Origin of the sequence: Pseudothauera nasutitermitis, assembly GCF_004801295.1 — a bacterium.
Classification (GTDB): domain Bacteria; phylum Pseudomonadota; class Gammaproteobacteria; order Burkholderiales; family Rhodocyclaceae; genus Pseudothauera; species Pseudothauera nasutitermitis.
Genome location: NZ_SSOC01000009.1, coordinates 109,123 through 160,527 on the forward strand (window position 1 = coordinate 109,123; position 51,405 = coordinate 160,527).

A 51,405-nucleotide genomic window follows, 5' to 3' on the forward strand; every position below is an offset into this window, starting at 1 on the left:
GCGTCGTCATCGACCACTGGCGGCGCATCGACATCGAGCGCGCCTGGGCCGAAGCCCTGATCAGCGCACCGCCGGACGTCGCTCCCTCGGCCGAGCACTGCGCCATCGTGCTCGAAACCCTGTACGACATCTGCGCCATGATCGACGCCCTGCCGGACAAGCCGCGCACCGCCTTCATCCTCGCCCGCATCGAAGGACTGGGCTACGCCGAAATCGCCAAACGCCTCGAAATCAGCGAACGCATGGTCACCAAATACATGGCCCAGGCCATGCTCCACTGCATCGCCCTGGAAGAACCTGCCGGCGCGCGGGGCGCATGAACACACTCGATCCAGCCAGCGCCCGGCCCGACTACGCCAGCCTGCAACAGGCCGCCGAATGGTTCGCCGTGCTTTCCTCCGGCACCGCCACCGAGCAACAGCGCCAGCACTGGCAAAGCTGGCTCGACGCCCGGGCCGAGCACCGCAATGCCTGGGCCAGGGTGGAAAGCATCAACCAGCGCGTTGACACCCTGGGCACGGCGATGGACCAGCACACCGCCGCCAGCGCGCTCCAGACCGCCACCAAGACGGTCAGGATGCGGCGTCGCACCCTTGGCACACTGGGGGCAATCCTCGCCCTGCTGCTCGGCGGCAAGCTGATCCACGGCCTGCCCCCGGTGCGCCACACGCTGGCCGCATGGCGCGCCGACTACCGCACCGGCATCGGCGAGCAATTCAGCGAAACGCTCGCCGACGGCAGCCACCTGTGGCTGGACACCGACAGCGCCGCAGACGTGCGCTACGACGGGCAACTGCGCCGCATCATCCTGCACGGCGGCGCCCTGCTCGTGCGCACCGCGCCGGACACCGCCCGCCGCCCGCTGGTGGTGGACACCCCCCACGGCCGCCTGCTCGCCCTGGGCACCTGGTTCTCCGTGCGGCACAACGACGGGCACATCCACCTGTCGGTCTTCGAAGGCACGGTGGAAATCCAGCCCGCCGCGACCGGCGCTGCCACCCAGCGCGTTGCCGCCGGGCAGCAGGCCAGCTTCACCCGCGACGCCTCCGGCCCGCTCCAGCCCCTCGTCCAGCCCCAGCCGCAATGGCAGGATGGCCTGCTCATCGCCGACGAAATGCCGCTCGCCGAATTCCTCGCCGAACTCGGCCGCTACCGCCGCGGCCACCTCGGCTGCGCCCCCGCAGTCGCCCACCTCAAGGTCGTCGGCGCCTACCCGCTGCACGACACCGATCGCGCGCTGGAACTGCTCGCCACCGCGCTGCCCCTGCGCATCCGCAGAACCCTGCCCTGGTGGGTCACGCTGGAAGCGCGCTGAGCCGCACCAAAAATTTTTTTGTTCCTCGGTTCCGGATTTTCGATCTCGCCCGGCAGATGGAAAAGATTCTCTTTCCACCCACCGTGCAAAAGGAACCGGCATGCCCAATCCGCCCCTTTCCCGCCCCATCCTCATGGCCGCCACGAGACGGCCCGCTCCCCCACTGACCCGGCTTGCCCTCCATCTGGCCTGCGCCGCCCTCCTGCCCACGCTGTCGGCTGGCGCAGCCTTCGCCCAGCCGGCCCAGGCCAGCCAGGAAGCGCAGACGCACAGCATCGACATTCCGCCCGGCCGCCTCAGCGCCGTGCTCGGCGCCTACGCCGCACAGGCCGGCGTCCACCTCTCCGCAGACGGCGCGCTCACCCAGGGGCTGCAAAGTGAAGGGCTGAAAGGCCGCTATGGCGTTGCCGAAGGCTTCGCCCGGCTGCTTTCCCGGCATGGCTTGCAGGCGATGCCGAAGACAATGGCGGCTATACGCTGGCGACGCTGCCAAAGGCGGCGGGGGAGGCAACGCTGGCACCGGTAACGGTGACGGCCAGCACAGCAGCGACAAACCGCAGCAGCTTGGCCGGATACCTTCCCAAAACCAGCAGCACGTTGAAATCCAGCACCCCGCTGATCGAAACACCGCGTTCGATCTCCATTGTCACCCGGGAACAGATCAAGACACAGGCACCGAAGAACATCGAGCAGGCGCTGTCCTATACCGCTGGCGTCGTGACCGAAACCTCGGGCGCCCAGGATTCGCGCATGTCCGGCGGCGCCACCATTCGCGGCTTCAGCAACGGCAGCGCCTATTACAAGGACGGCCTGCTGCAGCCCGCCGTGGGTACCTACGCCTCCTGGGACGATGCAATCGACACCATCGAAAGCATTGAAATCCTGAAAGGCCCCGCCTCCGTCCTGTACGGCCATTCACGCCCGGGCGGCATCGTCAACGTCAACACCAAACGCCCCACCGCCGATCATGTGAACAGTGTCGGCCTGCAACTGGGCAGCTACAACCGACGCCAGCTCAGTGCCGACGTGGGCAGCGCGCTGGATGAAGACCAACGCGTGCTGTTCCGGCTCGCCGCGACGGGACGGGATGGCGAAACACGCCTGGACCATTCGCGCGATGATCTGCTCTCGGTAGCGCCCTCGCTGCTGTGGAACATTTCCGCTGCCACCAAACTGACGTTGCTGGGCAACTATTCGCGTGAACGAGGTACACCGAAAGCTTGGTGGCCCAATGCGTATACCTTTCCCCAAAGCGCCGGTTTGCCGACCAGCCGGAATGCCGGAGAACCTTCCTTCGAACGTTTCGACCGGGATATCCGGTCCTTTGGCTATTCCTTCGAACACGCCACCGACAGTGGCTGGAATTTCACCCAGAACCTGCGCTATGCCGAGATCGACATCGATTACCGGCACGTGTACGCGTACAACCTGCTGGCCGACGGGCGAACGGCAAACCGAGGCAGCCTTGCCCAACAGACGGAAGCCAACAATCTGGCCGTGGATAGCCGCCTGGCACGGGACTTTTCCTGGGGCGGTGTCTCCCACGCCTTTTCCCTCGGCCTGGATTACCTGAAATACCGCCAGCGCGGCGCCGTCGGGTTCGGTACCGCTCCCGACCTGGACATCTACGCACCGGTGTACGGCTACGAAATTCCGTTGCCGGCACTGAACCCAACCCGCTCGACACTCGCCCAGACAGGCATCTACACGACCAACCAGTTCAAATGGAATCGCTGGGTGGCCAATGCCAGCCTGCGATATGACGTGGCACGCAGCACCCGCGAAAGCACCACGCAACCTAAAACGCGCGACAGCGCCACGACCGGCAGCCTGGGCCTGCTCTACCTGTTCGACAACGGCATCGCACCCTATGCCAGCTACGCCACCTCCTTCAATCCGATCACCGGACTGAAGTTCGATGGCAGCGCCTTCGAGCCGACCGAAGGGACCCAGTACGAAGCCGGCGTGAAGTACCAGCCGCCCGGCCAGGAAGGTTTCGTCACAGTATCACTGTTCGATCTGACCCAGACCAACACCACCACCACGGATCTGGCCCACCCCGGCTTCAGCGTGCAGACCGGAGAAGAACGCTCTACTGGCATCGAATTGGAGGGCTACATCGTGCTGATGCGCGACCTCGGCATCAAGGGGGCCTACACCTACCAGAACCCGCGCGTCACACGCAGCAACGTGGCAAACCGGGTAGGCTGCCAGTCCAATCAGGTACCCAAGGAAACCGCCAGCATCTGGCTCGACTATCGCCCCGCAGCCCTCGCGGGCTGGCAGTTCGCTGGAGGCGCCCGTTACAAGGGCAAGACCCCCGCTGGTTTTGGCTGCTCGGCCCCCTACGACAAGGCGTTCACACTGGCTGACCTAGCTATTGCCTATGAAACAACGGAGTACCGTATCGCGCTCAATGTCACGAACGTGTTCGACAAAAAGTACTTCACCAACGCATTCCGCGGCAGCGAACGCGAAACTTCAGTCCAGTTCAACTATTACTGGTAATCGCTTGGCGCTCCGGGGATGCACGACTGCCCCCCTCCCCGGACCACTGCAACAACGGCACTCTCCAGAAGGCAAAAGGGGACAGACCACGGTTTTCTGCCCCGGAGCGCGGAATAGCTGAAAACAGGAGGTCGTCAGCAAACAGAAACGGCACCCACAACCGGGTGCCGTTTCTGTTCACCTTTGCCTTTCAGGGTTCACTGCGAACCGAACACTTCCTCCAGCGTGCGCGCATCAAGGATGTTGTCGGCCCAGTGCTCCAGGTCGGCTGGCGCGGCTTGTTGCAGGCGCTCGGCGGTTGCCGCGTCGAGCGGGCCGAAACGGCGGGTGAGCTGACGGGTGAGTACGGCTTGCAAGGCCTGCAAACCCTCCTGGCGACCAAGCCGAACGCCTTCTTCCAGCCCCTCCTGCTTGCCCAGTTGCATGCCTTTCTGCATACCCTTCTGCATGCCTTCGCTGCGCATGCGTTCGCTCCAGGTCATCATGGCTTGGTCCTCCTGCGGATATCGTTCCGCGAAAAGCTGCCGTTCATTATCGTCAAGGTCGCTGTAGATGTCGATGAAGTCCATGTATTTGAGGCACTTTTCCTGGTCCGGTTCCAGTTCCAGCAAGCCCCGCATCGCCCAGGCGAAGACGTCGACGATGCGCTCGCGCGGGTAGGCCATGTTGGGCAGGTTGAGCCGCGCGACGATGTTGTCGCTGTCCCGGTAGTCCTCGGCCGGCAGGTCGTCGAGGACGCGGAACAGGTAGCTGAACGTGAGGAAGGAAAAACGCTCGCTGCCCAGTTCCAGCCGCTCGCAGATACGCCGGCTGCCGCGCAGGAAGATCACCACCGGCACGACGCGGTCGGTCTTGCACAGTTCGGCCAGGTCGAGGCAGTAGTGGCCGAGGCGGTGGATGGAGAAACGCCCGGGGTCGCTTTCTTCCTCGACGATGAACAGCAGGGCCTCGCGGCGGCCATCGGGCCATTCCACCAGCAGCGGCACGTCCAGTTCGTGGAAGCGGTCGCCCAAACGATCCTTCAACTGTTCCTGGCGGATCGGGGTGATGCGTACCGTGTCGTCGATCTCCCGCGCCTCGCCCGGCGCGAAGAAGGCCAGCGCCTGGCGCGGGTAGTCGAGGATCAGGTTCTTGAAGTTCTGGTCGTGGCTGGACGGCATTACACAATCCCGATGCATAACGGGATTATATGCCATTGAGTTTTATATTGCGCACGGCACCAGCCGTGGCCCAGGGCCATCGCACGAATGGGCCAGGATGTTTCCCAACGGCCGACGGGCCGCGCTTGCGGTAGAATCCCGCATCGAACCCCTGCGGCCCGCGCGGCCGCGCTCCTGGCGGACCCACTGCACCGATGACCCTGATCCCGATCGAAAAGCGCCGCCGCGGCATCTACATCCTGCCCAACCTGTTCACCACCGCCGCGCTGTTCTCCGGCTTCTACGCCATCGTGCAGGCCATGAACGGGCGCTACGAATACGCTGCCGTGGCCATCTTCGTGGCCATGGTATTCGACGGGCTGGACGGCCGCGTGGCCCGCCTCACCCACACCCAGAGCGCCTTCGGCGCCGAGTACGACTCGCTGTCCGACATGGTGTCCTTCGGCGCCGCCCCTGCGCTGGTGATGTACGAATGGGCGCTGCAGGACCTCGGCAAGCTGGGCTGGATCGCCGCCTTCATCTACTGCGCCGGCGCCGCGCTGCGCCTGGCGCGCTTCAACACCAACATCGACGTGGTCGACAAGCGCTACTTCCAGGGCCTGCCCAGCCCGGCCGCGGCCGCGCTGGTGGCCGGGCTGGTGTGGGTGGTCATCGACAACGACATGACCGGCGGCGACGTCAGCTGGTTCGCCTGCCTGCTGACCATCTTCGCCGGCATCTCCATGGTCAGCAACGTGCTGTTCTGGAGCGGCAAGGACATCAACCTGCGCAAGAGCGTGCCCTTCATCGTGCTGATCGCGCTGGTGCTGGCCTTCGCGCTGGTGTCGAGCTATCCGCCGGGTGTGCTGTTCGCCCTGTTCCTTGCCTATGCGGTCTCCGGTTACGTGATCTACGTCTGGCGCTGGGTGAACCGCCGCAAGCGGCGCGCCGAAGCCGCGCCGCCCCCTCCCCCCCCCGTCCCCTGAGCGCCCCCTGAGCGCCCCCTGAGCCGCCGCCGGCGCTTGCATGGGCGCGGAGCGCCGGTTTATAGTCGTCCCATGATGAATGCCCGGCGCGACCTCCCCCTTTCGTCGCTTCGCCGTCTCCCGGCGGGCCTGCCGCTGCCCGGCCCGCTGCTGCGCCCCGCGCGCTGACCACACATCCCCCCTTCCCCCGATGATCGCCTCCGCCCGCCAGAGCGCGCGGGCGTCCCGGCGTATCCGCACCGCGTAGAACCCTTTTGCTGGAGCCGAACATGAACGACAAGCTGATCATTTTCGATACCACCTTGCGCGACGGCGAACAGAGCCCCGGCGCTTCGATGACCCGCGACGAGAAGCTGCGCATCGCCCGCCAGCTCGAACGCATGCGGGTGGATGTCATCGAGGCCGGTTTCGCCGCTGCTTCCAACGGCGATTTCGAATCGGTGCGCGCGATTGCCGAGGCGATCAAGGAGTCCACCGTCTGTTCGCTGGCGCGCGCCAACGAGAACGACATCCGCCGCGCCGGTGAAGCCATCCGACCGGCCGCGCGCGGCCGCATCCACACCTTCATCGCCACCAGCCCGATCCACATGGAGAAGAAGCTGCGCATGACGCCCGACCAGGTGGTCGAACAGGCGGTCAAGGCGATCGGCTGGGCCAAGGAATACACCGACGACGTCGAGTTCTCCGCCGAAGACGCCGGGCGCTCCGAACTGGATTTCCTCTGTCGCATCTTCGAGGCCGTCATCGGCGCCGGGGCGACCACCATCAACGTGCCGGACACCGTGGGCTACAACGTGCCCGAGCAGTTCGCCGACACCATCGCCGCGCTGATCGAACGCGTGCCCAACGCCGACAAGGTGGTGTGGTCGGTGCATTGCCACAACGACCTCGGCCTCGCCGTGGCCAACTCGCTGGCCGCCGTGCGCGCCGGCGCGCGCCAGGTGGAATGCACCGTCAACGGCCTGGGCGAACGCGCCGGCAACGCTTCGCTGGAGGAAGTGGTGATGGCCGTGCGCACGCGGCGCGACGTGTTCGGTTGCGACACCGGCATCGACACCACGCAGATCGTGCCGGCCTCCAAGCTGGTCTCCGGCATCACCGGCTTCCCGGTGCAGCCCAACAAGGCCATCGTCGGCGCCAACGCCTTCGCGCACGAATCCGGCATCCACCAGGACGGGGTGCTCAAGCACCGCGAAACCTACGAGATCATGCGCGCCGAGGACGTCGGCTGGGTGGCCAACAAGCTGGTGCTGGGCAAGCATTCCGGGCGCAACGCCTTCCGCTCGCGCCTGCAGGAACTGGGCGTCGTGGTGGAGTCCGAGGAGCACCTCAACCACGCCTTCGCGCGCTTCAAGGAACTCGCCGACAAGAAGCACGAGATCTTCGACGAGGATCTGCAGGCGCTGATGAGCGACGAGGCCATCACCCCGGCGCTGGAACACTTCCGCCTGGTGGCCACGCGCTTCCATTCGGAAACCGGCGAGACCCCGCAGGCCGAACTGACCCTGTCCGTCGGCGGGCAGGAAACCCAGGCACGCGCCGAGGGTTCGGGGCCGGTGGATGCCGCCTTCAAGGCCATTGAAACGGTGGCGCGCAGCGGCGGCGAACTGCTGCTGTACTCGGTGAATGCGATCACCACGGGCACCGACGCGCAGGGCGAGGTCACCGTGCGCCTGTCCAGGGACGGCCGCGTGGTCAATGGCCAGGGTGCCGACACCGACATCATCGTCGCCTCGGCCAAGGCTTACCTCAACGCGCTGAACAAGCTGCACGGCAACGCCGAGCGGCTCAATCCGCAGGTCTGATGCCGCCAGACCGCCGGCCGCGGCCGGCGGTCGCCCTCACTCGCCGTCGGGCCGGCTGCGCGAAGGCGCGGTGAAGCGCGCGTAGAACATGGTGGCAAAGAACAGCACCATGGACAGGGCCAGCTCCAGCGCGGCGAAGACGCCCATCAGCCCCGGATCGCCGATGCGCAGCACGCCCTCGGCGACGTACAGCAGGGACAGCATCGAGGTCCATTGGTAGGTATAGCGCTTGCCGCGCAGGATGCCGAACAGCGGGGCGAGCAGCGGCAGCGCCTTCAGGGTGAGCCACGAGCCCCCCGGACGGATCGGCGCCAGCCAGCCTTCCCACAATACGCACAGCACGATCAGCGCCAGCAGACTGGCGCTGGCTGCACGCTGGAAATGCAGCGGATTCATCGCCCCACCGCCAGCTTCAATGCACATTCCGCCAATCGGCGGCCCTGCGCGCGCGCCAGCGCGGCCTCTTCCTCACTTAGCACCGGCTGGCCATCGGTGCCGGCCACGTGGGTGGCGCCGTAGGGCGTGCCGCCGCTGCGCGTGGAGGACAGCGCAGATTCCGTATAGGGCAGGCCGACGATCAGCATGCCGTGGTGCAGCAGCGGCAGCATCATCGACAGCAGCGTGCTCTCCTGTCCGCCATGCAGGCTGGCCGTGGAGGTGAACACGCAGGCGGGCTTGCCGGCCAGCACGCCGTTCGCCCAGGCGCCGGCCAGACCATCGAGAAAGTACTTCATCGGCGCCGCCATGTTGCCGAAGCGGGTCGGGCTGCCCAGCGCCAGCCCCACGCATTCGCGCAGGTCGCGCTCCTCGGCGTAGGGCGGACCGTCGGCGGGGATTTCGCCCTCCACCGCCTCGCACATCGTGGAGACGCGCGGCACGGTACGCACCCGCGCGGCCATGCCGGGCACCTGGTGGATGCCGGCGGCGATCTGCTCGGCGAGCGCGCGCACCGAACCGCGATGGCTGTAATACAGAACCAGGATCTCTTTCATCGCAAACCGTCAGAAACCGTCGCGGACACCCGCGCGGATTCGCGAGGCACGGTGCGACTGGCTAGAATGGGCGCATTATACCCACCGCTCCGGCACCACCCGCCCCCAACTCCCGCCGATGAATCTGCCGCTCTCCGCGCGCGCACTCTCCGCGCGCGACTTCCTGCTCCTGCTCTTCAGCCGCTTCAACGCCACGCGCTGCCCGCAGGTCGCCGGCAGCCTGGCGTTCACCACGATGCTGGCGCTGGTGCCGCTGATCACCGTGGCCATCGCGCTGTTCAGCAACTTCCCCGGGTTCACCGACCTGGGCGTCTCGCTGAAGACCTTTCTGCTGGAAAACCTGCTGCCCGAACGCGCCGGGCAGATCATCACCAAATACGCCCTGCAGTTCTCGGAAAAGGCCGCCGGGCTGACGCTGATCGGCACCGCCATCCTGGTGGTCACCGCGCTGCTGTTGCTGTCCACCATCGAACGCGTGTTCAACCAGATCTGGGGCGTACGCCAGCCCCGCCCGCTGCTGTTCCGCATCGCCGTGTACTGGTTCGCGCTGACCGTCGGGCCGCTGGTGCTGGGCGGCAGCATCTTCGCCTCCGGCTATCTGGTCAGCGCATCGATGGAACTGGTCGACCATTCTCCCTGGCTGGGCGAACTGGCTGCCCGCCTGCTGCCGCCGATCACCCTGGGCGGCCTGTTCAGCTATCTGTACTTCGCCGTGCCCAACCACCCGGTACGCCCCCTGCACGCACTGGCCGGCGGCATCGCGGCGGCCGTGGCCTTTCTGGTGATGCAGCGCGCCTTCGGCATGTTCATCGCGCGCTTCCCCAGCTATACGCTGGTGTACGGCGCCTTCGCGGCGCTGCCGATCTTCCTGGTGTGGCTGTACCTGTCGTGGGTCATCGTGCTGCTCGGCGCGCTGGTCACCGCCTCGCTGCCCGCCTTCCTGCAACGCAAGCGCACACTCCCGGTGTTTCCCGGCGATCTCGCGCGCGGCGCGCTGGGCATGCTGGTGGAACTGGCGCGCGCTCAGCGCGGCGGCGGCCCGCCGCCCTTCGAGCGTCTGCGCCACGCCGCCGGCCTGAGCGACGACCGCGCGGAATCGGTGCTCGGCGCGATGAGCGAAAGCGGCTGGGTGGCACGCACGGAAACCGCCGAGTGGGTGCTGGCCATCGACCCCGCCCACCTGCGCCTGTCGGACGTGGTGGCGCGCTTCGCGCTGTCGCCCGGCGACTGGCTGGCCGGCCCCCAGCAGGGCGAAGGCGCACAGCGCGCGGCGCAACGCATCGCCGAGGCCATACGCGCGGCCGATCTGTCGCTGAAAGAGCTGCTGGATGAGATGCCGCCGGTTCAGATCGGGTAGGGATCGATCTCGTACTGGAACAGTTCGACGTTGGCCGTCTGCATGTCGAGGCTGACCACCCGCCCCTGGCCGACGTACAGCTTGTCGGCGTCATCGACCAGCACGAAGCGGCGCGAGGCGTAGGAACCCGTCTTGACCACGATGGCCGGGTGGTGGCGCACGCCTTCCAGCGGCGGCAGCAGCAGCGCCGGCACCATGGACTTCACCTCGGCGCCGCGAAAGCCCACCGAGGCCGCCGAAGCCCCATGCGCGATGATCTGCAGGCCGAGCTCGACCTGTTCGCCATCATCGCTGCGGATCCAGCGCACGATGCACAGCGACCACGGCGTGCCGGCATCCGAACGCAGCGCGAGCACCATGCCGGCGCTCAGCACCCCGGAAACCCCCGACACGCTCATGACCGCGTAGCCTCCCGGGCTTTCGTTGCACACCATCCACTCGACGATGCGCGCATGCTGCTCGCCGCGGCGGAACAACTCCCAGATGGCGCGCAGACCGGCACACACCTGCACGGTGTACTCCTGCTGGCGGCGCACCGTCTCACGATGCGGCGGCACCGACCAGCGCTCGTGCATGCGACGCAGCAGCGAGGCGGCCTCCACCGGCGTGAGGCCGGCGGGCAGGCCGGAGCTGTCCGGCTCCAGCAGTTCGACGTCGCGCTCCAGGCCGACCACGTCCGCCTGGGTGATGCGCTGCTCCAGCCATTCGAGACGCTCGGCCGCGCGCGCCGCAAGGCTGAAGGCATTGAAGAAGAAAACCCCTGCCGCATCGTCCGGCGAACGCCGGGACAGGGCCACCGGCGCGGCATCCTTGCCGGTCTGCGCCCAATACAACGCACTCTCCGGCTCCAGCCGTTCGCGCGCCACCTCGCCGAACTCTCCGCCGCCTTCCAGGTAGTCGCTCACCCAGACCAGTTCGCGCCCGGTCAGGCTTTCCGGCTGCAGCGCCGCGAGCGCGAACAGCCGGCCGCATTCATCCAGCGCCGAACGCGCGCCCGCGCCACCCTCACCGGCGCTCTGTTCGGTGCGTTCGGCGCCGCCGAGCAGCGCATACACGCGCAGCCAGAAACCGGCCGGTGGCGCGGCACCGATCATGCTCGCCAGCAGATGGGCCTCCCCCAGCAGGCGCAGCGCACGCGCACCCAGCCCGGCGATACTTCCGCGCTGCAGACGCAGCCAGCGCCCGCGCACATCATCCAGCACGCGCTCGAAACCGGAAGACAGATCGAGCAAGGCATCGATCAGCCCTTCGGTTTCCTGGCGGGGGCCGGCCGGCAGCGGCAGCGGAATGTTCAGCAGGCGCGCGCGGAAGCGTCCGCAGATGTCCAGCGCGCGGCCGTCGAGTTGGTCCAGACAGGCTTCGAATTCCGCGACCGGCACGCCCGGATCGCGCACCTGGGCATAGTGCGCGCGCAAGGCGGCGAGATCGACCACCGGATCGTCCGCCGGCTCTTCGGCAAGCCAGGCCAGCGCGGATGCAACCGGGGCGGAGTGGGTGTCGGAGACCTGCATGGCGAACGTGAAAATTTGAAAACTGCGATGCGGGCATTCTATTCAAGAATGCACACGGCTGGAGGCGCGGGCCGCACGCGCGCACAAAAAAAGCCGGAGGACCGGTTCATGCCCCTTGCGCGGATTTTCATGAAGATCGTCAACAGACTGACTAGGGCGTGTTCCCACTATCCCCGGCGGTCGCGCCACCGCCCAACCGGGCGCAGATCAAGGCGCGGCGACGCGGCGAGGCTGGAGCCTTGCAAGGAGCTGCAACGCCGAGATGCGCCCGATTGGGCGGTGGCCCTTCGGGTGGATCTGTGTGGCCGTCTGGCGGCGTTGCGCTCGTTGTCAAGGGAACCACCCTTGACCGCCTCGCGCGCCTTGCCAGCCAGCCACACAGATCCACGCGATCCGCCGCGGATAGTGGGAACACGCCCTAGGTGCTCTGGCGGATCCGGCTCGGCAGGCAACCGAAGCGCTTCTGGAACGCCGAACTGAAATGGCTGATGTTCGTATACCCCAGGAGGACGGCCGTCTCGGTCACATTGTGCGAACGCAGCAATTCCCGCGCGCGGCTCATCCGTGCATCCTGGAACAACGCATAGATGCTGCGTCCATACACCTGCTTGAAGCCGGTTTTCAGCTTGCACTGATTCATGCCGACCGCGCGGGCCAGTTCCGCGATGGTGGGCGGTGCGCTGGGGTCGCTCAGCAGCAATACCCTGGCGTCTTCCAGTTGGCGGCATTCGCGCGGCGAGAGCGCCTTCCGCTCATCCCGGCGGCGAAACGCCGCCAGATGCCAGTACAGGAAATCGAGCGCAGCGGCGTGCAGCAACAGACGATGCCGGGACGCATCGGCCAGCAAGCCGGCCAGTTGCGCAGCCGAGCGGATGGTCTTGCGGCAGGCGCTGGCACAATGCACGAAGAAATGCGGATCGAGCCCCGCGCCGAGCGCTTCATGCAGATGATCCCCCGCAAGCTCCCCCAGCAGTTCGGGCCTGACCATCACGGATACATTGCGGAAACTGCGGCAGTGGCGAATCCTGAAATTCTCACCCGCGGAATAGCCGACGGTGAGACTGCCCTGCTGGCACAGCAGATCGCGTTTGCCCACGCGGCCCTCGAACACGCCGGCGAGTTGGCAGTTCAGGTGAACGAACTCGCTGTCTCCCGGAAAGGTTCTGGGCCGCTCGATGGCACCGAGCGCCTCGGCGGAGGTGTGGCACACCAGTAGTCCGGATTGCAGGATCACGGCCGCATGCCCGGATTGACCCACCACGGGAATCGCCGGTTTCCCGGAGCACGACTCATCGACAACTGGCCCCATGCCTTGCCCCAACAGAGGTAATGAGAATCACTAACATTGTAGTCGATTACCCGGCTCCACTGGATCGCCCCGGCAAGTCCGCCCTTCAGCCGCGCGCCGCTTCCGTGGCATCCTGGGCATGCCACATCCGCGCATACAGACCGCCCTGCTCCAAGAGCTGCGCATGGGTTCCGCTTTCCACCACCTCCCCGTCCCGCAGAACGAGGATCCGGTCCGCGTTGCGCACCGTGCTCAGACGGTGGGCCACCATGATCACGGTACGGCGCGCGGCCAGCCTGCCCAGCGCCGTCTGGATGGCGAACTGCGACGCCGGGTCCACCGCCGCGGTCACCTCGTCCAGCAGCAGCAGGGGCGCGTTCTTCAGCAACGCGCACGCGATCGAGATGCGCTGGCGCTCGCCTCCCGACAGGCTCAGGCCGCCCTCGCCCACCCGCGTCCGATAGCCGTCGGGCAGGCCTTCGATGAACCCGTGGCAGTCCGCTGCCCGGCTGGCGGCGAACACTTCCGCATCGCTGGCCTGCTCACGGCCCGCCCGGATGTTCTCCAGGATGCTGCCGTCGAACAGCTGCACGTCCTGGAAGACCATGCTGAGCAGATCGTGCAGCCGGGCGGAGCCGATCTCGCGCAGGTCCCGGCCGCCGATTCGCACTGCGCCCGCGCCGGGATCGTGGAAACGCGCCAGCAGATGCAGGATGGTGCTCTTGCCGGCCCCCGACGGGCCGACGATGGCGGTCACCCCGCCCTCGGGTAGCGCGAAACTGATTTCCCGCAACACCGGCTGCTCCCCGTAGGCGAAGGACACCCGCTCGAAACACACCGCCACGCCATCGGGCACCGCGCCCCGCGCGGGTTCGGGCAGCAACCCGGTCTGCCAGATTTCCTCCAGCTTGAGTTCGCTCTGGCAGGCGTGGCGCAGCATCACCAGATACTCCGCCGCCTCCAGCAGAGGGCCGATGAACTTGTAGGCGAGCAGGAAGAAGGCGAGCCAGCCGAGCGGCGCCGTCTCCATCGGTGCGGCCAGCCAGCCGCCGGCCAGGAACAGCACCACCAGGCCGGTTTCGAGGGTCAGACGGTAGGCCATCACCGGCCCGCCGCCCCACTTCTCGATGCCCAGGCTCAGGCGCCGCAGGTCGGCGAATGCGCCATCCAGACGCGCCACCCAGTCCGCCGTGCGATGGAACAGCCGCAAGGTGGCCAGGCCGCCGATGAACTCCACCAGCAGGCCGGCGGTTTCCCGGTAGCGCGCGTGCTTGCGCAGCCCGGCGCGCTCGAACCAGCGGCGGCTGGCCGCCAGGACGAGCAGCGCCAGCGGGCCCGTGGCGGCCAGCGCGAGCGCCAGCCGCGTGTCGATGCCGGCCAGCACCAGGATGGCGGCCGCCGACACGCCCAGGGCCGCGACGAAATCCGCCGACACGTGGGTGAAGATCGATTCCACGCGCTGGATGTCATCGGTCAGCAGATCGCTCAGGTGGCCGATGCGGCGTTCGCGCAGCACGCCGAGCGGCAGGCGGCGCACCCGGTCGAGCAGGCGCTCGCGGTAAGCGCCGACGATGCGGTAGCTGCCCAGGAAGCACAGTCGCTGCCCGTACAAGGCGAGTACGCCTTGCAGGACGAACAGCGCCAGCAAGGCCGCGGCCAGCCAGCGTGGTTCGGCGATCCAGGCCAGCCCGGGCGCGGACGGTGCGCCCGCCGCGTGGCACAGCCACAGATAGGCGAGCAGATAGGGCCCGAGTTCGGTGCAGCGCTCCAGCACACGCAGGGTCAGGCCCCACAGGAAGGCGCCGGGCACCGCACCGCTGCGCGCGACGATGCGCCGCATGCCTTGCCACACGGACACGCTCTCAGCCATGCGCGGCCTCCCCGCCGGAGGCCAGCGCCCATTGCTCGTTGAGCGCCTCCAGGCGCCACATGGAACGGTAGTACGCGCTTTCGCGCATCAAGCGCGCATGGTCGCCACTGGCCGTCACCACGCCCTGTTCGAGCACGAAGATGCGGTCCGCGCGCTCCAGGCCGTGCAGCCGGTGCGCCACCGCCAGCACGGTGCGCTCGGGGTATTCGGCGCGCAGGGCGCGGAAAAAGGCACGCTGGGTCAGGCTGTCGGCGAACGCCGTGGCTTCGTCGAGCACCAGCACCGGGGTACCGGCCAGCAACGCGCGCGCGACCGCGATGCGCTGGCGCTCCCCGCCGGACAGGCGCGTCCCCAGTTCGCGCACCGGGGTGTCCCAGCCGCGCGGCAGCCCCTCGACCAGCGCTTCCGCCTGCGCCACCCGCAGCGCTCTGCGCAACGCGCCAGCGCTGGCGTCCGGGCGGGCCAGGCAGAGGTTGTCGCGTATCGAGCCGCTGAACAGGAACACCTCCTGGGTGGCCAGCGCGATCAGCCCGGCGCGCTCGCCTTCGTCCAGCGCCGCGACCGGCTCGCCATTGAGCGAAACCTCTCCGGCCTGCGGAACCAGCACGCCGGCCACCAGCCGCGCCACGGTCGATTTGCCCGCCCCGGAAGGGCCGAGCAGCACGTTGAAGCTGCCGGGCGGCAGGCACAGGCTGACGCCCCGCAGCACCGGGCGCGACGGGTAGGTGAAGCGGACCTCCGCGAGACGCACTTCGACCGGCGCCGCCACCCGCCCTGCCGGCAGGCGCGGCGGCGGGGAGATGGCCAGGATCGGCGCCATGCGGCGCAGGCCGGCGAAGATCTCCGGCACGTCCATGAAAAAGCGGCTCACCTTCAACAGGGGGCGGAACACGCCGGCCCCCAGCAGCACCGCGAACGCGACCTGCGCCGCGCCCACCTCTCCGCGCACATGCAGCCAGGCACCGACCGGCAGCACCAGCAGCAGATGCGCGCCGAGCAGGCTGGTGAACAGCGCCCAGCCCGGCACCGTGCGCCGGGTGATCCGCCCCGCCAGCCGGTAGTAGTCGTGCAGGCGCCCGCGCAGCAGCGGAAAGCCCGTGCCGGCCGGACAGAACACCTTCATCACCGGCATGTTGCGCAGAAACTCGACGGTGGCGTTGTTCAGCGCCGCCGTGGCGCGGTTGAACAGGTCGTGATCGCGGCGCGAACCGGGCAGGAAGGCCAGCGCGCCCAGCAGCGCCAGCGGGCCGACCGCCAGCACGGCCAGTGCCAGGCGGGCATCCACCCAGAACAGCAGGGCGGCCGCGCACAGCGGCGCCAGCACGGCGGCGCTCGCCTCCACGGTGTGATGGGCCAGAAAGGCTTCCAGGCGCTCCACATCCTGGACCACCGACTGCTTCAGCGCGCCGGAACCCTGCCCGTGCAGCCAGGGCAAGGGCGCCCGCGCCAGACGGCTCACCAGTTGCCGCCGCGTGCCCGCCTGGATGGCATAGGCCGCATGATGGCTCAACAGATAGGCCAGGCCATAGGCCAGGTACTTGAGCAGCAGCGCACCGCCCAGCCAGGCGGCCCAGCCCGGCAGGGCCGCCGCCAGCGTCTGCGGTGCCTCGATCAGGCGTTCGAGCGCGCGGTACAGCAGGACGAAGGGCACCAGCTCCGCCAGCACGGCCAGCGCGGTGAGCGCCAGCGCCCCCGCCAGCATCGCGCGCCGCCCCTTCGTCAGCGCGAACAGCAGGCACCGGGCATCCGGCCGATCCGCTTCCACGTTCACATTCATCCACCCTGCGAGACAAGAAGCGTGGAGGGTAGGGATCGACGCGCCCCCGCTGCCACCCCGATCCGGAGATCGGCGCCGGATGAAAAAATACCGATTCGGGTAGAGCCGGGAGGCGTGTGCATCGAATACTCGGCAACGCAGATTCCCCGAAGAGCGAACCCGATGCCGCCGTCCACATCCTTCCTTGCCGCCTGCCTGGCCCTTGCCATCCTGACCGCCGCCCCGGCGCAGGCGCAGAGCTACCCCCTGACCATCGTCGACGACCGCGGCAAAGCGGTACGCATCGACCGCCAGCCGCGCTCGGTTGCCTCGGTGTCGACCTTCGGCGCCGACCTGCTCAGCGCACTGGGACGCAGGGTGGATGGCCTGTCCACGCTCAACAACAAGCAGTCCGCCTTTCTCGGCGAGGCGACCCACGGCACGGTCAACCTGGGCGAGGTGCATGAAACGAACCTGGAGGTGCTGACCACGCTGGCGCCCGACCTGATCATCGGCCTGCGTACCTACACCGAGCCGTTCGAGAAGAAATTCGAGGAAATCGGTGCCTTCCTGGCCTTCGACCTGATCACCCTGGACGATTCGCTGCACGCGGTGGCGCGCGCGGCCACGGCGCTGGGCGAAGGCGCACGCGGCGAGGCGCTCAACGCCGCCTTCCTGGCCCGTCTGGACGATTACGCCAGGCAGGCGCCCGGCGGCGTCAGCGTGGTGTTCCTGTGGCACTGGGCGGACGTGCCCTTCGCCTTCTACGACCATCACCTGACCACCCACCTTCTCGGCCGGCTCGGCGCCGTCAACCTGCAAGGCGCCAGCCCGACCCCGGAACTGCGCTCGCCCGACTCTGCCGCGATCGGCATGGAGGCCCTGCTCGCGCTCGACCCCGACGTCATCATTTCCTTCAAGGGCGACGACGGGCCGTTCGTCGACCACCCGGTCTGGCCGCGCCTGAAGGCGGTGAACAACGGCCGCGCCTGGCGGGTCGGCGACCAGTACGTGATGCCCCACGGTCCGATCGCGCGCGACATGGTGTTGCGCGAGCTGGCGCACCTGCTGTACCCGGCGCACTTTCCCGCGCCCGGCGATATCCCGGCCGGCGCGCGCGCCAGCGCGATGCACTTCGCCCGCTGACCGCCATGTCCACACGCCTTCACGGCCCCGCAGGCGGCGGCACGCGCGCGCTGATCGCCGCCTGCATGCTGCTGCTCGGCCTGGGCGCGGCCGGCGCGCTGCTGCTGGGCGACTTCGCGCTGTCCCCGCGCGCCGTGCTCCAGGCCCTGCTGCCGGGCGCCGACGGCAGCGCGGCCTTCATCGTGCGCGAGCTGCGCCTGCCGCGCCTGCTGGTCGGCGTGCTGGCCGGCGCGGGCCTGGGCATGGCCGGCGCGATCATCCAGTCCATCACCCGCAACCCGCTGGGCGAACCCGGCCTGATGGGGGTCAGCGCCGGCGCTGCGTTCGGCATGGTCGCCAGCATGGTGCTGTTCGACCTGCCCGCCGCCCGCATGCTGCTCTGCGGCGTCGCCGGCGGCCTGTTCGCCGCGCTGCTCACCTTTGGCCTGGCCGCGCGCATGCGCCTGCAGCCGCTGTACCTGACGCTGACCGGCATGAGCGTGAATCTGTTCTTCGCCGCGGCCATCACGCTGCTGCTGGTGTCCTCCAGCGTCGAGGCCAACGGCATCTACTACTGGCTGACCGGCAGCCTGGCCAACCGGACCTGGCAGCACGTGCATCTGTTGTGGCCCTGGGTGCTGCTCGGCCTCGCGCTGGGCGCGGTCTGCGCGCGGCTGCTCGATCTGCTGGCGCTGGACGACAGCGTGCTGCGCGCGCTCGGCATGCGCATCGCCACCTGGCGCCTGCTGTTCGGCGCGCTGGCGGTGCTGCTGACCGCCGCGGCGGTGGCGGCCACCGGCCCGCTCGCCTTCATCGGCCTGGTGGCGCCGCATCTGGTGCGCTTCGGCCTGCGCCCGCATGGCGACGCCCTCGGCCACCGGCAACTGCTGCCCCTGTCGGCACTGGTCGGCGCCAGCCTGGTGTGCGGCGCAGATCTGGTCGCCAATTGGCGCATGGTGCCGGTCGGCATCCTGTGCGTGCTGCTCGGCGGCCCGCTGCTGATTCACCTGATCCGCAAGCAGGAAAACTGACATGGGCGCCCGTTCATTCATCGCGTTCACGGCCCCCACCCAGAGCGCCTCCCCTGCCCGCTGGCGCTTCATCATGGTCGGCGCCCTCTTGCTCGCCGCCCTGGCCGCACTGCTGGGGCTATCCCTGCTGCTCGGCGCGGTACCGCTGGAGGCACGGCAGATCTGGCTGGCGCTGAGCGGAGAGGGCGATGCCACCATTCATGCCCTGCTGTGGAACCTGCGCCTGCCGCGCAGCCTGCTCGCCGTGGTGGTCGGGCTGCATTTCGCGCTGTCGGGCCTGATCCTGCAGGCGGTGATCCGCAATCCGCTCGCCGACCCCGGTGTCATCGGCGTGTCCAGTGGCGCCAGCCTGGCCATCGTCGCCTTCCTGCTGCTCGCCGACTTCATCAACGCCAGTCTGGGGCACGACGGCGGCCGCCTGCTCACGCTCGCCGGCTTGCCCTTCGCCGCCCTGCTCGGCGGGCTGGGCAGCGCGCTGCTGGTACTGGCGCTGTCGTGGCGCGCCGCGATCAGCCCGGTGCGGCTGGCGCTCAACGGCGTGGCCGTGGGCGCCGTGCTCAACGCGCTGGTCATGTGGATCGTGGTGGCCTGGGGCGGCGCGCGTACCGAGATCACCGTGATCTGGCTGGCCGGCAGCCTGTACGGGCGCGATTTCGACCACCTCGCGCTGCTGCTGCCGTGGTCCGCGCTCGGGCTGGCGGGCGCCTGGCTGCTGCTGCGCCCGCTGTCGCTGCTGCGCTTCGACGACGACGTCGCCCGCGGCCTGGGCCTGCATCTGCTGCGCTGGCGGCTGGTGGCGCTGGTGGTCGCGGTGCTGCTGGCCGCCAGCGCCATCGCCGTGGCCGGGCCGATCGGCTTCGTCGGCCTGGTGATCCCGCACTTGGCCCGTCTGCTGGTGGGCAGCGAGCTGCGCCGCCTGCTGCCGGTCAGCGCGCTGTGCGGCGCCGTGCTGACGCTGGGCGCGGACACGGTCGCGCGCACCGCGATCCAGCCGCTCGAACTGCCGGTCGGCGTGCTCACCACGCTGCTCGGCATCCCGGTCTTCCTGATCCTGCTCCAACGCCACGCAGGGAAAACGGCATGAGCCTGCACGCCACCTCACTCGAACTGGGCTACGGCCCGCGCCGCATCGTCGAAATCGCCGAACTGCGCCTCGCCCCCGGCACCCTCACCTGCATCATCGGCCCCAACGGCTGCGGCAAATCGACGCTGCTGCGCGCCCTCGGCGGCCTGTTGAAACCCGCCGCCGGCCGGGTCTGCCTGGACGGCCGCCCGCTGCCGCAGTGGAAACCGAAAATGCTCGCGCGGCGCCTGGCCAGCCTGCCCCAGGCACCGTCGGCGCCGGACGGCATCAGCGTGCGCCAGCTGGTCGGCCACGGCCGCTATCCCCATCAGGGACTGCTGGCGAGCCACGGCGTCGGCGACGACGGAATCATCGACTGGGCGATGCAGGCCACCCGCATCGCCCATCTGCAAACACGCGTCTTCAGCACCCTGTCCGGCGGCGAACGCCAGCGCGCCTGGCTGGCGATGACCCTGGCGCAACGGGCCGACATCCTGCTGCTCGACGAGCCCACCACCTGGCTGGACATGGGCCACCAGGCGGAGCTGCTGGAACTGCTCGCCGCGCTGCAGCGCGAACACGGCCTGACCATCGCCATGGTGCTGCACGACATCAACCAGGCCAGCCAGTACGCCGACCGCCTGCTGGCGATGCGCGACGGACGCATCGTCGCCGACGGTCCGCCCGCACAGGTGGTCGATGGAGCGCTCACCGAAACCCTGTTCGGCCTGCGCACCGAGCAGGTGTACCGCGACCTCGGCGGCCGGCGGGTGCCCTTCTGTCTGCCGCTGCCGGCATCCGCCGCTGCGGACCCGGCGGCCGCGTCCGCAGCGGCCCGGCCGTCACCCACCCATTCCACGCAGTTCGATGAAGTCTGAGAGGTCAATCATGAACATGCCGCACCCCGCCCGCTCCCTTCCCGCCCGTCGCCGCCATGCGCTCGGCCACACGCCGCGTTTCACGCCCCTGACGCTGGCGCTGGCCGGCCTGTTCGCACTGGGCACGGGAGCGGCCGCCCATGCCGACGGTGGCGCCCCCGACGGCGAAACCGCCGTCACGCTGGGCACCGTGACGGTGAGCGCCCGCCGCGCCGAGGAACAGCTCAAGGACATTCCCTTCAGCGTCACCGCGATCAGCGGCGAGGAAGCCGAGGCACGCCGCCTGCATTCGCTGGAGGACGTGCTGCGGCAGACGCCCGGCGTCGATTTCGTCACCAACATGGGCGTGGCCAACACCACCCTGCGCATCCGCGGCGTCGGCGCGCTGCAAAAGGTCAGCGGCGACGACACCTCGGTGATCCTCAACGTCGACGGCATGCCGATGTCGGCCTCCAGCGCGACTCTGAACGTACTCGACGTGGAACGCGTGGAAGTCCTCAAGGGACCGCAGGGCACGCTGTTCGGCCGCAATTCGGAAGCCGGCGCGGTCAACATCGTCACGCGCAAGCCCACGCGCTGGTTCGAAGGCCAGGTGCGCGCGGAAATCGGCCAGGACCACCACCGGCTCGTCGAAGGCGTGGTCAGCGGCCCACTCAGCGACAGCGTGGCCGCGCGCGTGGCGCTGCGCAGCTCCGGCATCGACAACCACATCGAGAACGCCCGCGACGGCAAGCCGCTGAACAAGCCGCGCGAACAGACCGGCCGCGCCAGCCTGCTGTGGCAGATCGGCGCGGATACCACGCTCAACTTCAGCGCCGGGCGCGAGGTGCAGAAGCACCGCGACTGGGTCTATCTGCTCCACCCCTACGGCGATCCGGCGCAAATCGACGGCCCGCCGGGCGGCGAATCGAACCGCCGCGCGGTCAACCGCTACAACGCCGAACTCATGCACAATTTCGAGCGTTCGGTGCTGACCCTGCTCAGCGGCTATTCGCGCACCCACCACGACAGCACCACGCCGATCTACGAAGGACGCACCTACACACAACTGATCGGCTTCGCCCCCGACGCGAGCTGGAGCAGCGTGGTACGCGAAAAGGCCTGGAACCACGAAGTGCGCCTGGCTTCGGCGCCACAGGCACGCGTGTTCTGGGTGGTCGGTCTGAACAGTTACCGCGCTGATCGCTCGCTGGACCGCATCGACTCCTACGACACCTTCTACCCGGACAACCCGACTGCCTCCGACACCTTCCGCGACTTCACCACCGACGCCGACGCGATCTTCGCCGAAGCGACCTATCCGCTCACCGATGCCACCAAACTGACGCTGGGCGGACGCTACACGCGCGAAAAGAAGACCTACAAGGCCCTGTGGATCGCCAGCCCCGACAACAGCAGCCCGATCCGCGAGGCACGCGACAATCAGAAGCTGTCGGACAACTACGCCACCGGGCGCGTCGCCCTGGGCCACGCGCTCAGCCCGCAGCTCAACGTCTATGGCATCTATGCGCGCGGCTACAAGGCCGGCGGCTTCGACGACGAAGGCACCAACTTCACCGCCCTGCAGCCCGACACGCCCTACAAGGCTGCCACCGTGAATAGCTACGAGACCGGCCTGAAGTTCGAAAGCGCCGACAAGCGCCTGGCCTGGAACACCGCGTTGTTCCTGAATCGCGTCAAGAACGACCACATGCTGATGTTCGACCCCATGACCATGGCGACCAACAAGGACAACCGCGACACCGAGAGCCGGGGCCTCGAAGTCGACGCCCAATGGCGCGCCACGCGCGGGCTCACCCTGTCCGGCGGGATCGCCTACACACGGGCCAGGATCAAGGGCACGGGCAGCGCCGGCGCCGCGAGCGACGTGCACAGCGGCAACGGCGTGCCGGAAGTGCCGCGCTGGGGCGCCACCCTGTCGGCCACCTACGAAACCGCCTTGCCGGCGATGCTCGGCATGGCCAACCCGCGCCTCAACGCCAAGCTCACCAACCGCTATGTCGGCAAGCGGCCGGCCGATCCGCAGAACACCTTCGATCTGAAGGCCTACAACAAGCTCGATCTGCGTCTGGGCCTGCAGCAGGGCGGCACCGAAATCTATCTGTGGGCGGACAACCTGTTGGATGAACGGTACGACCTGTACGGCTACTACATCGCACCGTACTTCCCCGGCGGTTCGGACGCCCGCATCGGTGCCCCCGGCCGGGGCCGCAGCCTGGGCGTCGGCATCAGCGTCATGTTCTGAAAGCCGCGACGGTCCCGCGCCGCAATGGCCACGGACCGTCCCCGCCCTGCCCCGCAACTTTCCGTCCCCCTTGGTGAGCGATGCGGCCAGGCTTGTCTACAGCCGGGCGCTCCGCTATAGTTCACCGTTTTCCGAATTCTCCGTTCAGGACACCCAGATGGTCGTCATTCGCCTTGCCCGTGGTGGCTCCAAAAAGCGCCCGTTCTTCAACATCGTCGCCGCCGATTCGCGCAACCGCCGCGACGGCCGCTTCATCGAGCGCGTCGGTTTCTACAACCCGATCGCCGCCGGCGCCGAAAAGGGCCTGGTGGTCAACACCGACCGCCTGAGCTACTGGCAGCAGAACGGCGCCCAGCTGTCGCCGACCGTCGCCCGCCTGGTGAAGCAGGCCGCCGCGGCTGCCTGATCTCCCGGCACGCCGAAGCGCAATGATCGTACTGGGGCGCATCGTCGCCCCTTTTGGCGTTCAGGGCTGGGTCAAGATCCATCCCTTCGGGGATGATCCGCTGTCCTGGCGCGAGATGCCGCAGTGGTGGCTGGCGCCCGCCGCCGAAACCCCGGAAGCGGAGTGGCGCGCGCTGACGCCGCACTCCTGCCGGGTGCACGGCAAGGGGCTGGTCGCCGCCTTCGAGGAAATCGCCGACCGCAATGCGGCGGAAAGCTTCGAGGGCTGGTACATCGGCGCGCCGCGCGAAGCCCTGCCGGATACCGGCAAGGACGAGTATTACTGGCACGACCTGGTCGGGCTGACGGTGGAAAACGAGTCCGGCGAGGCGCTGGGCACGGTGTCCGGCCTGTTGTCGACCGGCGTGCATGACGTGCTGCAGGTCCAGGACGGCGAAGAAGAGCGTCTGATTCCCTTCGTCGCCGCCTACGTGCTGGACGTCGACCTCGCCGCCCGGCGCATCCGGGTGACGTGGGAACGAGACTGGTAACGACGGCAACGGTGGATACCCAGACGGACCGCCAACGTGCGGACGGCAACGAGGCCCGGCGCTTCGACGTGGTGACGCTGTTTCCGGAAATGTTCGCCGCCCTCACCGGCAGCGGCATCACCCGCCGGGCGCGGGAGCGCGGTCTGTACGAGATCGCCTTCCACAACCCGCGCGACTTCGCCCACGACGTGCATCGCACGGTGGACGACCGTCCCTACGGAGGCGGTCCGGGCATGGTGATGCTGGCCGAGCCGCTGGAGCAGGCGATCGAACAGGCCCGGGAGGCCCAGCGCACGGCGCTTGGCAAGCCCGGGCGGGTGATCTACCTGTCGCCCCAGGGGCGCAGGCTGGACCATCGCAAGGTGATGGAACTGGTGGATGCACCGGCGCTGGTGCTGCTGTGCGGGCGCTACGAGGGCATCGACCAGCGCGTGCTGGAACGCTGCGTGGATGAGGAGATTTCGCTGGGCGATTTCGTGCTCTCCGGCGGCGAACTGCCGGCGATGGTGCTGCTCGATGCCATCGTGCGCCAGTTGCCCGGCGCGCTGAACGACGCGGATTCGGCGCGCGAGGATTCCTTCGCCGAAGGGCTGCTGGACTGCCCGCACTACACCCGCCCCGAGGTCTATCGGGGCGCGCCGGTGCCGGCGGTGCTGTTGTCCGGCAACCACGCGGCGATCCGCCGCTGGCGCCTCAAGCAGTCGCTCGGGCGCACCCGGCTGTTGCGTCCCGATCTGCTGGACGGACGCAGGCTGAACAAGGAAGAATTGCGCCTGCTCGAGGAATTCGGGCAGGAACAGGAAGGGACGGCGGACCGCGATGCGGACTGACCGCCCCATTACAAACCGCACGCATCAGGTACGCCTGCTCTGCGCGCAAGGCCAAGTGCCATTGAAACGACAGGAGTCACACTGATGAACCTGATTCAGCAGATCGAACAGGAAGAAATCGCCCGCCTGAGCCAAGGCAAGACCATCCCGGCGTTCGCTCCCGGCGACACCGTGATCGTCCAGGTGAAGGTCAAGGAAGGTACCCGCGAACGTCTCCAGGCCTACGAAGGCGTGGTGATCGCCAAGCGCAACCGCGGCCTCAACTCCAACTTCATCGTGCGCAAGATCTCCTCCGGCGAGGGCGTGGAACGGACCTTCCAGACCTACTCCCCGCTGGTGGCCAGCATCGAAGTGAAGCGCCGCGGCGACGTGCGTCGCGCCAAGCTGTACTACCTGCGTCAGCGTTCGGGCAAGTCCGCGCGGATCAAGGAAAAGCTCGACTACAAGTCGGCCGCCGCGAAGAAGCAGCAGCAAGCCTGATCGCGCCGAACCGGCGAAAGGAAAACGGACCCTTCGGGGTCCGTTTTTCGTTGACCTGCGCCGGCAGCGCGTCGATTCAGCGCCGCTCGACCAGATACAGCAGCGCACCGGCCGCGAGCAGGAAGATCAGCGCCGGCGTCAGCGCCGCCATCACCGGCGGCCAGGCGTTGATCACGCCGAGATTGGAGAACAGGCCGTTGAGCAACTGGAAGCCGATGCCCAGCATGATGCCCAGGAAGACCTTCACGCTCACCGCGCCCATGCGGTCATGCATGAAGGCGAAGGGCAAGGCCAGCGCCATCATCACCAGTGTGGCGAGCGGATAGGTCAGCTTCTTCCACAGGGCGATCTCGTAGCGCTCCGTGCTCTGGCGGTTTTCCTGCAGGTGGCGGATGTAGGCGTACAGCGCGACCACCGACATGCGCTCGGGCGAGATCATCAGCACGCTCAGCACCTCCGGCGTGAGCTCCGAGCGCCAGACCAGCTCCTCCTGGCGCTCCACGGTGGTGGCTTCGTCGGTGAACCGGGTGCTCACCACGTCGCGCAGGCGCCATACGCCTTCCTGGCGGTCGTAGGCGCCGGATGCCGCCTCGCTCGCCGAAGCCATCTGATTCTCGGCATCGAATTCGAAGATGCGCACGCGCTCCATGCTGCGGTCGGCCCGCAGGGTGCGCACATTGACGATGCGCGGACCGTCCTTCACCCACAACCCGGAACGCAGTTGCTGCGACACCGTGGAATTGGTCGCCACCAGGCGCCACTGCTGTGCGGCGCTTTCCGCCGGCGGGGCGATGTATTCGCCGAATACGAAGGTGAGCACCACGAACACCGCGCCGACCTGCGCGAGCATGCGCATCATGGCCAGGTTGGACAGCCCGGAGGCGCGCATCACGGTGATCTCGGAGTGGCGCGCGAGCGTGGTGAGCGCGTACAGCGTGCCGATCAGCACGGCGATCGGCAGCAGTTCGTACACCCGCCCCGGCAAGGTCATCAGCACATAGATGAAGGCGTGGTACAGCTCGTAGCCCTGCTTGCCGATGTCCTCCAGTTCATTGACGAAGTCGAAGAACGCGAACAGGCCGAGGAAGGCCACCAGCACCAGGCCGGTGGACGCGAAGACCTCGCGGGCCAGATAGCGCTTCAGCACCGGACTCATGCGCGCGCCCGCCAGAACGGCGACACCGCCAGCCGGTGATAGAACAGCAGGCCGAGCGCCAGCGCGACCACCAGATGCGGCAGCAACAGGCCGAGCTCCACGGACAGCCGCCCGCGCGACACCCAGGCCTGGCAGATGGAGATGGCGTTGCTGTAGATCAGGAAGGTCAGCACCGCGACGATCAGGTTGTTGGTACGCCCGGCGCGCGGATTGACGAAGGACAGCGGAATCGCCAGCAGGGCCAGCAGCAGCGCGGAGATCGGCGCGCCGATGCGCCCGATCAGTTCGGCAAGGTGATGGCGCTCACCGCTGTCGATCAAGGCTGCCGTGCTCATCGCGCGCGAACGCGTCGCCTGGCTGGCTGCCTCGCGCTGTTCCACCAGCACCGAATAACGCTCGAACTCCATCACCCGGTATTCCGTCGTGCCCGGTTTGCCCTCGTAGCGGCGGCCCTGTTCCAGCACCACGTAGCGGTCGCCATCCTCATCGACCAGCACCGAGCCCTCGGCCGAGACGATCACCCCCTCGCGCCCCGGTTCCTCGCTGCTGATGAACACATTGCGCACCTTGCCGTCCGCGCCCGCGCCCACCTCGACGAAGAACACCCGCGAGGCACCGGCCGATTCGCGGAACACCCCCGGCGCCACGCGCGAGCTGTCGTCCCGGCTTTCCAGCCGGTTGCGGTACTCCACGTTCATCTGTTCGGCCCACGGCGCCAGATACAGCGTGGCGGCCGCAATCACCAGCGCGAACGGCACGGCGAAGCGCAGCACCGGACGGATCCAGGCGGTCAGCGGCACGCCGGAGGCGAACCACACCACCATCTCGGAATCCTTGTAGCTGCGCGACAGCGACATCAGCACGGCGATGAACAGGGTCAGCGACAGGACGATGGGCAGACGCGCCAGGGCGCCGAAACCGATCAGGCCCAGCACCGCGTCGGACGGCACGCGGCCGCCGGCGGCGTCGCCCAGCATGCGGATCAGCACGGTCGTCAGCAGAATGGCGAACAGCGCCACGAACACCGCGGCGGCGGCGTGGGCGAATTCGCGCTGAAGAGCGCGCCGGAAGATGTTTGCGCGAGGAGCGGCCACCGAGAATTCTTGTGTTGCGCGGGCCTTGCGCCCGGGCATGGTTCTTTGACGGCCTTTGCGCGAAGGGGCGATAATCGACCCCATTTCGCGACGGCGTCATTCCAAGGAACAGCGCATGGAATTTACCATAAAGACGGCTTCCCCGGAGAAGCTGCGGACCGGCATCCTGGCACTCGGCATCGCCCACGGCGGCAAACTCTCCGGCGCCGCGGCGGCGGTGGACAAGGCCTCCAAGGGCCGTCTGGCCGCCCTGCTCAAGCGCGGCGACCTGGACGAAAAGCCCGGCTCCCTGCAACTCCTGCACGACCTGCCCGGCGTGAGCGCCGAACGCGTGCTGCTGGTCAGCTTGGGCAAGCACGACCAATTCAGCGAGAAGGCCTGGCGCGACGCCGTGTCCGCCGCCGGCAAGGCGCTCGCCGGCACACCGGCGCGCGAAGCCGCGCTCAGCCTGCTCGACGTCGACCTGCCCGGCCGCGACACCGCCTGGAAGCTCACCCAGGCCGCCCGCCTGCTCGCCGACGCCGCCTACCGCTACGAAGCGCCGCGCGTCGAGGCCGGCAAGCCCCCGCGTGAACGCGGTGCCAAGGTCATCACCGTGCTGATCGGCGAAGCGGTCAGCGCCGAACTGGAAACCGCCCTCAGGCAGGGTCAGGCCATCGCCGAAGGCATGGCCCTGGCGCGCGACCTGGGAAACAAGCCGGGCAACGTGGCTACTCCGGCGCATCTGGCGGAAACCGCCCAGGCGCTCGCCAAGCAGTTCAAGCTCAAGGTCGAGGTGCTCGAACGCGCCGACATGGAAAAGCTCGGCATGGGTGCCCTGCTCTCGGTGGCGCGCGGCTCGCACCAGGCGCCCAAGTTCATCGTGCTGCAGTACAAGGGCGGCAAGTCCAAGGACAAGCCGGTGGTGCTGGTCGGCAAGGGCATCACCTTCGACACCGGCGGCATCTCGCTGAAGCCCGCCGCCGAGATGGACGAGATGAAGTTCGACATGTGCGGCGCCGCCAGCGTGCTGGGCACCTTCAAGGCGCTCGCCCGCATGGCCCTGCCGATCAACGTGGTCGGGCTGATCCCGACCACCGAGAACATGCCCGGCGGCGGCGCCACCAAGCCCGGCGACGTGGTCACCTCGATGTCCGGCCAGACCATCGAGATCCTCAACACCGACGCCGAGGGCCGCCTGATTCTGTGCGACGCGCTGACCTACGCCGAACGCTTCAAGCCGGCCGCGGTGATCGACGTCGCCACCCTCACCGGCGCCTGCGTGGTCGCCCTGGGCAAGATCCCCAGCGGCCTGCTCGCCAACGACGACGAACTGGCCGCCGAACTGCTGGCGCGCGGCAGCGAATCCGGCGATCGCGCGTGGCAACTGCCGCTGTGGGACGAATACCAGGATCTGCTGAAGAGCAACTTCGCCGACATGGGCAACATCGGCGGGCGCTACGCCGGCACCATCACCGCGGCCTGCTTCCTCGCGCGCTTCACCAAGGCCTACAAGTGGGCGCACCTGGACATCGCCGGCACCGCCTGGCTGTCGGGCGACAATAAGGGCGCCACCGGCCGGCCGGTGCCGCTGCTCAGCCAGTTCCTCATCGGCCGCGCGCAGGCGGGGAACTGAGCCGCGTGCCCAAGGTGCAGTTCTACCACAACGCCGCCGACCGCATCGGCCTGGCCTGCGAGCTGGCCGCGCGCGCGCATGCGGGCGGCCGGCGGGTGGCGCTGCGCCTGGACGACCCCGCCGAGGCGCGCCGGCTCGACCACCTGTTGTGGAGCTTCGAGCAACTGGCCTTCATCCCGCACGTCGCCGCCGATTCGCCGCTGGCCGCCGAGACCCCGGTGGTCATCGGCCGCGCGCAGCAGCGCGACTGGCCGCACCAGGACGTGCTGATCAACCTGGCCGCCGATCTGGCGGCGGACTTCGAGCAGTTCCGCATGGTGGTGGAGATCGTCGGCCAGAGCGAAGCCGACAAGGCGCCGGCACGCGAGCGCTTCCGCCACTACAAGCAGCGCGAACTGCCCATCCAGGCCTTCGACGCCGTGCGCCGGGAGGCCTTGTGAGCGACTGGCGCCGCGACCCGCCGCTGCGCGACGACGACATCGAGGCCGCCGACCGCCTGCTCGACCAGGCCGACGCGCTGCTGCGCCGCCACCGCGCCGACGAACCCACCGTGGAGGGCGGCGACGACCTGCCCATCCTCACCGACGTGGTCGATGAATCCGACCCCGCGCTGCCGCGCCTGATCGAACAGCATCCGGCCGCGCAGCCCATGCCTGCCTTCACCCCGCCGCCGCAGGCGGCCCCGGCGCACCCCGATCTCTCCCATACCCTGGCCGAGCACCTGATCCGCCTCGACACCGAAGTCTCCCGCGAGATCGAGGACTGGATCCAGCGCGAACTGCCGCAACTGCTCGCACGCGAGTTCGAGGCCTTCAGCGAGCGCCTGCGCCTGGAGGCGCTGGAAAACCTGCGCGCCACCCTGCTGCCCCGTTTGTCCGACCGCATCGCCAAGCACCTGGACGAATCCGAACCGCCGCGCTGAAGGCCCCGCCGCAGGCGGTTTCACGGACGGATCGCCGACCGGCCGGCCCGGCCGATCCGCTATAATCGCCCCCTTTGCCTCGACGAAGAGCCCCAGCACGCCATGGAACTCGCCAAGAGCTTCGAGCCCGCCGAAATCGAATCGCGCTGGTATCCCCAATGGGAGAACAGCGGCAACTTCAAGGCCGGCCTCGACACGTCCAACCCCAACGCCTTCTGCATCCTCATGCCGCCGCCCAACGTCACCGGCACGCTGCACATGGGGCACGGCTTCAACCAGACCATCATGGACGCGCTCACCCGCTACCACCGCATGCGGGGCGACAACACCCTGTGGCAGCCGGGTACCGACCACGCCGGCATCGCCACGCAGATCGTCGTCGAGCGCCAGCTGGACGCCCAGGGGGTCAGCCGCCACGACCTGGGCCGCGAGAAGTTTCTGGAGAAGGTGTGGGAGTGGAAGGACTACTCCGGCGGCACCATCACCCGCCAGATGCGCCGCCTGGGCGCCAGCCCGGACTGGTCACGCGAACGCTTCACCATGGACGCCGGGCTGTCCAGGACCGTCACCGAAACCTTCGTGCGCCTCTACAACGAGGGCCTGATCTACCGCGGCAAGCGCCTGGTGAACTGGGACCCCAGGCTCGGCACCGCGGTGTCCGACTTGGAAGTGGTGCAGGAAGAAGAAGACGGCAAGCTCTACCACATCCTCTACCCCTTCACCGGCGGCCCCATCGGCGATCTGCGCGGCCTCACCGTCGCCACCACCCGCCCCGAGACCCTGCTGGGCGACGTCGCGGTGATGGTGCACCCCGAGGACGAGCGCTACGCCCACCTGCTCGGCAAGACCGTCGAACTGCCGCTCACCGGCCGGCACATCCCCATCATCGCCGACGACTACGTGGACCGCGAATTCGGCACCGGCTGCGTCAAGGTCACCCCGGCGCACGACTTCAACGACTACGCCGTCGGCCAGCGCCACCAGCTGGACATGATCGTCGTGCTCACGCTGCAGGGCGGCATCCCCGCCGAGGCCGAAGTGTTCGACACTGCCGGCCGGGCCAAGGGCCGCATCGCCATGCCGGCCTCGGTGGCCGGGCTGGACCGCGTGCCGGCGCGCGAGCAGGTGGTCGCCGAACTGGAAGCGGCCGGCGTGCTGGCCGAGGTCAAGGCCCACAAGCTGCAGGTGCCGCGCGGCGATCGCACCAACGTGATCATCGAGCCCATGCTCACCGACCAGTGGTTCGTCGCCATGAGCAAGCCCGGCGCGGACGGCAAGAGCATCACCCAGAAGGCGCTGGAAGTGGTCGCCTCCGGCGAGATCAAGTTCTACCCGGAAAACTGGGTCAACACCTACAACCAGTGGCTCAACAACATCCAGGACTGGTGCATCTCGCGCCAGCTGTGGTGGGGCCACCAGATTCCCGCCTGGTACGGCAACGATGGCCGCTGCTGGGTCGCCCACGACGAGGACGAGGCCCGCGCGCTGGCCGCCGGGGACGGCTACGCCGGCGCGCTCACCCGCGACGAGGACGTGCTGGACACCTGGTACTCCTCCGCCCTGTGGCCCTTCTCCACGCTGGACTGGACGCCGGAGTGGCCGCAGGAGAGCAACCCCGCGCTGGATCTCTACCTGCCCTCCTCGGTGCTGGTCACCGGCTTCGACATCATCTTCTTCTGGGTCGCCCGCATGGTCATGATGACCAAGCAGATCACCGGCAAAATCCCCTTCAAGCACGTTTATGTGCACGGCCTGATCCGCGACGCGGAAGGCCAGAAGATGAGCAAGTCCAAGGGCAACGTGCTCGACCCCATCGACCTGATCGACGGCATCGGCCTCGACGAACTGGTGCAAAAGCGCACCTTCGGCCTGATGAACCCCAGGCAGGCGCAGAGCATCGAGAAGAAGACGCGCAAGGAATTCCCCGAGGGCATCCCCGCCTTCGGCACCGACGCGCTGCGCTTCACCTTCGCTTCGCTCGCCAGCCCCGGCCGCGACATCAAGTTCGACCTCGCGCGCTGCGAGGGCTACCGCAACTTCTGCAACAAGCTGTGGAACGCCACCCGCTTCGTGCTGATGAACACCGAAGGCCAGGACTGCGGCCTGGGCGAGGACGCCGCCGCCCTGTGCGAAGCCGGCGGCTATCTGGAATTCTCCTTCGCCGACCGCTGGATCGTCTCCCGCCTGCAGCGCGCCGAAGCCGAGGCGGCCGAGCACTTCGCCAACTACCGCTTCGACCTGATCTCGCGGACCCTCTACGAGTTCGTCTGGGACGAGTACTGCGACTGGTACCTGGAACTCGCCAAGGTCCAGTTCCAGCACGGCACGCCCGCCGAACAGCGCGCCACCCGCCGCACCCTGCTGCGCGTGCTGGAAACCGTGCTGCGCCTGGCCCACCCGCTGATCCCCTTCATCACCGAGGAACTGTGGCAGACCGTCGCCCCGCTGGCCGGCCGCAAGGATGCCGAAAGCCTGATGCTGGCGCGCTACCCGCAGGCCGACCCGGCGCGCATCGACGAAGCCGCCGAGGCGCGCGTCGCCGAACTGAAGGGGCTGGTGTACGCCTGCCGCAACCTGCGCGGCGAAATGGGCATCTCCCCGGCCCAGCGCCTGCCGCTGGTAGCCGCCGGCGACGCCGAAGTGCTCAAGGTGTACGCGCCCTACCTCGCCGGGCTGGCCAAGCTGGCCGAGGTGGAGGTAGTGGCGGAAATCGGTACCGACGCGCTCGCCCCGGTCGCCGTGGCCGGCGAAACCCGGCTGATGCTCAAGGTGGAGATCGACGTGGCCGCCGAACGCGAGCGCCTGGGCAAGGAAATCGCCCGCCTGCAAGCCGAGGCCGCCAAGGCCGAAGGCAAGCTGGGCAACGCCAGCTTCGTCGACCGCGCGCCGGCCGCCGTGGTGCAGCAGGAACGCGACCGCCTCGCCGGCTTCCAGGCCACGCTGGACAAGCTGCGCCCGCAGCTGGACAAGCTGGCCGGACGCTGATCGGCACAATCCGGACGACCCCGGAGCGCCACGCTACGGGGGAAGATGCAAAGCCCCTCTCCCCTCGCGGGCAAGGTTGGGGAGCGGGGCGGAATCCGTCAGGATGCCCACGCGCCGACGGCCCGCCAGCCATGAACCGTGGAGGGCGATATTCGGGAAAGCCTTTTCAAAGATAGGCGATGGGGATCGCCGTCACAGCCCTGGAAAGCGGAATGTCCCGCTCCACGAAACAGATCACCGCGCCGGGGCCGACGGGCTTGTTCAGCTTGTCCAGCACCGTGAAGTGCCGCTTGGCGTTGTGCGAAGGCGAAGCGGTTTTCTTGATTTCCACCGGATGCAGCGCGGTGGCCGAATCGACCAGCAGATCCACCTCCTGCTGGTCCGCGTCGCGGTAGAAATACAGCGGTGCTTCCAGCCCGTTGTGCCAGTAGCTCTTGAGCACTTCGCTGACCACCCAGGTTTCCAGCATGGCCCCGGACATCGCGCCCGCCTCCAGCGAGGCTGCGTCCGGCCAACGGGTGAGGTAGGCCGCCAGCCCGGTGTCCAGGAAATACAGCTTGGGCGCCTTGACGAGGCGCTTGGTCAGGTTGGAATGCCAGGGTTGCAGCAGATACACCAGCCCGCACGTTTCCAGCACCGCAAGCCAGGCCTTGGTGGTCTTGCTGTCGACATCCACGTCCCGCGCCAGGCTGGAATAGTTCAGCAACTGCCCGGTGCGCGCGGCCACGGCGGTAAGAAAGCGATGGAAGGCGGTCTGGTCGGAAATTTTCAGCACGTCCTGCACATCGCGCTGGATGTAGGTCTGCACGTACGAGCGATAGAACACATCCCGCGCCGCCGCGCCCTGCGTGTTGAGCCGGGGATAGGAACCCAGCCAGATGCGCTCGAACACGCTCGACAGCGGCTGCGGGCTGGCACCTTGCCGCGCCTGGGCGATCCAGTCCGCCGTCGGCACGAAAGGCCTGGATTCATCCCCCCGCCCCAGCAACTCCGCCTGCGACAGGCCAAGCAGATCGACGATGGCAACCCGCCCCGCCAGCGTTTCGGTGATGCCGCGCATCAACTCGAATTTCTGCGAACCGGTCAGCCAGAACAGCCCGTTGGCCTTGTCCCGATCCACCTGCAACTTGATCGCCGGGAACAACTGCGGCGCATACTGGATTTCGTCGATGATGACCGGCGCCGGCCAGGTTTGCAGGAACAGCGCCGGATCGGATTGCGCCAGCGCGCGGGCGTCCAGATCGTCCAACGTCACGTAGCGGCGCGGCGCATCTCGCGCGCACATTTCCAGCAAGGTCGTCTTGCCGACCTGACGCGGGCCGGTCAGCATGAGCACGGGGAAAGCATCGCTGACGCGGTACAGGGTTTGGGCGAGGGTGCGGGAGTACATGGCTCGTGCATATTGGAATCAAATTCCAATATACACGACAACCAGGCATGACTGAACCGCATCGCATCGAATGCAGTTGCGGCGTCCTGCCACCTCCCCTCGTGGGAGCGTAGGCGGAAAAGCCTGCGTAGCCCGGATGAAGCGCAGCGCAATCCGGGAACAGCGTCGCCGGCCCGCGCGGCCGTCCCGGATTCCGGCCTGCGGCCTGCATCCGGGCTACGCTTGCTGCCACGGGAGCGTTTTTTGCATCCGCTCCGCTTATTGGCCGGCGGCCTCGCCCAGCAGCGCGCCCCGCAGTTCGGCCTTCAGTTCCTCCACGCCCAGTTCGCGCCCGCCGAGCTGCACGCGGACCTCGCGCGAGGCCAGCACCATCGAACAGGCGCCGAACAGCGCGAACTGCAGCACCAGCGGCTCCACCGGGCGCAGCACGCCGGCCGCCATCGCCTCGCGCCACAGGGGCGACAGAATCTCCACGCCGGGGCGGATCAGCCGGTCCACCAGAAAGCCGCGGCGCTCCTCCGGTTCGGCCAGCGCACGCAGGGTGAAGTTGACGTAGTCCGGCATCCCGGCCAGGGCGTCCATCATGCTGTCGAGCAGCGCACCCACGCGCCCGGCCACCGGCGCGCGCGGTTCGGCCAGCGTGGCGGCGGCGCGCAGCCAGTCGTCGTGGCTCAGCGCCACGCGCTCGACCACCGCCCGCCACAGTCCGGCCTTGCCGCCGAAGTGGTGCGCCACCATGGAGGCATCGCAGCCGGCCGCCGCGGCGATCGCACGCAGGCCGGCGCCGTCGAAGCCCAGCCGGGTGAACGCCGGCAGCGCGGCGGCCAGCAGGCGTTCGCGGCAGTCGGTAGCGCCGCGCGGGCGGCCGGGGGTGCGTGGCGCGGAGGAAGGCTTGTGCATGCCGCTCAGGCCATCTGGCTGATGGTCTTGCGGAAGCGCGCCAGCGCCACGCTGAAGAACACCGCGCCGATCGCCAGGATCGCCAGGCACTGCGGCCACACCACGTCCAGCCCCGCGCCGCGGTACAGGATGGCCTGCGAGGCCGAGACGAAGTGCGTGGTGGGCGCGGCCAGCATGATGTGCTGGGCCAGTTCCGGCATGCTCTCGCGCGGCGTGGTGCCGCCGGAGAGCATCTGCAGCGGCAGCAGCACCAGCAGCATCAGCAGGCCGAACTGCGGCATCGAGCGCGCCAGCGTGGCCATGAAGATGCCCATCGAGGTGGTGGCGAACAGGTGCAGCATCGCGCAGCCCAGGAACAGCGCAATCGACCCTTCGATGGGCACCTGCAGAACCCCCTCCACCACGGTCTTCAATGAAAACGCGGTGGCGCACAGCACCACCAGCCCCATCGACCACACCTTGGCGAGCATGATTTCCGCCGGGGTCACCGGCATCACCAGCAGGTGCTCGATGGTGCCGTGCTCGCGCTCGCGGATCAGCGCCGCGCCGGTGAGGATGATGGACAGCAGGGTGACCTGGTTGATGATCTCCATCAGCGAGCCGAACCAGGCGCGCGTGAGCCCCGGATTGAAGCGCGCGCGCAGGTTGAGGTCGACCGGCGGCGCGGCGCTGCCGCGATGGCGCTGGACGAATTCATTGACCTCGCCCAGCACGATCTGCTGGATGTAGCCCGCGCCGGTGAACGCCTGGCTCATGCGCGTGGCGTCCACGTTGAGCTGGATGGCCGGCGAGCGCCCGGCCAGCACGTCGCGCTGGAAGTCGGGCGGGATGTTGAGCACGAAGGTGTAGCGCCCCTCGTCCATGCCCGGGTCCACCTCGGGCAGTTCGAGCATCTGCGGCCTGGTGAAGTGCGGCGGGTAGAAGGCCGAGACGACGCGCGCGGACAGCGGCGAGACGTCCTCATCCACCACCGCGATGGAGGCGTTGTGCAGCGTCTCCGGCATGGCCGTGGCGGCGCTGTAGATGGCCAGCGTGAAGGTGTACACGATGAGCGCCAGCATCATCGGGTCGCGCCACAGGCTCCACAATTCCTTCACGCCCAGGCGGTAGATGTTGGCCAGGCTGCGGCTTTTCATCCTAGCGCTCCTGCTTGCGCAACAGCGCGATGGACAGCCCGATGATCACCGGCACCGCCAGCGCCATCGCCCAGAACGCGCCGTGCAGGTCGGGCAGCGCCAGCGCCTTGGTGAACACGCCGCGGCTGATGGTCAGCATGTGGCTGGCCGGGTGGATCTCGCCGATGGCCCGCCCCATGCCCTCCAGCGAGGACACCGGATTGAGCAGCCCGGCGAACTGCACCGCCGGCAGCATGGTGCCGAGGATGGCGACGAACATCGCGGCGATCTGGCTGCGCGTGAAGGTGGAGGCGAACAATCCGAAGCCGGTGGCAAACAGCACGTAGATCAGCGTCGCCAGCGCCAGGCTGAGGAAATCGCCCTTCACCGGCACGCCGAACAGCACCACCGCCAGCACCACCATCAGCAGGAAATTGAGCATGCCCAGCGCCACGTAGGGCAGCTGCTTGCCGATGAGGAATTCCGCCCGCGTCACCGGGGTGACGTAGAGATTGAGGATGGAGCCCAGCTCCTTCTCGCGCACCACCGCCAGCGCGGTGAGCATGGCGGGGATCATCAACAGCAGCAGCGGAATCACCGCCGGCACGATGGCCGGCAGGCTGCGCACGTCCGGGTTGTAGCGGTAGCGCGTCTCGATGCTGGCCGCCCCGGCGCCGGCCTCCGCGCCCAGGCGGATGCGCGCCATGTCCGCCAGCCAGGTCTGGTGCATGCCGGCCACGTAGCCCTGCGCGGTTTCCGCGCGCTGCGGCATGGCGCCGTCGATCCACGCGGCGATCTGCACCGGCTGGCCGCGCAGCAGGTCGCGGCCGAAACCGGGCGGGATTTCCAGCGCCAGCGACAGTTCGCCCGCGCGCATGCGGCGGTCCATGTCCGCGTAGTCGGCGATCGGCGCGCGCTCGGTGAAGTAGCGCGAGCCGGCGAGGTTGAGCACGTAGTTCTGGCTGAGCGTGCTCTGGTCGCGGTCGAGCACGGCGAAGTCGAGGTTCTCCACGTCCAGCGTGATGCCGAAGCCCATGATCAGCAGCAGGATCAGGCTGCCCAGCAGCGCCAGCGTGCCGCGCACCGGGTCGCGCATCAGTTCCATGGCCTCGCGCTGCGAATAGCTCAGCGCGCGCGCCGGGCTGAAGGCCGCCGGACGCCGGGCGGATTCGGGCGCGGGCTCGGCCACCGGCGGCGCGGCCTCGTCGGCAGGCTCGGCGGCCTGCTCGCCCTGCGCGCCGGCCTCCTCCAGATAGGCGATGAAGGCGGCTTCCAGCGATTCCGCGCCGCGCTGGCGCACCAGTTCGGCGGGGGATTCGCTCACCAGCACGCGGCCGGCGTGCATCAGCGAGATGCGGTCGCAGCGCTCGGCCTCGTTCATGAAGTGGGTGGAGATGAAGATGGTCACGTGGTCCTTGCGCGCCAGGTCGATCATCAGCCGCCAGAAGTTGTCGCGCGCCACCGGGTCCACGCCCGAGGTGGGCTCGTCGAGGATCAGCAGTTCCGGCTTGTGCACCATCGCCACGGCCAGCGACAGGCGCTGGCGCACGCCCAGCGGCAACTGGTCCGGCAGGCTGTCGAGCACCGCGTCCAGGCTGAAGCGCGCGCTCATCTCGGCCACGCGCGCGTCGATGTCCGCCACCGCCACGTTGAACAGGCGGGCGTGCAGCACCAGGTTCTGGCGCACCGTGAGTTCCGAATACAGCGAGAAGGCCTGCGACATGTAGCCCACGCGGCGGCGCGTGTCGATGTCGCGCGCATCCACCTTGTGGCCGAACAGCCAGGCCTCGCCCTCGCTCGCCGGCAGCAGGCCGGTGAGCATCTTCATGGTGGTCGATTTGCCGCAGCCGTTGGAACCCAGGAAGCCGAAGATCTCCCCCCGGCGGATGCGGAAGCTGACCTGATCGACCGCGGTGAAATCGCCGAAGCGCATGGTCAGCCCGCGCGCCTCGATGGCGATCTGCGCGTCCGCCTCGTCGGCCAGCGGCGGCACCTCCACCGCGCGGTGGCCGCGCCGCGCCTCTTCCGGCAGCAGGGCGATGAAGGCGGCCTCCAGATTGTCGGTACCGGTACGCGCGTGCAGTTCGCGCGGTGTGCCGGTGGCCAGCACGCGGCCGGCGTTCATCGCCACCAGCCAGTCGAAGCGTTCGGCCTCGTCCATGTAGGCGGTGGCGACGATCACGCTCATGCCCGGCCGGCCGCGCCGGATGCGCGCGATCAGCGCCCAGAACTGGCTGCGCGCGAGCGGATCGACGCCGGTGGTCGGCTCGTCGAGGATCAGCAGTTCCGGGTCGTGGATCAGCGCGCAGCACAGCCCCAGCTTCTGCTTCATGCCGCCGGAGAGCTTGCCCGCCGGACGCGCCAGGAAAGGGTACAGGCCGGTGGCGCGGGTAAGGTCGTCGATGCGCCGCCGGCGCTCGGCGGCGTCGTGCCCGAACAGGCGGCCGAAGAACTGCAGGTTCTCTTCCACCGACAGGGTCGGGTAGAGATTCTTGCCCAGGCCTTGCGGCATGTAGGCGATGTGCGGGCAGGAGGCCTCGCGGTGGCGGCGCTCGGCCATGTCGCCGCCCAGCACCTCCACCCTGCCCTGCTGCACGGCGCGCGCGCCGGCCACCAGCGACATCAGGCTGGACTTGCCCACCCCGTCCGGGCCGATCAGCCCGACCATGCGGCCGGCGGGAATGTCCAGGTCGATGCCCGCCAGCGCCTGCGTGGCACCGTAGCGCAGCCCCACCCCGCTCAGGCGGACGACCGGCGCAGCGCCGCCGCCCCCGCCGTTCATTGCAGAGCCCGCAGCGCCAGTTCAGCCGGCCATTCGGCCTGCGGATCGATGCGCACCCAGGCCACGCCGGGCAGGCCGGTCTTCACCTGCTCCAGATACTTGCGCAGCAGTTCGGGAGCGATCTGCGCGCGCACGCGGAACATCAGCTTCTGCCGCTCGCTGGCAGTTTCCACCGTCTTGGGGGTGAACTGCGCGGTGCTGGCGACGAAGGAGATGGTGGCGGGAATCACCAGATGCGGCGCGGCATCCAGCACGATGCGCGCCTCTGCGCCGAGGGCCACGCGGCCGGCCACCGTCTCGGGCAGGAAGAAGGTCATGTACACGTCGGACAGGTCGACCAGATTGAGCACCTTGCCGCCGCCGCCCAGCACCTCGCCGGGCTGCGCCACGCGGAACTGCACGCGGCCGTCGCGCGGCGCCTTCAACTGGCTGTCGGCGATGTCGGTGTCGATGCGCGCCACGGTGGCCGCCGCCGCTTCCACGGTAGACCGCGCGCCCACCCGTTGCGCCTCGGCGGCCGCCACCGCAGCGCGCGCGGCGGTGACCTGGGCGCGCGCGGCATTCAGCGCGGCCTCCGCGCTGCGCGCGCGGGCGCGGTCGTCGTCGAGTTCCTGGATGGAGGCCGCGCCCTCGGCGGACAAGGTCTGCGAACGCGCCAGCCGGCGCTGCGCGGCATCCACCTCGCTCTCGCGCTGCACCACCAGCGCCTGGGCGGCGGCCAGATCGCTCTGGCGCACCGCCACCTGCGCCTCGGCGCTGCCTACCGCGTTGATGGTCTGCTGATGGTAGGCCACCGCCTCGTCGCGCTGGGCGTTCAGGCCATCCACCTGCATCTGCGCCAGCACCGCGCCGGCCTGCACGAAGTCGCCCTCGCCGGCGTAGATGTCCACCACGCGGCCGGGCAACTTGGTGGCCACGTCGATCTCGGTGGCCTCGATGCGCCCGTTGCCACTGGCGAAGCCTTCATCCGGTCCGGACGCCCGCAGGGCGTTCCAGGCCAACCAGGCGCCGGCCAGCGCCACGGCGACGACGCCCCCGGCGATCCATTTATTCTTCGGCAATGCGTTCATGGTTCCCGCCACTCCTTCAATCGTCCACCGCGGCCCGGCTGCCGCCGCCCAACGCCGCATACAGCCCCACCCGGCTGGACAGCAGCGCGCGGCGCGTCTGCACCACCTGCTGTTCGACGGTCAGCAGATCGCGCTGCGCATCCAGCACTTCCAGATAACGCGCCGCGCCGTTGTCGTAGCGCAGCTTGGCCAGCCGCGCACGCTCGCTCTGCGCGCCCAGCGCCACGCGCTGGATGCGCAACTGCTCTTCCAGCCAGTGACGCGTGGCGAGCGCATCGGCCACCTCGCGGAAGGCCTGCTGCACGGTCTTCTCGTAGCCCGCCACGGCCTGATCGCGGCGCACCTCGGCCAGATCCAGCGCCGCGCGGTTGCGCCCGGCATCGAAGATCGGCAGCGACAGGCTGGGGGCGAAGCGCCAGGCCCCGCTGCCGGCCTCGAACAGCCCGTCCAGCGTGGCGCTCGCGGTGCCGGCCGAGGCAGTCAGCGCGATACGCGGGAAGAAGGCCGCGCGCGCCGCGCCAATGTTGGCGTTGGCGGCCTTCAACTGGTGTTCGGCGGCGATGATGTCCGGCCGCCCGGTGAGCAGCGCGGAAGGCAGCCCGGCATCCAGCTCGTGCAGGATCTGCCCGTCGTCCAGCCCGGCCGCCAGCGGCGCCAGTTCCACCGGCACGCCCACCAGCAGGGTCAGCGCATGCGCCTGCAGCGCGCGCGCCTGCTCCAGTTGCGCGAGCAGGCCCTGGGCCTGGGTCAGCAGGGTTTCCACCTGGGTCAGATCCAACTTGGAGGTGGCGCCCACCTCCACGCGGCGGCGGAAGATGCGGTAGGCCTCCTCACGCGTGTCCACGGTACGGCGGGCCAGCACGATGCGCTCGTCCAGTTCGCGCAGGCCCAGATAGGCATCGGTCACCTGCGCCACCAGCCCCACCGTGGCCGCGCGCCGCGCCGCGTCGGTGGCCAGGAAGGATTCCAGCGCGGCAGCCTCCAGATTGCGCACCCGCCCCCAGAAATCCAGCTCCCAACTGGCCAGCCCCAGCCCGACCTGGTACTGGCCGCTGTGCTGGATCTGCCCGGTGATGTTGAGATCGGCCGGCGTGCGGCTGCGCGCGCCGTCGGCACCGACGGCGATGGTGGGGAAGCGGTCCGCCCGGCTGATGCCGTAGGCTGCGCGCGCCTCCTCGACGCGCAGCACGGCGGCGCGCAGGTCGCGGCTGTTGTCCAGCGCGGTCTGGATGAGTTCGCGCAGACGGGGATCGGCGAAGTAGTCCTGCCAGGCCAGGTCGGCGGCCTGCGCGGTGCCGCCGGCGGCCTGCGCCGCATCGGCCGGATAGTGCGCCGCGACCGGCGCGGCAGGTGGTGTGTAGGGCGGCGCCAGCGAGCAGGCGCCGAGCGCCGCCAGCATCGCCGCCAGCGCTGCGTAGCGGCGACCCGCGTGCGCACAGCGTTGCAGCGGTTTCAACGAAGACGGCTTGGGCATTTCTTCGCTCCTGCGGTACCTGCGCAGCGCGCCGGGCAAAGCGCCACCGTACGCTGCGTTCCGCTTTCGCACCGTGGCGAAAGCACGGCTTCATTATCCAACGGCCGTTGGATAGCGACAAGTCGAACGCCGGTGCGATTGCCCACCCGGGGCATTGGACCGCCTGAGGCTCGGACAATCCGGGCTGACGCATCCCGCAAAAGCGGAAGGGCCACCCGTGGGTGGCCCTTCGAGATCGATGCAAGCGGCCGACGACGGCCCATCCGTCACTTGCGCTTCAGGAAGAACTCCAGCGCCTTGTCGTCGGTCTCGCCCTGGCGCAACAGTTCGTTGCCGGTCTGCCTGGCGAAGGCCAGGAAGTCCTTGGCCGCGCCGGGGTCGGTGGCCAGCACGCGGACCACCTGGCCGGGCAGCATTTCGGCGAGTGCCTTCTTGGTGCGCAGAATGGGGAGCGGGCAGTTCAGGCCGCGCGCATCCACTTCCTTGTCGAATTCCATCGGTATTCCTCGATCAACGAATCGGCCGATTCTAATGCCTGGGCGGCCGTACCGGAAGGCGCGCAGGCGCTCAGCGGCGTTGTTCGCGCTCTTCGCGCATGCGGTTCTGCAGTTCGCGCAGGCGGGCGTCGAGGGCGGAAAGATCGAAGAAATCGCCGTCGCCCGCGCGGCGGCCGATCTCCAGTTGTTCGATGGCTGCCGGCAGCGCGCCGCGCAGCACGTACACCTCGGCCTGCGCGCGGTGTTGCGCGGTGCGCTTGCCGAGCGCGGCGTTGGCACGTGCCACGCTTTCCCACATGCGCGCGTCGTCGGCGCGCCGCTGCACGGCGGGGCGGGCGATTTCCAGCGCTTCGGCGGGCTGGTCGGCGGCCAGCAGCGCATCGACCAGGGCCTGGCGCAGCACCGGGCTGTCCGGGAATTCCTTGCGTGCTTCCTTGAGCGTCTTGACCGCATCGCCGGGGCGGCGCGCGGCCAGATCGATCTCCGCTTCCAGGCTGGCAAGGAAGGTGGACGGAGGGCCTTCCTTCTGCAGCGCCTGGGTGGTGGCACGGGCATCGTCGATGCGCCCGGCGCGCAACTGGGCACGTGCCACGCCGTAGCGCAGCGCACGATCCTCGGGCTGGGCGGCGGCGCGGCTTTCCAGATCGCGCAGCGCGTCCAGCGGCGTGCCGGCGGCGGCGCGCAGCTTGGCGCGCACGAACTGGAAGTCGTCGGAATCGACCACCTGGCGGTAGCGCATCTGCCCGACGCGGTTCTCCATGTCGGCGATCCGCGCGGTGGTCAGCGGGTGGGTGCGCAGATAGGCCGGCGCGTTGTTCTCGTAGAGCCGGCCGGAACGCTGCAGGCGCTCGAAGAAACTCGGCATGCCGCGCACGTCGAAGCCGGCGCTTTCCAGCGTCTGCAGGCCGACGCGGTCGGCCTCGTGCTCGAAGTCGCGCGAATAGCCCAGTTGGGCCTGGATCGCCCCGGCCTGCCCAGCGGCCAGTGCGGCCTCGCTGACCTGCGAGTCACTGCGCGCGGCGAGGATGGCGAGCAGCACCGAGGCCAGCATGACCATGCTGCTCTGGCTTTGCTTGCCGACCAGTTGGGCGATGTGGCGCTGGGTGACGTGGGCGATTTCGTGGCCGAGTACCGAAGCCAGTTCGGATTCGCTCTGCGCGGCGAGGATCAGCCCGGTATGCACGCCGATGTAGCCGCCCGGCAGGGCAAAGGCGTTGAGCGTGTTGTCGCGCACGCCGAAGAATTCGAAGGACTGCTGCGGGTTGGGGCTGTGCACGGCAAGCTTGCGGCCGAGCCAGTTGAGGTATTCCTCGACTTCCGGATCGTCCAGGTAGGCCGCATCGCGCCAGCGGATTTCCTGCATGATCGATTCGCCGATGCGTCGCTCATAAAGCGGGGAGAGGTCGCTGGCGGCCACGTCGCCCAGGTCGGGCAACTCGATGGCGGTGGCGGGGAAAGCCAGCGTGAAGCTCAGCAGCAGGGCGAGAAGTCGGCGCATCATCGGGTGCTATGATACAACTCGTTTCCATCCGGTTCCGCGCTGAGTGTATCGGCGTGTAGCCCACCGCCCGGCCCTCCCCCGCATGAACGATTCCCCCCCTTCCCTCACCCATTTCGATGCCGAAGGCCAGGCCCACATGGTCGACGTCGGCGCCAAGACGGAAACCCGCCGCGTGGCCGTGGCCACCGGGCGCATCCTCATGGAGCCGGCCACCTTCGCCATGGTGCGCGACGGCAGCGCAAAGAAGGGGGACGTGCTGGGCGTGGCGCGCATCGCCGCCATCCAGGGCTCCAAGCGCGCCAGCGAACTGATCCCCCTGTGCCACCCCATCGCGCTGACCCGTGTGGCGGTGGAATTCGCCCTCGACGAGGCGGCCGGCGCGGTGGATTGCACGGTGACCGCCGAGACGGTCGGGCGCACCGGGGTGGAGATGGAAGCACTCACCGCCGCCAGCGTGGCGCTGCTCACCATCTACGACATGTGCAAGGCCGTGGATCGGGGCATGCGCATCGAGGGCGTACGTCTGCTGGAAAAGCAGGGCGGCAAGTCCGGGCACTGGACCGCCGCCTGATTCCGGACGTGCCGTCCGCCCGCGCGGGAGACGGCACGCATCGCACTTCAGTGCTCCCGGACGGCCTCGCGGCGCTCCTCGCCGAAGTGTTCCAGCTGTGCCGCGCGCCAGCGCGTCAGCAAGGCGCCGCAGGCCTCGCGCACCGCGTCGCCGGCGGCCGGATGTTCCGCAAGGCACGCCAGATGGCCGACCAGGTTGCGCATGCGGCCACGGCACACGCCGTCCATCGCGGCCTGGGAGAGCAGATGCAGCGTGCGCGCCAGGGCGCGGCCGACCTCCGCGTCGATGTCGCCGGCGGCGGGCGTACGCGCCGCCGACGGCGGGAACCGATAGATCGCCATGTGCGTCTTCCCCGCGCTCAGGCCGGCAGGCCGAAATCGGCTGCGATCTGCTTGAGCCACGCATCCAGCCGCGCCTCGGTCTGATCGGCCTGGTTGTCGAGATCGAGCGCGAGGCCGACGAACCGGCCATCCTCCACCGCCTGGGAGGTGGCGAAGTCGTAGCCCTCGGTAGGCCAGGCGCCGACCAGCTTCGCGCCGCGCTCGCTGAAGAAGTCGTACAGCACGATCAACGCGTCGACGAACTCGTTGCCGTAGGCCACCTGGTCGCCCAGACCGAACAGCGCGATGGTCTTGCCCTCGAAGGACAGGTCCTCGATCTTCGGCAGGAATTCCTCCCAGCTCTCCGCGTCGGCATCCGCCGACAGACCCGGCAACTGCCCTTCGCCCAGCGTCGGCGTGCCGAGGATCAGGTAGTCGTAGGCGGCGAAATCGCCGGGCTCGATGCGATTGACGTTGACCGGATCGGCCATCGTGTCGTCGTCGAAGCGTTTCTTGATCTGCTTGGCCACCTTGCGGGTGTTGCCGGTGTTGGTGCCGAAGAACAATCCGATGCGTGCCATTGCCGTTCCTTATCGAGTCGGGGATGGGTTGGGCGCACAGCCGGCGCCCGCTCGCCGGCGATTAACCATATCGTCGACATGGGTTTTATTATTCGCAAACGATTTTCATTACGTCAATAGCCCAAGGGTACTTTTTGCGAACGTTTCCCATTCACGTATGATCGAACACACTCCACGGTGCGCCGGTCCACTGCCTGGCGCCTTCCCCTTCTCCGGCATCAAGGAGCGATCGATGAGCAAGAAATGCTGCGAGAAACGCAAGCCCTGCAAGGGCTGCCCGCGCCAGGCCGGCAAAGGCAAGGAAAAGAAGAAGTAGCCCGGCTGGCCGGAAAGAACGGTTCTCCAGGCATGTACGCGCGCCGCGCGGCAAATGAGCCGCCCGGGCGCCCGGCGGAATCAGCCGAACGCGTCCATCAGCAGGTAGATGCCCGGCCTCGTCTGGTAGCGGTCTATCCGTGGAACCAGGGTCTTGAAGTGCTCGGTGTCGCAGTGCGCATCCAGGGCGGCCCGGTCCGGCCATTCCTCAATGAAGATGAAATGCCCCGGGGCCTTCTGGTCGACAAAAAGTTCATAGGACACGCACAGCGGCTCCGCCCTGGTCTTCTCCACCAGTTCGCGGTACAGCGGCATGACCTCTTCGAGATGCGCGGGGTCGATGAAATCCTGAGCGATGACCTTGAGCATGGAATCCGCAGCCTGCTATCGAGTGTGCCGTACCGCACGCGGCCGGCCTGATGAAACGGGGGCGATCGATGACCGCCCCCAGGTACGTTGCCGCCCCGCGCCGCTGGTCAATCCCAGCTCAGCGCCCCGCCGGTCTGGTATTCGGTGACCCGCGTTTCGAAGAAGTTCTTCTCCTTGCGCAGATTGGCCTGTTCGTCCAGCCACGGCAGCACGTTCTGCGCGCTGGGGAAGGGTTCTTCCAGGCCGAGCTGGCGCGCGCGGCGGTTGGCGATGAAGCGGAACTGGTCCAGGTGCAGCGCCGCCGAGTAGCCCAGGATCGGCTCGCGCAGGATGTAGCCGGCGTAGGCGGTCTCGGCGGCCTCGGCTTCGTCCCACAGCGCGCGCAGGCGGGCCGGGTCGAGCTTGAGCTCTTCTTCCTGCAGCAACTGGCGCACCACGCGGATGCCGAAGGCGCAGTGCAGCACCTCGTCGCGCATGATGTACTGCAGCTGCTCGGCCGTGCCCTTCATCAGCCCGCGGCGCTGCAGGGCGAAGATGGGGGTGAAGCCGTTGTAGAACCAGCAGCCTTCGAAGATGCCGGCGAAGAACAGGTAGGAAAGCGCGAATTCGTGCAGGTTGTCGCGGTCGGTGAGATCGAAGTCGGAACGCATCACGCGGTCCAGCAGGCGGTTGGCCAGGGCGATCTTGCCGTGGATTTCCGGCACCACGCGGTAGCGGTTGTAGATCTCCTGCTGGTCCAGGCCCAGGCTTTCGATGCAGTGCTGGTAGGTCCAGGTGTGCAGCGCCTCTTCATACACCTGGCGGGCCTGGTAGATCTGCAATTCCGGCGCGCTCATCTTTTCCATCACCGCCAGGCCGATGTTGCGCATGGCGAGGATGTCGGAGGTGGTCAGGTAGGCCAGCACGTTCTCGAACACGTGGCGCTCGGCCGGCGTGAGCTTGTGGTGGTAGTCGTGCACGTCCTGCGCCATGGAGATTTCCAGCGGCGTCCAGTGGTTCTTGTTGGCATTGAGGAAGAACTCCCACGCCCACGGATACTTGAACGGCGCCAGCTGGTTGATGTCGGCGTGTCCATTGACCACGCGCTTGTCCTGCGCGTTGACCGGGGCCAGCGCGGCAGGCGGCGCGGCAGGCGGGACGGCGGCCCCGGCGGGCTGCTGCGCCGCGCCGGCGGCGGGTGCGGACGTGGGGGCGGCGGCCTGGGCAGGCGCCGGCGCGGCGGGCTTGTCGTCCCAGTCGTCGAAGCGGAGGGCGGAACTCATTGGCAGGCCTCGCAATCCGGGTTGTCGATGGAGCAGAACTTGGCTTCGGCGGCGGCTTCGGCGGCCACGTTGTTCACGCTGGCCTTTTCCATGGCGGTGGCGCCCAGGGTGCGCAGGTAGTAGGTGGTCTTCAGGCCGCGCGTCCAGGCCAGGCGGTACAGTTCGTCGAGCTTGCGGCCGGAGGGCGCGGCCACGTACAGGTTGAGCGACTGCGCCTGGTCGATCCACTTCTGCCGGCGCGCGGCGGCCTCGACCAGCCACGACGGGTCGATCTCGAAGGCGGTGGCGTAGCGCGCCTTGAGTTCGTCCGGGACGCGGTCGATGGGGGCCAGCGAGCCGTCGAAGTACTTCAGGTCGGCGATCATCACGTCGTCCCACAGGTCGAGCGCCTTCAGCTCGTTCACCAGATATTCATTGACGATGGTGAATTCGCCCGACAGGTTGGATTTGACATAGAGATTCTGGTAGTCCGGCTCGATGGAGGCCGACACGCCGATGATGTTGGCGATGGTGGCGGTGGGCGCGATGGCCACGCAGTTGGAGTTGCGCATGCCGTGGCGGGCGATGCGGGCACGCAGCGCATCCCAGTCCAGTTGGCCGCCGCGCTCCACCTCGACAAAGCCGCCGCGCGATTCGGCCAGCAGTTCCAGGGTGTCGGCCGGCAGCACGCCGCGCGACCACAGGCTGCCTTCGTAGCTGGAATAGCGCCCGCGCTCCTCGGCCAGTTCGGTGGAAGCCTGATAGGCGTAGTAGCACAGCGCCTCGGTGGAGCGGTCGGCGAATTCCACCGCGCCGTCGGAGGCGTAGGCCACGCCCATGCGGTGCAAGCAGTCGGCGAAACCCATCAGCCCCAGGCCCACCGGGCGGTGGCGCAGGTTGGAGGTGCGCGCCTTGGGCGTGGCGTAGTAGTTGATGTCGACGACGTTGTCGAGCATGCGCATGGCGGTGCGCACGGTACGCGCCAGCTTGTCGTGGTCCAGCGTCCATTGGCCGTCCGCGCCCTGCACCAGATGCGCCGGCAGGTTCACCGAGCCCAGGTTGCACACCGCCGTCTCGTCGGCCGAGGTGTTCAGGGTGATTTCCGTGCACAGGTTGGAGCTATGCACCACGCCCACGTGCTGCTGCGGGCTGCGCACGTTGCAGGCGTCCTTGAAGGTGATCCACGGATGCCCGGTCTCGAACAGCATGGTGAGCATCTTGCGCCACAGTTGCAGCGCGGGGATCTTCTTGAACAGCTTCAGCTCACCGCGCGCGGCCTTGGCCTCGTAGGCGGTGTAGGCGGCCTCGAAGTCGGTGCCGAAGCGGTCGTGCAGATCGGGCACATCCACCGGCGAGAACAGCGTCCACTCGCCGCCTTCCATGACCCGCTTCATGAACAGGTCGGGAATCCAGTTGGCGGTGTTCATGTCGTGGGTGCGGCGGCGCTCGTCGCCGGTGTTCTTGCGCAGCTCCAGAAACTCCTCGATGTCCAGGTGCCAGGTTTCCAGGTAGGCGCACACCGCGCCCTTGCGCTTGCCGCCCTGGTTCACCGCCACGGCGGTGTCATTGACCACCTTGAGGAAGGGGATCACCCCCTGGCTCTTGCCGTTGGTGCCACGGATCAGGCTGCCCAGCGCGCGCACCGGGGTCCAGTCGTTGCCCAGGCCGCCGGCGAACTTCTGCAGCAAGGCGTTTTCCTTGATGGCCTGGTAGATGCCTTCCAGGTCATCGGCCACCGTGGTGAGGTAGCACGAGGACAGCTGCGAATGCTGCGTGCCGGCATTGAACAGCGTGGGCGTGCTGCTCATGAAGTCGAAGCTGGAGAGCAGGCGGTAGAACTCGATGGCGCGCGTCTCGCGGTCGATCTCGTTGAGCGCCAGACCCATCGCCACGCGCATGAAGAAGGTCTGCGGCAGTTCGATGCGCACATCGTTCACGTGCAGGAAGTAGCGGTCGTACAGGGTCTGCAGGCCGAGGTAGTTGAAGCGCAGGTCGTTGCCGGCATCCAGCGCGGCGGCCAGACGCTCCAGGTCGTATTCGCCCAGGCGCGGGTCGAGCAGGCCGGCCTCCACGCCACGGCGGATCAACGCAGGGAAGCACTCCGCGTAGCCGGCCGCCATCTCGGCATGGCTGGTGGCTCGGCCCAGCACTTCCACGCGCAGGCTGTCGAGCAGCAGGCGGGCGGCCACCTTGGCGTAGTCCGGCTCGCGCTCGATCAGCGTGCGCGCGGCCAGCACCAGCGACTGGCGTACCGCGGCCAGCGGCACGCCGTCGTACAGGTTGGCCAGCGCATGTTCCAGCACCGTGTCGGCAGAAACGCCGCTCAGCCCCTCGCAGGCCTCGGCGCAGCGCGCGCGCAGCGCGGCGCGCTCCAGCGGAATGCGGCGTTCGCCGTCGGTGGCGTGCAGCAGGGTTTCCGCCGCGGCGGATTCCCCCGCCTGGGCCGCGGCGGCGGCGCGCTCGGCGGCGCGGCGCTCGCGGTACAGCACGTAGGCGCGCGCCACGTCCTGGCAGCCTTCGCGCATCAGCGCCAGTTCCACCTGATCCTGGATGTCCTCGATATGCACGGTACCGCCGCCGGGCAGCCGGCGGGTGAGCGCCTGCACCACGGTGGCGGTCAGGCGCGCCACCAGATCGCGCACACGCGCCGAAGCACCGCCCTGCCCGCCTTCCACCGCGACGAAGGCCTTGGTCATCGCCAGGGCGATCTTCTCGGCGTTGAACGGCACGATGGCGCCGTTGCGGCGGATCACTTCGAACGAGCGCGCGGCCTGGGCCAGTTCGGCCAGGGAAGAGGCGCCGCGCACGGCGGCGGAACGATCGGTTTCGGTATGGCTGGCGACGGCCTGCATGCTTGCACTCCCTTTGCATGGCAGCGCGGTGCCGGCACGGCGCGAAACGGCACGGCCCGGCCGTGCGCTCCGCCGCGAAGACACCCCGCTTCCGGTCAGAAAGATGGCCCGCGAGGGGCATTCGACGCGTCGGCAGGTCTCCTGGCTCACGGGTCCTGGCCCGGCACCGGTCTTCCCGGAAAAAATATTCCAGTGACATGAAACGGTGCGGACTCGCCGTCCACAGTTGCGGGGGCAGCTCCGGCATCGGGTGGCGTTCGCTGCCGCCCCGACCGGATTCCCTTTTGATCCCAGATGGGAACCGTCGCGTGAGTCGCAGTGTAGCGCCAGGAGCTTCCTACAGGCAAGCAGGAACAACTATTTGTTGACGGAAATCATGGATTGGCAACTACATATAGTAGTCAACATCCCCGACATCCACGTACGTCGCAACGAACGCAACGCCTGCGCGACTTGAACAAACCCTGGGGGCGGGAAGAGCATCCGGTCTTTTTGCCCGGAGCCCATACCCATGCGTTTTTCCCAAGCATCCGCCCGATTTCTCGGGCACTGCCGCTCGGCCATCAGCCTTTCGAAACACACGCTGCGCGCCTACACCGGCGACCTTTCCGATGCCTGCCGCTTCCTCACCCCGCCACAGAAGCGCGCCAACGAAGTCGGCAAGGAAGATCTACGCCGATATATCAGGCACCTGCGCGAAGAGCGCCAGCTCAAGGAAAGCTCGATCAAGCGACGCCTGGCGACGCTGAAACTGTTGTTCCGCTGGATGAAGGACGAGGAAATCATCCAGCAAAATCCATTCGACAGCCTCAACGAACGCATCCGCCTGCCCAGGCGACTTCCGCGCGCCCTGGACCGGCTGCAGGCTGGATTACTCAGAAAGGCGGTTGCGGCGCCGAATGGCACAACCGGGTTCGACGTCCTCTGCCAGAAAACCGCAATCCAGCTGATGCTGGAAACGGGCATCCGCGTAGGCGAGCTGTCGAACATCAAGATCGACGATGTTTCATTGGCCGATCAGACCATCGCCATTCATGGCAAAGGCAACCGCCAACGGATCGTCTACCTGCTCTCCCCCGCCTTCCAGCATTCACTGCAGCGCTATATCGAACGGCGGGCAAGGATCGAGTCAGCCAGCGACAAATTGTTCATCACCCGATCCGGACTCGATCTGACGCCTCCGCGCATACGCAAATCTCTTCGAGAGATCTCCGCAGCTGCTGGAGTCCAGAAGCACCTGACCCCGCACATGTTGCGTCACACGTGCGCGACCCACTGGCTGGAATCCGGCCTGGACATCCGCTACGTCCAGAGACTGCTCGGGCACCAGAGCATCTCCACTACGGAGATCTACACGCATGTTACGAATCAGGGGTTGAGGGAGGCACTACAGAGGGCAACGGGAAGGAGAAGCGATAACTAGGAATTATGGTCGCCTCCAAAATTCCCGAAATCTCTGGCCCGCCGTCGCCTCGTCGATCTCCTTTCGTCAATCGGCGAGAGGAGTTAACGCGGCTGCTGAGCTATCTACCGCCGTCTAA

44 protein-coding genes and 1 riboswitch (1 of these 45 only partly in view) are annotated in these 51,405 nt (G+C 68.2%); of the genes, 22 read left to right on the top strand and 22 right to left on the bottom strand.

What is annotated here, in order from left to right:
• The 4 genes from E6C76_RS20685 to E6C76_RS20700 form a co-directional block, all read left to right on the top strand.
• A protein-coding gene (locus E6C76_RS20685) for a sigma-70 family RNA polymerase sigma factor (RefSeq protein ID WP_136350159.1) crosses the window boundary here: on the top strand, window positions 1-320 show its 3' portion. The gene continues 214 nt to the left of window position 1, outside the view; only the last 320 of its 534 coding nucleotides appear in the window; the start codon falls outside the window, past its left edge; the stop codon is at window positions 318-320.
• Entirely contained in the window at window positions 317-1,315 is a 999-nt protein-coding gene (locus E6C76_RS20690) for a FecR domain-containing protein (RefSeq protein WP_136350160.1), read from the top strand. Before E6C76_RS20685 ends, E6C76_RS20690 begins: the two co-directional genes overlap by 4 nt.
• Before the next feature lie 100 nt (window positions 1,316-1,415).
• Window positions 1,416-1,841: an STN domain-containing protein gene (locus E6C76_RS20695; RefSeq protein ID WP_136350161.1), complete on the top strand. Its 426-nt coding sequence runs from the start codon at window positions 1,416-1,418 to the stop codon at window positions 1,839-1,841.
• A gap of 71 nt (window positions 1,842-1,912) precedes the next feature.
• Entirely contained in the window at window positions 1,913-3,823 is a 1,911-nt protein-coding gene (locus tag E6C76_RS20700) for a TonB-dependent siderophore receptor (RefSeq protein ID WP_211090302.1), read from the top strand.
• Between the two features lie 197 nt (window positions 3,824-4,020).
• Here E6C76_RS20700 and E6C76_RS20705 read toward each other — a convergent pair whose 3' ends face one another.
• Window positions 4,021-4,983: a DUF4351 domain-containing protein gene (locus E6C76_RS20705; RefSeq protein WP_168734399.1), complete on the bottom strand. Its 963-nt coding sequence runs from the start codon at window positions 4,981-4,983 to the stop codon at window positions 4,021-4,023.
• Between the two features lie 194 nt (window positions 4,984-5,177).
• On the opposite strand from E6C76_RS20705, the gene pssA reads away from it, so the two are divergent.
• Together pssA and E6C76_RS20715 are read left to right on the top strand one after the other, a co-directional pair.
• The gene (gene pssA, locus E6C76_RS20710; RefSeq protein WP_136350164.1) at window positions 5,178-5,948 is read left to right on the top strand and encodes a CDP-diacylglycerol--serine O-phosphatidyltransferase; all 771 of its coding nucleotides are present in this window, start codon (window positions 5,178-5,180) and stop codon (window positions 5,946-5,948) included.
• A 269-nt stretch (window positions 5,949-6,217) separates the two neighbouring features.
• Window positions 6,218-7,753 carry a 2-isopropylmalate synthase gene (locus E6C76_RS20715; RefSeq protein WP_136350165.1) on the top strand — a complete coding sequence of 512 codons (1,536 nt, stop codon included), beginning with the start codon at window positions 6,218-6,220 and terminating at the stop codon, window positions 7,751-7,753.
• Window positions 7,754-7,789: 36 nt separating this feature from the next.
• On the opposite strand, the gene E6C76_RS20720 is transcribed toward E6C76_RS20715, so the two are convergent.
• Together E6C76_RS20720 and wrbA are read right to left on the bottom strand one after the other, a co-directional pair.
• A complete protein-coding gene (locus E6C76_RS20720; RefSeq protein ID WP_136350166.1) occupies window positions 7,790-8,149 on the bottom strand; it encodes a DUF2069 domain-containing protein in 360 nt (119 codons plus the stop codon).
• Window positions 8,146-8,745: an NAD(P)H:quinone oxidoreductase gene (gene wrbA, locus E6C76_RS20725; RefSeq protein WP_136350167.1), complete on the bottom strand. Its 600-nt coding sequence runs from the start codon at window positions 8,743-8,745 to the stop codon at window positions 8,146-8,148. The genes E6C76_RS20720 and wrbA overlap by 4 nt, the downstream gene beginning before the upstream one ends.
• A 118-nt stretch (window positions 8,746-8,863) precedes the next feature.
• Between wrbA and E6C76_RS20730 the strand changes: the two genes are divergently transcribed.
• Window positions 8,864-10,102 carry a YihY family inner membrane protein gene (locus E6C76_RS20730; RefSeq protein ID WP_136350168.1) on the top strand — a complete coding sequence of 413 codons (1,239 nt, stop codon included), beginning with the start codon at window positions 8,864-8,866 and terminating at the stop codon, window positions 10,100-10,102.
• Here the strand turns inward: E6C76_RS20730 and E6C76_RS20735 are convergent.
• The 4 genes from E6C76_RS20735 to E6C76_RS20750 all read right to left on the bottom strand — a co-directional run bounded on the left by E6C76_RS20735 (window position 10,090) and on the right by E6C76_RS20750 (window position 16,548).
• On the bottom strand, window positions 10,090-11,613 hold the full coding sequence (locus E6C76_RS20735) for a hypothetical protein (protein WP_136350169.1): 1,524 nt from the start codon (window positions 11,611-11,613) through the stop codon (window positions 10,090-10,092). The genes E6C76_RS20730 and E6C76_RS20735 overlap by 13 nt on opposite strands.
• A 418-nt stretch (window positions 11,614-12,031) precedes the next feature.
• The gene (locus E6C76_RS20740) at window positions 12,032-12,847 is read right to left on the bottom strand and encodes a helix-turn-helix transcriptional regulator (protein WP_211090303.1); all 816 of its coding nucleotides are present in this window, start codon (window positions 12,845-12,847) and stop codon (window positions 12,032-12,034) included.
• Between the two features lie 160 nt (window positions 12,848-13,007).
• Complete coding sequence (locus E6C76_RS20745; RefSeq protein WP_168734400.1) at window positions 13,008-14,771, bottom strand: ABC transporter ATP-binding protein; 1,764 nt, start codon at window positions 14,769-14,771, stop codon at window positions 13,008-13,010.
• Window positions 14,764-16,548 carry an ABC transporter ATP-binding protein gene (locus E6C76_RS20750; protein ID WP_136350171.1) on the bottom strand — a complete coding sequence of 595 codons (1,785 nt, stop codon included), beginning with the start codon at window positions 16,546-16,548 and terminating at the stop codon, window positions 14,764-14,766. The genes E6C76_RS20745 and E6C76_RS20750 overlap by 8 nt, the downstream gene beginning before the upstream one ends.
• Before the next feature lie 162 nt (window positions 16,549-16,710).
• Here E6C76_RS20750 and E6C76_RS20755 point away from each other — a divergent pair, with 162 nt between their 5' ends.
• The 9 genes from E6C76_RS20755 to rplS all read left to right on the top strand — a co-directional run bounded on the left by E6C76_RS20755 (window position 16,711) and on the right by rplS (window position 25,114).
• Window positions 16,711-17,673 carry an ABC transporter substrate-binding protein gene (locus tag E6C76_RS20755; protein ID WP_136350172.1) on the top strand — a complete coding sequence of 321 codons (963 nt, stop codon included), beginning with the start codon at window positions 16,711-16,713 and terminating at the stop codon, window positions 17,671-17,673.
• Between the two features lie 5 nt (window positions 17,674-17,678).
• Entirely contained in the window at window positions 17,679-18,683 is a 1,005-nt protein-coding gene (locus E6C76_RS20760; RefSeq protein WP_136350173.1) for a FecCD family ABC transporter permease, read from the top strand.
• Window position 18,684: 1 nt separating this feature from the next.
• Window positions 18,685-19,767: a FecCD family ABC transporter permease gene (locus E6C76_RS20765; RefSeq protein WP_136350174.1), complete on the top strand. Its 1,083-nt coding sequence runs from the start codon at window positions 18,685-18,687 to the stop codon at window positions 19,765-19,767.
• Window positions 19,764-20,624, top strand: a complete 861-nt coding sequence (locus E6C76_RS20770) for an ABC transporter ATP-binding protein (RefSeq protein ID WP_136350175.1) — start codon at window positions 19,764-19,766, stop codon at window positions 20,622-20,624. The genes E6C76_RS20765 and E6C76_RS20770 overlap by 4 nt, the downstream gene beginning before the upstream one ends.
• Window positions 20,625-20,634: 10 nt before the next feature.
• The gene (locus tag E6C76_RS20775) at window positions 20,635-22,869 is read left to right on the top strand and encodes a TonB-dependent receptor (protein ID WP_230976352.1); all 2,235 of its coding nucleotides are present in this window, start codon (window positions 20,635-20,637) and stop codon (window positions 22,867-22,869) included.
• Between the two features lie 157 nt (window positions 22,870-23,026).
• The gene (gene rpsP, locus E6C76_RS20780) at window positions 23,027-23,275 is read left to right on the top strand and encodes a 30S ribosomal protein S16 (RefSeq protein ID WP_136350176.1); all 249 of its coding nucleotides are present in this window, start codon (window positions 23,027-23,029) and stop codon (window positions 23,273-23,275) included.
• 22 nt (window positions 23,276-23,297) lie between these two features.
• Complete coding sequence (gene rimM, locus E6C76_RS20785; RefSeq protein ID WP_136350177.1) at window positions 23,298-23,804, top strand: ribosome maturation factor RimM; 507 nt, start codon at window positions 23,298-23,300, stop codon at window positions 23,802-23,804.
• Window positions 23,805-23,815: 11 nt separating this feature from the next.
• Window positions 23,816-24,634: a tRNA (guanosine(37)-N1)-methyltransferase TrmD gene (gene trmD / locus E6C76_RS20790; RefSeq protein ID WP_269140182.1), complete on the top strand. Its 819-nt coding sequence runs from the start codon at window positions 23,816-23,818 to the stop codon at window positions 24,632-24,634.
• A gap of 84 nt (window positions 24,635-24,718) precedes the next feature.
• Complete coding sequence (rplS, locus tag E6C76_RS20795) at window positions 24,719-25,114, top strand: 50S ribosomal protein L19 (RefSeq protein ID WP_136350178.1); 396 nt, start codon at window positions 24,719-24,721, stop codon at window positions 25,112-25,114.
• 76 nt (window positions 25,115-25,190) lie between these two features.
• On the opposite strand, the gene lptG is transcribed toward rplS, so the two are convergent.
• Both lptG and lptF read right to left on the bottom strand, forming a co-directional pair.
• Window positions 25,191-26,270 (bottom strand): LPS export ABC transporter permease LptG, encoded by a 1,080-nt coding sequence (lptG, locus tag E6C76_RS20800; RefSeq protein WP_136350179.1) that lies wholly within the window; start codon window positions 26,268-26,270, stop codon window positions 25,191-25,193.
• The gene (gene lptF, locus E6C76_RS20805) at window positions 26,267-27,364 is read right to left on the bottom strand and encodes an LPS export ABC transporter permease LptF (protein WP_230976353.1); all 1,098 of its coding nucleotides are present in this window, start codon (window positions 27,362-27,364) and stop codon (window positions 26,267-26,269) included. The genes lptG and lptF overlap by 4 nt, the downstream gene beginning before the upstream one ends.
• Before the next feature lie 115 nt (window positions 27,365-27,479).
• On the opposite strand from lptF, the gene E6C76_RS20810 reads away from it, so the two are divergent.
• From E6C76_RS20810 to E6C76_RS20825, 4 genes are all read left to right on the top strand, one after another.
• Window positions 27,480-28,979, top strand: a complete 1,500-nt coding sequence (locus E6C76_RS20810; RefSeq protein WP_136350181.1) for a leucyl aminopeptidase — start codon at window positions 27,480-27,482, stop codon at window positions 28,977-28,979.
• Between the two features lie 5 nt (window positions 28,980-28,984).
• Complete coding sequence (locus E6C76_RS20815) at window positions 28,985-29,419, top strand: DNA polymerase III subunit chi (protein WP_136350182.1); 435 nt, start codon at window positions 28,985-28,987, stop codon at window positions 29,417-29,419.
• Window positions 29,416-29,901 (top strand): hypothetical protein, encoded by a 486-nt coding sequence (locus E6C76_RS20820; protein ID WP_211090304.1) that lies wholly within the window; start codon window positions 29,416-29,418, stop codon window positions 29,899-29,901. Before E6C76_RS20815 ends, E6C76_RS20820 begins: the two co-directional genes overlap by 4 nt.
• A 102-nt stretch (window positions 29,902-30,003) precedes the next feature.
• Window positions 30,004-32,886 (top strand): valine--tRNA ligase, encoded by a 2,883-nt coding sequence (locus tag E6C76_RS20825; RefSeq protein ID WP_136350183.1) that lies wholly within the window; start codon window positions 30,004-30,006, stop codon window positions 32,884-32,886.
• Between the two features lie 166 nt (window positions 32,887-33,052).
• Here the strand turns inward: E6C76_RS20825 and E6C76_RS20830 are convergent, their stop codons facing one another.
• The 8 genes from E6C76_RS20830 to E6C76_RS20865 all read right to left on the bottom strand — a co-directional run bounded on the left by E6C76_RS20830 (window position 33,053) and on the right by E6C76_RS20865 (window position 43,615).
• A complete protein-coding gene (locus tag E6C76_RS20830; RefSeq protein ID WP_136350184.1) occupies window positions 33,053-34,276 on the bottom strand; it encodes an ATP-binding protein in 1,224 nt (407 codons plus the stop codon).
• 258 nt (window positions 34,277-34,534) lie between these two features.
• On the bottom strand, window positions 34,535-35,176 hold the full coding sequence (locus E6C76_RS20835; RefSeq protein ID WP_136350185.1) for a TetR/AcrR family transcriptional regulator: 642 nt from the start codon (window positions 35,174-35,176) through the stop codon (window positions 34,535-34,537).
• A gap of 5 nt (window positions 35,177-35,181) precedes the next feature.
• Window positions 35,182-36,312: an ABC transporter permease gene (locus tag E6C76_RS20840; RefSeq protein WP_136350186.1), complete on the bottom strand. Its 1,131-nt coding sequence runs from the start codon at window positions 36,310-36,312 to the stop codon at window positions 35,182-35,184.
• Window position 36,313: 1 nt separating this feature from the next.
• The gene (rbbA, locus tag E6C76_RS20845; protein WP_136350187.1) at window positions 36,314-39,073 is read right to left on the bottom strand and encodes a ribosome-associated ATPase/putative transporter RbbA; all 2,760 of its coding nucleotides are present in this window, start codon (window positions 39,071-39,073) and stop codon (window positions 36,314-36,316) included.
• Window positions 39,070-40,143 (bottom strand): HlyD family secretion protein, encoded by a 1,074-nt coding sequence (locus E6C76_RS20850; protein ID WP_136350188.1) that lies wholly within the window; start codon window positions 40,141-40,143, stop codon window positions 39,070-39,072. Before E6C76_RS20850 ends, rbbA begins: the two co-directional genes overlap by 4 nt.
• 16 nt (window positions 40,144-40,159) lie before the next feature.
• On the bottom strand, window positions 40,160-41,617 hold the full coding sequence (gene adeC / locus E6C76_RS20855) for an AdeC/AdeK/OprM family multidrug efflux complex outer membrane factor (protein WP_136350189.1): 1,458 nt from the start codon (window positions 41,615-41,617) through the stop codon (window positions 40,160-40,162).
• Window positions 41,618-41,883: 266 nt separating this feature from the next.
• A complete protein-coding gene (locus E6C76_RS20860; RefSeq protein ID WP_136350190.1) occupies window positions 41,884-42,114 on the bottom strand; it encodes a sulfurtransferase TusA family protein in 231 nt (76 codons plus the stop codon).
• 70 nt (window positions 42,115-42,184) lie between these two features.
• The gene (locus E6C76_RS20865) at window positions 42,185-43,615 is read right to left on the bottom strand and encodes a beta-barrel assembly-enhancing protease (protein ID WP_136350191.1); all 1,431 of its coding nucleotides are present in this window, start codon (window positions 43,613-43,615) and stop codon (window positions 42,185-42,187) included.
• A gap of 82 nt (window positions 43,616-43,697) precedes the next feature.
• On the opposite strand from E6C76_RS20865, the gene moaC reads away from it, so the two are divergent.
• On the top strand, window positions 43,698-44,186 hold the full coding sequence (moaC, locus tag E6C76_RS20870) for a cyclic pyranopterin monophosphate synthase MoaC (protein ID WP_136350192.1): 489 nt from the start codon (window positions 43,698-43,700) through the stop codon (window positions 44,184-44,186).
• Between the two features lie 47 nt (window positions 44,187-44,233).
• Here moaC and E6C76_RS20875 read toward each other — a convergent pair whose 3' ends face one another.
• The 5 genes from E6C76_RS20875 to E6C76_RS20895 form a co-directional block, all read right to left on the bottom strand.
• On the bottom strand, window positions 44,234-44,527 hold the full coding sequence (locus tag E6C76_RS20875) for a hypothetical protein (RefSeq protein ID WP_136350193.1): 294 nt from the start codon (window positions 44,525-44,527) through the stop codon (window positions 44,234-44,236).
• Between the two features lie 17 nt (window positions 44,528-44,544).
• Window positions 44,545-45,087, bottom strand: a complete 543-nt coding sequence (locus tag E6C76_RS20880; RefSeq protein WP_136350194.1) for a flavodoxin — start codon at window positions 45,085-45,087, stop codon at window positions 44,545-44,547.
• Window positions 45,088-45,483: 396 nt separating this feature from the next.
• Window positions 45,484-45,771, bottom strand: a complete 288-nt coding sequence (locus E6C76_RS20885; protein WP_136350195.1) for a putative quinol monooxygenase — start codon at window positions 45,769-45,771, stop codon at window positions 45,484-45,486.
• A 107-nt stretch (window positions 45,772-45,878) separates the two neighbouring features.
• A complete protein-coding gene (locus E6C76_RS20890; protein ID WP_136350196.1) occupies window positions 45,879-47,033 on the bottom strand; it encodes a ribonucleotide-diphosphate reductase subunit beta in 1,155 nt (384 codons plus the stop codon).
• Window positions 47,030-49,864 (bottom strand): ribonucleoside-diphosphate reductase subunit alpha, encoded by a 2,835-nt coding sequence (locus E6C76_RS20895; protein ID WP_136350197.1) that lies wholly within the window; start codon window positions 49,862-49,864, stop codon window positions 47,030-47,032. Before E6C76_RS20895 ends, E6C76_RS20890 begins: the two co-directional genes overlap by 4 nt.
• A 114-nt stretch (window positions 49,865-49,978) precedes the next feature.
• A riboswitch (cobalamin riboswitch) is annotated at window positions 49,979-50,185 on the bottom strand.
• Between the two features lie 190 nt (window positions 50,186-50,375).
• Between E6C76_RS20895 and E6C76_RS20900 the strand changes: the two genes are divergently transcribed.
• Window positions 50,376-51,287: a tyrosine-type recombinase/integrase gene (locus tag E6C76_RS20900; RefSeq protein ID WP_136350198.1), complete on the top strand. Its 912-nt coding sequence runs from the start codon at window positions 50,376-50,378 to the stop codon at window positions 51,285-51,287.
• Window positions 51,288-51,405 lie beyond the last annotated feature (118 nt).

Coding starts and splice junctions, on each gene's coding strand:
- E6C76_RS20690 (WP_136350160.1), top strand. CDS start 317: ATGAACACACTCGATCCAGCCAGCGCCCGGCCCGACTACGCCAGCCTG.
- E6C76_RS20695 (WP_136350161.1), top strand. CDS start 1,416: ATGCCCAATCCGCCCCTTTCCCGCCCCATCCTCATGGCCGCCACGAGA.
- E6C76_RS20705 (WP_168734399.1), bottom strand. CDS start 4,983: ATGCCGTCCAGCCACGACCAGAACTTCAAGAACCTGATCCTCGACTAC.
- pssA (WP_136350164.1), top strand. CDS start 5,178: ATGACCCTGATCCCGATCGAAAAGCGCCGCCGCGGCATCTACATCCTG.
- E6C76_RS20715 (WP_136350165.1), top strand. CDS start 6,218: ATGAACGACAAGCTGATCATTTTCGATACCACCTTGCGCGACGGCGAA.
- E6C76_RS20720 (WP_136350166.1), bottom strand. CDS start 8,149: ATGAATCCGCTGCATTTCCAGCGTGCAGCCAGCGCCAGTCTGCTGGCG.
- wrbA (WP_136350167.1), bottom strand. CDS start 8,745: ATGAAAGAGATCCTGGTTCTGTATTACAGCCATCGCGGTTCGGTGCGC.
- E6C76_RS20730 (WP_136350168.1), top strand. CDS start 8,864: ATGAATCTGCCGCTCTCCGCGCGCGCACTCTCCGCGCGCGACTTCCTG.
- E6C76_RS20735 (WP_136350169.1), bottom strand. CDS start 11,613: ATGCAGGTCTCCGACACCCACTCCGCCCCGGTTGCATCCGCGCTGGCC.
- E6C76_RS20745 (WP_168734400.1), bottom strand. CDS start 14,771: ATGGCTGAGAGCGTGTCCGTGTGGCAAGGCATGCGGCGCATCGTCGCG.
- E6C76_RS20750 (WP_136350171.1), bottom strand. CDS start 16,548: ATGAATGTGAACGTGGAAGCGGATCGGCCGGATGCCCGGTGCCTGCTG.
- E6C76_RS20755 (WP_136350172.1), top strand. CDS start 16,711: ATGCCGCCGTCCACATCCTTCCTTGCCGCCTGCCTGGCCCTTGCCATC.
- E6C76_RS20760 (WP_136350173.1), top strand. CDS start 17,679: ATGTCCACACGCCTTCACGGCCCCGCAGGCGGCGGCACGCGCGCGCTG.
- E6C76_RS20765 (WP_136350174.1), top strand. CDS start 18,685: ATGGGCGCCCGTTCATTCATCGCGTTCACGGCCCCCACCCAGAGCGCC.
- E6C76_RS20770 (WP_136350175.1), top strand. CDS start 19,764: ATGAGCCTGCACGCCACCTCACTCGAACTGGGCTACGGCCCGCGCCGC.
- E6C76_RS20775 (WP_230976352.1), top strand. CDS start 20,635: ATGAACATGCCGCACCCCGCCCGCTCCCTTCCCGCCCGTCGCCGCCAT.
- rpsP (WP_136350176.1), top strand. CDS start 23,027: ATGGTCGTCATTCGCCTTGCCCGTGGTGGCTCCAAAAAGCGCCCGTTC.
- rimM (WP_136350177.1), top strand. CDS start 23,298: ATGATCGTACTGGGGCGCATCGTCGCCCCTTTTGGCGTTCAGGGCTGG.
- rplS (WP_136350178.1), top strand. CDS start 24,719: ATGAACCTGATTCAGCAGATCGAACAGGAAGAAATCGCCCGCCTGAGC.
- lptG (WP_136350179.1), bottom strand. CDS start 26,270: ATGAGTCCGGTGCTGAAGCGCTATCTGGCCCGCGAGGTCTTCGCGTCC.
- E6C76_RS20810 (WP_136350181.1), top strand. CDS start 27,480: ATGGAATTTACCATAAAGACGGCTTCCCCGGAGAAGCTGCGGACCGGC.
- E6C76_RS20825 (WP_136350183.1), top strand. CDS start 30,004: ATGGAACTCGCCAAGAGCTTCGAGCCCGCCGAAATCGAATCGCGCTGG.
- E6C76_RS20830 (WP_136350184.1), bottom strand. CDS start 34,276: ATGTACTCCCGCACCCTCGCCCAAACCCTGTACCGCGTCAGCGATGCT.
- E6C76_RS20835 (WP_136350185.1), bottom strand. CDS start 35,176: ATGCACAAGCCTTCCTCCGCGCCACGCACCCCCGGCCGCCCGCGCGGC.
- E6C76_RS20840 (WP_136350186.1), bottom strand. CDS start 36,312: ATGAAAAGCCGCAGCCTGGCCAACATCTACCGCCTGGGCGTGAAGGAA.
- rbbA (WP_136350187.1), bottom strand. CDS start 39,073: ATGAACGGCGGGGGCGGCGGCGCTGCGCCGGTCGTCCGCCTGAGCGGG.
- E6C76_RS20850 (WP_136350188.1), bottom strand. CDS start 40,143: ATGAACGCATTGCCGAAGAATAAATGGATCGCCGGGGGCGTCGTCGCC.
- adeC (WP_136350189.1), bottom strand. CDS start 41,617: ATGCCCAAGCCGTCTTCGTTGAAACCGCTGCAACGCTGTGCGCACGCG.
- E6C76_RS20860 (WP_136350190.1), bottom strand. CDS start 42,114: ATGGAATTCGACAAGGAAGTGGATGCGCGCGGCCTGAACTGCCCGCTC.
- E6C76_RS20865 (WP_136350191.1), bottom strand. CDS start 43,615: ATGATGCGCCGACTTCTCGCCCTGCTGCTGAGCTTCACGCTGGCTTTC.
- moaC (WP_136350192.1), top strand. CDS start 43,698: ATGAACGATTCCCCCCCTTCCCTCACCCATTTCGATGCCGAAGGCCAG.
- E6C76_RS20875 (WP_136350193.1), bottom strand. CDS start 44,527: ATGGCGATCTATCGGTTCCCGCCGTCGGCGGCGCGTACGCCCGCCGCC.
- E6C76_RS20880 (WP_136350194.1), bottom strand. CDS start 45,087: ATGGCACGCATCGGATTGTTCTTCGGCACCAACACCGGCAACACCCGC.
- E6C76_RS20885 (WP_136350195.1), bottom strand. CDS start 45,771: ATGCTCAAGGTCATCGCTCAGGATTTCATCGACCCCGCGCATCTCGAA.
- E6C76_RS20890 (WP_136350196.1), bottom strand. CDS start 47,033: ATGAGTTCCGCCCTCCGCTTCGACGACTGGGACGACAAGCCCGCCGCG.
- E6C76_RS20895 (WP_136350197.1), bottom strand. CDS start 49,864: ATGCAGGCCGTCGCCAGCCATACCGAAACCGATCGTTCCGCCGCCGTG.
- E6C76_RS20900 (WP_136350198.1), top strand. CDS start 50,376: ATGCGTTTTTCCCAAGCATCCGCCCGATTTCTCGGGCACTGCCGCTCG.